A 57514-nucleotide genomic window follows, 5' to 3' on the forward strand; every position below is an offset into this window, starting at 1 on the left:
GCCACCCAGGTTCGCGCCGATGTGATCGAGCACATATTCAAGCCGGTTGTAGAAAAATATGGCTTCCAGCTGCCAAAAGACTCCGACATCGTGGTAAACGGCACCGGCCTGTGGCACATCCCCGGCCCACAATCCGACGCCGGCCTCACCGGCCGCAAGATCGTGGTGGATGGCTACGGCGGCTACGCGCGAGTCGGCGGCGGCGCCTTTAGCGGCAAAGACCCCAGCAAAGTCGACCGCTCGGGCGCTTACGCGGCCCGCTACATCGCCAAAAACATCGTCGCCGCCGGCCTAGCCGACCGCTGCGAGGTAGGCCTGGCGTATGTCATCGGCCAGCCCCGCCCGCTCATGCAAACCATCGACACCTTCGGCACCGCCACCGTCAGCAAGGACAAACTCTACGCCTTCAAAGACAAACTGCTCGACACCAGCGTGAAGGGCATCATCGAAACGCTCAATCTGGCGCGGCCGATCTACGCCGCCACCTCTGCCTACGGACACTTTGGCCGCCCAGAATTCCCCTGGGAACAAATCGCCAGCTAATTCCTACTTGGTGTAGCTCACCGCGAAATAGCCGGTCTTGCCGCCATACGTCCCATGCCACCAAAAACTCCCGGTCGCGTCCACACTCACCGTGGCGCCGTTGGGCATCCAGCCGATCACATTGGACTGATTCGAGCTATCCGGCGAACTGCGCAACCACAAGCCGTTTTTTGACGTCACCTTCACCGCCTGAGGATGTTCAACGGTCGGCGCCACCACCGGAGCCGTCACGTTGACGGGTGGGGGAGTGGGCGAAGGAGTAGCGGGCGCCGTCGGAGTTGGGGTCGGCGTAGCAGTCGGCGCGACGCTCGGCGTGGGCGTGGGCGTGGGCACATGAGGCGTGGGCGTGGCCTGCGCCACCGGCTCCGCCATCGGCCGTACCAGCACCGCATACGCCGTCACGCCACCAGCCGCCACCACAATCGCCAGCACCGCTAGCAGCAGCCACAACCGACGGCTACGCGGCTTGGCCGGCACCGCCGCCCCGGCCCCCGGCATCCCGCCAACCGGGATCGACGCCGCAGCCGCCACCGGAGGCGCCAACGGCTGCGGGTCCAGCCAATTAAACACCGGCGCTTTACTACCCGCGCTCATCAAATCCGCCTGGCCGCCCGCACCCCGAGCCACCTCCGGCGCCGGCGTCGAACTCGTCACCACCGGCGCCGGTACAGCCGCGCCCCGGTTGATAATGTCCGGATCCGCCGCAATTTTATCCATCAAATTAGCTGCCGGCTGCGGGCTGGCATGAAGATCCTTGGCTTCCATGGAAGGTATTATACCGCTTACGTTACCGAGCAGCCAACACGAGCCACTGCAAGTGCGCTACACTACCTCTATGAAGCTTCACCGCCTTATTATTGCTCTCCTAGCCAGCTGCCTTTTCTGGCCGCTCGCCGCCACGGCCGGAACCCAAGATTTCACCATTCCCACCTTCACCGCCGATTACTACCTGAGCCGTGACTCTGCCCATATCTCCCACCTGCGTGTTCACGAACACCTCGTGGCCAAATTTCCCGATTTTGATCAAAATCACGGCCTGCTCCGGGCCATTCCCGAAACCTACCAAAACCACCCCACAGGCCTCAAACTAACGAGCGTCACCGACGACACCGGCGCCAACCTTCCCTACACCACCAGCCACTCCAACCACAATCTCGTACTCAAAATCGGCGACGCTCACCGCTATGTCCACGGCCTCCAAAGCTACAATCTCGACTACGCCCTCGATAATGTCACCACCGGCGTCACCGGCTACGACGGTTTCTTCTGGGACGCCAACGGCGACGCCTGGCAGCAAGAATTTGGCCAAGTCACCGCCAACGTCCATCTCACCAGCGATATCGCCGCCGCCATCCAACCCGCCGCCGCCCGCTGTTTCACCGGCCCACCCGGCTCCACCGCCACCGCCTGCACCACCGTAGCCGCCGCCGGCCCAGATGGCGAGACCATCACCACCTACACCGCCACCCGAGCGCTCGGTGCCGGCGAAACCCTCACCCTTGAGCAGCGCTTCGCCCCCGGCACCTTCGCGGCCTACCACGAGCCGCTCACCCAGACCCTCATCAATCTGGCCTTCATCGGACTACTCGTCATCCTCCCCGTACCGCTCACCATCGCGATCATGCTACGCCGCTGGCTGCGCTACGGCCGCGACCCCGAAGGCCGCGGCGTCATCGTGCCCCAATACCTGCCGCCCAAAGATCTCAGCGTACTCGACGCCAGTGCCATCCTCACCGAATCCTTCCAGCCCAAAGCCATTTCTGCCACCATTCTCGATCTCGCCGTTCGCGGCTACCTCAAGATTTACGAAACTACCCAGGCTCGCCTCATCGGCGCCAAAACCAGCTACGATATTGAGCTCGTGAAAGCTCCTGGCAATCTGCGCGCCGACGAACAAGCGGTGCTGCAGCTCATACTCAGCAATCAGCTCACCCCCGGCACGCGCGTCAATCTCAGCAGCCTCAGAAACAAACTCTCCGCCGGAGCCACGGCCATCGGCCGCACGGTCAATCAACGCCTAGCCCACACCGGCTACTTTCGTGTTGACCCCGCCAAAGCCAAAACACCCTACCTCATCATCGCCGGTGTCATCGGCGCCGTGAGCTTCTTTTTCCTACCCGCTAGCATTATGCTGCTCATCTCGGCGGGCATCATTGCCATTTTTAGCCAAATCATGCCCGCCCGCACCGCTACCGGCGTCGAACGCCGCGAATATTTGCTCGGGCTCAAAATGTTCATTTCGGTCGCCGAAGCCGAGCGTATCAAGGCCCTCCAAGCGCCGCACGGCAAACTCACCGAAAAGATCGACGTCACCGACACCACCACATTAGTAAAACTCTATGAAAAACTTCTGCCCTACGCCATGCTCTTCGGCCTCGAAAAAGACTGGGCACGCCAGTTCGCCGCCCTCTACAGTCAACCCCCCGACTGGTACGGCGGCGCCTCCAGCTTCAACGCCGTTTACTTCGCCAGCTCGCTCGCGGGCTTTAGCTCGGCCGCCAGCGCCAGCTTCACCGCCCCCTCGAGCTCTGGCTCGGGCGGGTTTGCCGGCGGCGGGGGAGGCGGAGGTGGGGGCGGCGGCTGGTAGCCTACGCCCGCCGCGTCAAAATCTCCCGAATCCCCAGTTTGCGAGCGTACTCAAGCGAACCAAAGCGGAAGATTCGAATCGCCAGCGCCATCAGCAGCGCCCCGGTCACGTACAAAATCACGAGGCCAACCGCCGTCTCGCCGGCCGATAAATTGCCCACCGCATTACGCAGCATGAGCGTAATCGGCGCCGTGAGCGGGAAAAAGCTCATCACCTTCACCACCAATTGGTCGGGCGAAGTCACGATCGCCCCCAACGCGTAAAACGGCACAAATACCAGAATCATCGCCACCGCAAAAAACCCGCCGGCCTCTTTGGCCGTAGGCACGGCCGCCCCAATCGCTACCAGCAGCCCCGTAAACAGCAAGAATCCACCGAGAAAAATCGCCGCGCCCACCCCAATCGGCCAGGGCGCAAAACTCACCTGCGACAAATCCAGCACCGGAATATTCAGCACCTCGCGAAACCCGAAATACCCCACGAGCACCGGTACCAAAATCGCCACAATTTGAATAATCCCCAGCCCCACCAGCGACAATATTTTGCCCACAATAATCGTCCGGGCCGTCACCGAGGTCAAAATCATCTCAATGACCCGATTTTCTTTCTCCTCCGTGGTACTCGTGAGCATTTGGTTACCCAATAGCACAATCACAGCGTAAAACAGCACCAGGAACAACCCCGGCGCCACCGCCCGACCAAACCCCTTGGTTTCTTGGCCGTCTTTGTAGGTCACCACACTCACGTCGGGCGGCGTTTGCAGCAAACTCACCGCCTCGCCACCGCCCAGCTTGGCCGTCACCCCAGCCTTCAACAAGGCCGATGCCGCAGCCGAATACTTAGCATTATTGATAATACCATCGTCCTTGGCGTACACCTCAACCGCATGCTGCGCCGGCCCCACCGGATAATATACAAATGCATCAACCTGCCCCCGCTTCACCATCTCGATGCCACTGGCCTTACCGACCACGATTTTAGCTCCCGCCGCCCGTAACACCTCCGGACCCACCAGGCCCGACGCATCTTCGACCGCTATCGAAAACTGGCTCTGCTGCACCTTTTGGTCGGCCTCGTTCGACACCTGGCTCGAAAAATACGACAGCGCAATCACCGCCGCCAGCAGCACCGGAATCGACAACGTTCGCACCCAAAAACTCCGCTTGCTCAACGTACGCGCAAATTCAAACCGAGCCACTGTATGCAATCTACCCAACCGGCACCTCCGTTGGCTCACTATAAATGTTCACAAAAATATCATCGAGCGACGATCGCCGCAGCTCAAACTTCGTAATCACCAGATCATGATGTCCCACCAGCTCCTCCAACACCTGCTGGGGCGTACACCCGTCCGCGGCCACCAGCTCAGCCGAACGCTTGCCCGCTAGCTTTGCCTCGTATCGCCGCCCCTTCAGCGGCAATTGACCGTTAAATTCCAAATCAATCACCTCCTCACCGTACTCGCGGCGAATCTCGTCCACCGTCCCGTAGAGCCGACGCCGGCCGTCCTTGAGCAAAATCACCCGGTCGCACAACCGCTCCACTTCTTCCATCTGGTGCGTCACCAGAATCACCGTAGCACCGCGCCGACTGTGCTCCTCCACAATCTCCATCAGCAAACGCCGGTTCACCGGATCAAATCCCTTCGTGGGCTCATCCAGAATCATGAGTTCCGGGTCGTTCATAATCGTCACCCCCAGTTGGATTTTTTGCTGCTGCCCACCCGACAGCTTCTCGATCGCCACGTGAGCTTTGTCGGCCAAGCCCACCCGCTCCAGGTACGTTAGCGACCACGCCCGCGCCGCCGGCCGGCTCATCCAGCGCAATTCACCAAAGTACAGCATGGTATCGAGCACCGATTCTTTCTTGTACAACCCACGCTCTTCGGGCAAATAGCCCAAAAACGCGCTCATGCTCGGATCATAATGCCGGCCTTTCACAAGCAACTCGCCGGCCGTCGGCTCGAAAATCCCCAGCAGCGTCCGAATGGTTGTGGTCTTGCCCGAGCCATTCGAGCCCAAAAAAGCAAACGTTTCGCCGGCATTCACCTCAAACGACAGGTCATCAATCACAACGTTATCGCCAAACTGCATGCGAAAATTAGCAATTGAAACAATGGGGGAGGCGCTCATAAATGTTAGTATACCGCGGGAACAATCAGATATATACTAGGCGCATGAGCAGCCTGCGCTTCCGCAAAATTTCTGTTCCCGGAGCCTCGGCGGCCTACGCCCCCACCACAATCGACCTCAAATTCTCCACCACCACGGCCGTCGAAAACCATCGCCTCCATCTCCTCGCCCACATCCCCTGGCACGACAAGTATCTCGCTCACGTACCCCAGGCCTACCGCAATTTTTTCAAATTTGTCCTGCCCTATCTCAGTACCCGCACAAGCGACGTCCATACCGCCATTTCGCTGGGCTTCGTAAACGAACTCATCACCAACATCGACCCCGGCACCAACCCCTACCTGGCCCATCTCGCCGTCACATTACACGATTGCGGCTGGTGTCGCGTGGATGACGCCCAGATCGCCGACAGCCTCGATTACTCCGGGGTAATCTTCACCCCCGCCGCCGCCATGGCCAAACACCTCCACACCGTTCACGGCAGCCAACTCGCAGCCGAACTCCTGCGCCACTACGACTTTGCCCAACCATTAAGCTCAAGCGAAATAGACCTCATCAGCAACATCGCGCTCTGGCATGAACGTCCGCTCGAATATCAAATCAACGGCCGCACCCCCAGTGCGCTCCTCGTAGCCTGTGAAGCCGACCGATTATGGCCATTTACCCACGAAAACTTTTGGCTCGATGTCGTCCGCAAAGGGGTAGAGCCAGGTGCCTACATCCAAAACGTCGGCACCTCGGTCGAAGGCCTGTTCCTCACCCCGGTCGGCCAAACCATCGCCTGGCGGCTCATCAACGAGCGCATCACCGAAGTCGCCGAATACGAAACATTTATGGCGCGACAAACGCCAACGGCGCCGATCTTGCGCACCGCTACCGCCTAGCCGCCATGAGTCAAACCCCACCGCAATTTGTCCGCCAATCCACCGCGCCACTCTACCCGCAGGTGCTTTACAGCCGCCCCGTCACGCGTCGGGCCGGCGGCCGGCTGCTCGTGGTAGGCGGCCACGTCGGCGAATTCAGCCTCCCCACCGCCATGCACCAGTTTGCCACCGCCGCCGGCATCGGCGAGTGCACCGTCATCATGCCCGAGACGCTGGCGAAATTCTTGGGCGGCGCGCCTGGCACAGCCTTCGCCGCCGCCACACCATCCGGATCGCTCGGCGGTGAAGCCCTGGGCCGCATCCTCGAGCTCAGCGAAGAGGCCGATGCCGTGGCTATCGGCCCCAGCCTCTCAAATAATTCCGCCACCGCCATCCTCGCCGAACGCCTCGCCGCCGAGATCCAGCGCCCGCTCATCGCCTGCGACGACGGCCTAGTGGCGCTCCGGCAAACGCTCCCGGCCGTCACCGACAATCCCGAAGCACTGATCATTCTCACCATGGCCGAGCTCTTCAAGCTAGCCGGCGCGCTCGGCGTCGCCATCAACATCCGCCCCGGCGCCGGCCTCATAAACAAACTCGAAATCATCCAAAACGTCGCCGCTGCCAGCCGCGCAGCCTATGCCGTCTACGGCACCGAAATCATCATTGCCGCCGGCGCCGAGCTCATCGTCACGCCCATCAACTACCGACTCTCGCTCACCCCGGCGCTCTTCTATGGCGCCCTCAGCACTTTTTGGATCCAAAACCACGCCCAACCCGCCGCCGGACTCGCCACCGCCGCCTACCTCATCGCCCGCGCCGGCGACGACCTCGGACCTACCGACACCCCCACGGCTTCCGGACTAGCCATCGCGCTCACAAACGCCATCAAACAAGCCGAGAATTTCTAAGCCGTACCCGGTCGCTTATCCCAAGGTATAGCCTTCAGCATCTCGCCATACAAATCCTCATCGAGCGGAATCCGCAAACTCTGAAGCTCCTCGGCCGTCGGATTACGATCCTGAAATTCCACCATATCCGCCCCCTCGATCACCACGATCGGCGTTCGCTGCGCTCCTTCGCCCATCATCAGCACCGCCGCCGCCGCCAAACCGTCCACCATACTCGCATACGTATACTTCAGATCATACGTCCCAAACACATCCGGCGTTCCCACATAATTATGCAACGGCGCAAACCCGCTGTGCGCCAGCCCCAAGCCCACCGTACCGCGGCGCATCGGCGTAATCCGGCTATCCGTCATCAACACCCCCACTTCGCGCCCGAATCGCCGGCGCAGATGCTCCCGGATCCGATTGGCACTGGCCTGCGGGTCGTCCGGCCACAAGATATAATTCCCATCACCATTCGATTCATCAATCCCCGCCGAGGCTATCAAAATATCGCGATTCACCGTCACCATCACGCCGTAGGGATTATATTCCGGCGGCAGGTAATACTCCGATTCGCGCCGTACCAAGGCTTCTTTCGCCTCCGCGCCAAACTTCACCACCCGGCCCTCGCACAGCGACACCACCTTCGCCGTCACCGCCAAAATCGACCGCTCCGGCATGTCTGTCACATACCGGTCCACCAGCTCCAGGAGGTCAAGCTCCCCAGCCCGCACCGCGTCGGTTTGAATCGTCGTTAACTTCACGCCCGGCCTTTCACAAATCGATAATGCAAGTATACCTCGTCACCCTCAGCGCGATGATCCAGCAATTCGAGCTCGGGCACCTCATCGGGCGCAAATAACACCCCGTTAATCATAGTGGGCGTACCAAACGACGTCCCAAACAGCTTCGGCGCCACCGTCACGTACAGATCGTCCACGAGCCCCGCCGCCACCCACGCGCCAAACAGCCGCGGTCCCGCCTCAAGCGCCCCAGCCCGCCAGCCCTCGGCCGCCATGCGATCGTGCAAAGCCGGCAAATCCACCTGCCCCGACCCCTGCCGCCACACCTCTACGCCCGCCGGCACCGAAGGCAGCTGCGCCTCCTCGGTCGTCGCCACGATCACCCGCAACACCGCGCCCTTGGGATCCACCTGCGCCAAGAGCGCCTCATCTGGATGCGCGCTCACCACCACATACACATACGGCCCCGCATGCTCATACCGCGCCAAAGCCGCCCCAAACTCCGGCGACCGCAAGCGGCCAAGGTGATCGTGGCTCATGGCCGTCAGCCGGCCGTGCACGAGCACATCGCACTGCGCCCGCAGGTCGAGCAGCTGAGCCAAATCCGCCGCCGAGCCGATCGGCCAATAGTCCGCACCCGGCCCCTGCACCTTGCCGTCAACGGTCATCACAAAATTGGCCGCGAGCTTCACGCAGTCTTGCTCTTGTCGCCGCGCAACCATGCCACACCGGCATACACCAGCGGCGTCTCAATCACCGACATCAAACATTTCAGCAGCCAGTAGGGGATACCAACTCCCAGCAAGAAGCTCAAATTATCGCCCAGTCCCAAAGCCGGCACATAGAACGCCAAGGTCATAAAAATCGCGGTGTCAAAGAATTGCGACACTACATTGGAGATGTTATTGCGGAACCACAAAGCTTTTTTGTGCATGCGCTCGCGCAATTTCGAGAACACCATCACATCAAGCAAACTCGCCAAGCCAAAGGCCACCAAACTCGCCGCCGCCATCCGAATCGACGTGCCAAATACCTTATCGTAGCTGGGCTCCATAGCCGCGAAACGCGTAGACGGGGGCAAATTTGTCACCGCCAGCGCATACACCATCAGGAGCGCAATCACGATCACTCCACACATTACCAAGCTGCGCGCCCGATCCCGGCCATACACCTCCACCATCACATCCACGGCCGAAAACATCAGCGGCACTACCAAAATAGCTACGCTGGCATTGAGGTGAAATCCGAAAATCGTCCCCAGCGGAACTATCTTAGCCCCCATCAGCTCGGAAACCACAATACACAGAATATACAGCGACACTACCAGATCAAGGCGATTAATCTTCACGCGGTACTCCCGTTTACGGCTTAATTATCCGCCCAAAGCATACCCGCCCGCAGCCGTTTTAGCCAGCTTAAGACCCAAATCGCCAACCCAACCCTCGTTCTTACCTTGACAAAATACCCAATTAGCGGTAAAAATACTCCACGCGTTCCCACTACTGATCGGAGACGAACGTGAGTACCGTTTTGTCATCGCGCCTGCCGGGCGCGCAACGCCGGGCCGCCGCCAACTGCTTGGCGATGGACATCGCCCACGCAGCCGCCTTGCTGGAGCAGCTGGAAGCCGACGACGTCGGCGCCCACTACCAGCTCAGCGAAGTCGTGCCGGGATACTTGCGCGTGACCTGGGCTACGCTCCTGCAGGACCACGGCTACAACAAGGAATACCGCGCCGCCGTCGCGGCCTACCAGCACCGACGCAACTACGAGAAGACGGTCCCTGAGCTCACGGCCGTCATGTCCACCTGGGCCGATCCGAACGGCAGCCTGGCCGCGCGGTTCGAGGCCGGCATCGCGGCGCGCCGCATCTGGGAGGACGTCTACACCAAGACCCGGCTGCCCAACGAGTACCTCGGTCGCCTCACCACCAAGTGCGGCTCCCGGCCCCCGTCGAAGCAGCTCCAGACAGTCCTCGACGCCTACGTGCAGCAGCTGACGACCGCCGCCCAGACCACCGGCACCGCCGCCGACAACCTGGCGGCGGCGGCCTTCGCGAAGCTTCGCCAGCTCCGGGACCGCGTCGACACGCGCTACCCCGGATTGCAGCCGCCGAACCACTGCTTCCACCTCGGCCTCACCTGGCCGACAATCCCCGACTGGAAGGAGCTCGTCAGCCGCTTCGTCAACGCACCGACGACCTGGGACCTCAACCTGCCACCCGAGGTGGTTCCCGCCGAGTTCGTCTACGACGCCGCCCAAGTGCTCCACTCCGGCTCCGGAGCCACCCGAACCGATGCCCAGGGCCTCCAGGCCTACCTCAACGCCAGCCCCGGGCTGCGGGCGCTCACTCCCGACCTGCTGCAAACCGCCGTCGCGTGGTTCGCCGCCAACGGCGAGCGGCTCCCGATCGACCGCTGGCTGACGGCCAGCACTGAGTCCACCCCCTAACCGCCGGCCACCGCGCCGGCCCAACCCGCACCATCTGCACGGCCAACAGCCGAGCAGAGGCCCCCGACGGATCATTCGTCGGGGGCCTCGCTATTTAATCGCCTGTCGTGCAGCTGCCCACGCCCACCGCCTCCGTCCTACCGCTTGCCATAGCCAAAAACGGCTCCACCACTTTGGTGGTCAACGCGTAGCCCACATCGTTCGAATACAGCGATCGCGCCAGCACCATACCTGCTACCGAACCGTCCGGCAGCACCACCGGCCCGCCCGAATTACCCGGCCGTATCGCCGCCTCGAGCGAGTACATCGGCCGCTCCACCCGACCCCGACCATAAATGTCGTACCCCGTAATCACCCCCCTATCCAAAATACCCGCCGACTCCCCCGTAAACGGCCCGCCGTCTGGATACCCAAGCACCACCGCCTTGGCCCCTGCCGCCGACTCATCCGGCGCCAGCCGCAACGGTTTACCCGCCACATGTTCCACCCGCAACAGCGCAATATCATTACCCGGATCAAACGCCACCACCGTCGCCGCATGAATCCCCGTGCGATCCACCGCAAACGGCCGCTTGATGCCCGCCACCACGTGCGCCGCCGTCAATACTTCATCCGGACCCGCCACAAAACCGCCGCCGCTCACCAAACCGCCGCAGCCCAGTCCCTCCACGCGCACCGTCGAGTCACCATCGAGCGCCACCACTTTGTCTACCAATGCCTGCTCAGCCGTATCCACCGATTTCGCCGGCGCCGGCTCCAAGCCCACAAACACCTGCGGGATGCCGTTCGGATCAATGAACGATTGCAGCCGCGTCACCCCCAACGGAGGCGGCGGCGCCACCCGCGTCAAAAACCGCAGCATCAGCGAATGCTGCAACCCCGTCGCAAACCATCCAAACGATGTCGTGAGCACCATGCCCGAAACCAACCACACCAAAATCAAGCTCGTGGCCCCGCTCAGCACCGCCCCCATGATCGCACCTCCCCGGTGCAAGCCAGCCAGCCGTGGCGTTGCCCGCCGAAGGTCCAGCCCCAGGCGATCGCCCGCAAAACCCATAAACAACCCCACACCCAGCACCACCCCAAACGCAATCGCCATGCGGCCCAGTCGATTAGCCGTCATAGTAACCGCAATCGGCACCAGCTGCATACCCAGAAACACCCCCAGGAAAAAGCCAATATCGGCCAACACCTGCCGCGTGAAACCCAGCCGGCGACCGTGAATCACATTCACGAGCACCAGCGCCACCACTAAAAGATCGATGCCAAAGGCAACGATAATGCCGGATATACTCAAAAACGGCGCGAAAGCAACAAAATAAGTGCCAATCGACATTACTTATCATCATAGTAGTTATGCTTATACTTTGCCATTCGTCAATATTCCAAAGTCTCCGCTCAATCAAGCCCAACTCTTCAGACAATCAACCCAATATCCGCCGCCATGACCAGCCTAATATAATCAGGTCCGCTCCACGCGACCACGGGGGACGATCATGCAGCTCATGCTCACCGCACCGGCCAACCCCGCCTGGAGGCACCGCAAAAGCTTCCGAGCCTGGTACGCCCAGCTAGGGGCCCGGGAATCCAGCCCCCGCACAGAAACCGACCCCATCACCGCCCAAAAGATCGTTACGCTGGTAGATCTCACTTCTCCGCAGGCCCAGATACTGGACGAGCTCCTCGGCAATCATCCCGCCTGTCCAACGCCTCCCCACGCAGACGGGACCGAGCTCACCTCCAGCCGTCATCGCATTATCGTAGAGTGGTATTCCACCATCTGTCCCAGAAACCAGGCGGGACTCTTCGACCAGACCCTCCATCCGGACGCCCTCACCCCCCAAGGACTCGCATCTGCTCTCTGCCCCTGTATTGGATGGCGCATAGCCATCTCCAAAACCAGCGAACCGGCGTAACCCCCACCTACCCTGCTACCGGGGACCCCATCCCCGGTAGCATTCCCAATTCACACCCACTTTCATTGACCAAAAGGGGGAAAGTTGTATAATAAGTAAGCTCCTGCATCCCGACCCCGTCCCGATCCTCCTGGAGGAACCGATGATACCCCGCTCCGAAATGTTCCACAGCGGAGGCTACGCCTCCCTGCCGGCGGCTAATCCCGACGGACGACCATCGATCGTACCGGGGGCGATTTGGCCCGTCGTATGTCTGACCGAGGGCTGCGTCGCGCCTCTCACCATCGAGGGATTACGTCGGCCGCGAATGTACGGCGTCGTGTGGGCCGGACCGCCCCTCGCAGTGCAGCAGTTCTCAAGTGCGTGTGGCGCGAGCTACCTCTACAGTAGCGTCCAACGCCAAGGCCAAGTGGGCATCGGCGTGATGATATTCGCCGGAAGCATCGCCGTGGTCGAAAGCACCAAGGGAGTCGTCGGGACAGTGCATTTCACCCTCGGCGACACCGGCGAAGTCCGGCTAGCCCCAGGCCTCGTCCCGGCCATCGTGCAGTTCCCCTTGCACCCCAAGGAGCCGCCCTACGTGCTGGCGGCACAGATGTCCGAGTACGCGTATACCGTGCTCGTCCCCCACTACCTCCAGCTATCCCGCCCGGTCCCTGCCAGCGCATGAGCCCACCGTTCCTGCTGCGAAGGGCTAGTCCAGTCGAGAGGAGCCACAATCGTCGGCCGAGCCAGCATGCTATGTGCGCGCCCGATCAAGTCCGTTTACAGCCCAACGGTACCCCGCATAACCGTCGGATGGCAGGGCGTCATCAACGACCGAACTGTCGTAGCCGTCGACCCCCAAACGGGGCAGGTCATCACCGCCAAAGAACCCGGCGGGCAATGGCTGCTCGAGTGCCGGTCCTGGGTAGACGATGGGGGAAAGATCCTGCTCCACGTTCCGGGATACGACAAGGCATACCCCTGGTCAAACCGCCTCATATCCCTCTACCTGCGCGAGGTCCTACGCGGTCGGAACATCGACCTCGTCCGTGTCACAGACAGCCCCAAGCCTATGGCCACCAATGCCAGGTTCTCGCTGCGTCCCGGCGTGGGTTACGACTCCAGCCCGTTCAGCTGGGTGACCACCGCCGCCCTCGACACCGCCGGCAGCCTCTACCCAAACCCCGGCGCCTACGACCCCCGGCGCCTACGCATGACCGGCGTCATCGAGTCACCCAAGGGCATCACCACCAGCTTCCCGGAAGACGCATGGGTCGGCCACAGACTGCGGTTCCCCAGCGGCGTCGAAATGATGGTTCGCAAGCGCACCGAGCGCTGCGGACTCCCCACCCGATCTCAAGCCCAGCACGGACTCACCGCCGACGTCGGCATGCTCGCCGCTCTCACCAAGCATCACGCCAAGGCCCTGGGCGTCTACTGCTCGCTGGTCGAGCCGGGCATGGGTGTCATCGAGGAAGGAGATGAGATCGAACTCATCTAGTCAGCGCTCTCGTCTCACGAGACGCTTCACGCCCTGCGGCGTGGCGGAAACAAACCGCCCGTGGCGGGGCGTTTTCGCGTTTCGCGTTCACCTGTTAATATTTAAAGGTAGATCAAGTTAACGCCACTCCTCCCCAGCAGAGTAGAAGGACAACCATGCCATGGCGGTTAAAGCGGTTAAAGTTGATGCCGATGAACTATGGCATGTAGCTTGGACATACATAAAGACCGTTGTAGACACCGTGCGACACCCCTTTTTGATCCTCGACGAAAATCTCGTGGTAATCTCGGCCAATAAAACCTTTTACACCATGTTTGAGGTCACGCAGAACCAAACCGAGGGCAAAAAGGTCTACGACCTGGGCAACGGCGAATGGAGTGCCCCCAAACTGAGAATTCTTTTGGAGGACATCCTGCCCAAAAACACCTTCTTCGAGGACTTTAAGGTTGACCACGAATTCCCCAAAATAGGCCGCAAGGTCATGATGCTCAACGCCCGCAGAGTCTATACGACAGACGAAGAACGACCGATCATACTCCTCGCCATGGAAGACCTCACCCGGCAAAGACAGCTAGAAGAGCAGTTGAAGGCCTATACCAAAAGCCTTACCCGTGAAGTCGCCAAACGAACAGCCCAGCTAGAATTTCGCGTACGCGAACTAGAAAAATTAAACCGAACCATAACACGACGCGAGAAAGACATGCAGCTATTTAAAAAAGAGCTGGAAGAGCTTAAAGCCTCTCGGTTAAGCAATTCCGACCCAGCCTAAGGATATTTGCCAGCGCAATCCCTTTGAAGGAATTGGCAAACCAGAACCATAGTCACAGACGCTAGAACTGCGATTCGATCGGCAACCCTACCTATAAACTTCCCGACGATTACCAATCTTAATAATCTCAACCACTAACTGTTGATCCATGACCGAGTATACAACCCGATAGTCGCCAATCCTGATCCGCCATGCATCAACACCCGTCATCTTCTTTACGCCATGCGGTCTGGGATCGTGAGTTAGGGAATCAATCAGTTCCGAAACCTGCTTGCGAACAGAAATAGGTAACTTACGTAGCTCCCTAGCGGCACTAGCCCGAAAGGTTACTGAATAGAGCATCTACTAAAGTAGTCCGTCTCGCATTAAATCTGCTTTAACTTTATCCCATGCAAGCAATGGCTCGGCCTTGCGTGCATTAATAGTTGCCACATCCTCTGCATCTTCCAGCAGCTCAGCGAGTTGATCATTGATCAGCTCTGAAATTGATTTATTTTGTTCAACCGCCTCATGTTGCAGATATTTCTTGACATAGGGGTTTAAATAAACGGTTGTTCGCTCCGTGAGGGTAGCCATATCGCTCTCCTTATTTAGCCTTATTCTAATGCAACAACGTCATAACGTCAAGACGTTGCAAATAACTCGTTTTCTATGCCACTAGAACTCGCGGTTATCCTCTGAGATTTCAACCAAAATACCGTCTGGATCAGCCACAAAGAAATAACGAGGGCCAGTTCGGCCTTGAGTAACCTTGACATCAGAGGCGACCACAGCCTTAGCAGCCAAGTCCTCCCGCGCTGCCTCGATTGAATCTACCTTCAATCCAAAATGTTTTGTGCCAATGACGGGAAGATCCGTTGAGGTCGCATGTATGAAATCCGGAGCAGACAGGGGAGCAGCATAACAAAACAATTCTAAGATAAACTCACCATTACGAAGGTGCGTTATGCTCAAAGTCTTGTCCTCGGCCTCCCAAAGATGAACTTGCTCGAACTCAAGTAATTTATAAAAATCTACAGATTTTTCTCTGTTTGTAACACTGATGGCAACGTGCGTGGATTGAATACATGTAAATATCATACCAAACGCAATAACGACCCAACCGGGTCGTTATACGCAATGATTCTTGGTACCGCTGGTCGGACTCGAACCGACATGACCTTGCGATCGAGGGATTTTGAGTCCCTTGTGTCTACCATTCCACCACAGCGGCTTATTGTAAAAAGAGATGTTTATGTTAAAATATTAGATCGAACAATGATCGCGCTTGGTAATAGCACGGCACTCACGATACCATAGAAGCTATAAAGCAGACAATTATGGCCGACCCCTCCGACACCCTCAATATTGGCTCGCTGCGCCTGCGCAAGGAATACCCTATCGCGCAAACGCAGATTCAACGCGACCCCGAAAGCGCTAAGCACCCCGCTGCAGCCGCAGCCGCCCGCGCGCGCATCGCCGCGCTGCCCGAATTCGCCGCGCTGTCCGAACTGCACCCAGCAGTAGCCGGACCCATGCTCGCAACACCCGCGCCCACAGCCGACCTAGTCACGAGCAAATCCAAACTAGCCGACGAAGCCCGCACCAAGCCCCTCGTGCGCGGCCGGCGCTTGCCCTCGGCCGTCATTCCATTTCTCACGGCCGCCGGCGTGTTCTTGTTGGTGCTGTTACTCTTCAAAGCCCCGGTCATCATCAACCAAATCAACTATTCGCTCTCAAACAAACCAGCCGCACCCGTCACGACCACCAATCCCGCCGCCGACATCATCCCCGCCGAAAATACCCTCACCATAGCCAAAATCGGCGTTCACTCGCCCGTGATCTACGAGCCCAGCATCCAAGAAGCCGCCATCCAGCGAGCACTGCAAGACGGCGTGGTGCACTACGGCAACACCGCGCTACCCGGCGCCAACGGCAATGTTGCCATCTTTGGCCACTCATCAAACGACTGGTGGGAGCCGGGCGACCACAAATTCGAATTCGTGCTGCTCGATAAACTCACCGTGGGCGATCAAGTAAGCCTCGATTATCAATCCAAGCGTTACATTTACGAGGTCACCGGCGCCCGGGTAGTAGAACCCACCGAGGTGAGCGTGCTCAACCCCACCGCCACCCCCACGCTCACGCTCATCACCTGCTCACCGCCCGGCACCTCACTGCGCCGGCTCGTAGTCACGGCCAAGCAAATCAACCCCGACCCCACCAAAACCGCGGTGGCCGCCACCACCCCCGCCGCTCAGGCGACGCCGGCCACGCTCACCAGCTCATCGCCCGGCTTCCTCGACCAGCTCGTACAAGCCTGGAAGGGAATTTTCTCAGGACTGCCGTCGCTCTTTGGCGGCGGATCGTCACCCTCGCCGTCGCCCGCTCCCGCCGGTCAGATTCCCAACGTCAAGTAAGCCAGCGCTAGCGAATCTGCAACTGCAGCACCCTTACGCCGGTATCGGTCGGTCGAAACACAATCACGCCCCGAGTATCAGCATCACCATACGCCGGCAGCACCCCATACCCTCGACCCAAATCTACCTGATTCGTACCATCAAAATCGCTCCAATACAGCTCGCCGTCTCGATTTGACAGCAAATGCTCATCGTCAAACCACGTCACAGCGCTCAAGGTTCCGCGAGCCGCCGGGGCAGGGTATAGCACAAACGAATGCTCCAGCGTCGACCGCTCCAAGTCGTACACGCTCGAACCCGCCGCCGAATTCAGCGCCAAAAAACGGCCGTTTTTGGGCGAAAAACTCACACTCACAATCCCCTGAGCCACCACCTTGGCCACCGGAGTATCGCTAAATATCCCCGAGTACAAGGTCGCCACGCCGGTTTTGGCCGGCACCACGGCCAACTCGTCTTCATTGTTGTAACGAGAAAGCGCCACGCTATAGCTATCGCTTTCCACCAACGCCGATATCACTTGTTGGCGCTTGCCCCGGCTATCGAGGCTCCACAGCGACCGGCCGAGATCAGTTTGCTGCACATACAGCACCCGGTCGGGCTGCACCCAAAACTGACTAACCTTATCTGCCAGCACGCCCGATACCGCCGCAGCGTCCATATCGAGCCGCCGCAAACCATCCGGCGACACCCAATACATCTGCCGCCAGTTTGAGCCCGAAAAATGCAGCCCGTTAAAGTTAAATCCGTAGGTCTGAGTCAAATTAACCGGCTCACCACCGCCAGCCGCCGCCAAGCGGTGCGTCAACACGCCCCCCACCTCGCTCACGATCAACAAATGCGACGCATCATCCGACCACGCCACATCATGCAACACCTCCGCACCCACCGGCGCCACGCCTTCGCTGGCCGCCACCGCCGGCTTAGCCGAATATAACTTCACGAGCTTCTTGTTACCCAGATCAAGCGTATAGACCGCGGCGTCCGTCCCCCCCACCACGTAGGCCAGATGGCGATGATCCTTCGAAATCGTCTGAGCCGTAATTTGCGTCTTCGCATCGAGCTCGGTCACAACTGGCTTTTTAGGCACCATAATGACGTAGTCAGCCAGCGCCACCCGCCCCGCCGTGACCATTAATTTCTTTTCCCAAGGCCAAAAACCATCTTTCTCGAGCCGGAAAATATGATCCCCGATACTATACGCCGCCTGGTAGGGCGTACGCTTACCAAGTACACGACCATCAGCCGTCACCACAATACCGCCGGGCAGCGAATCGATAATAACGTGGCCTTTTTGAATTATGCGATGAGTCTTGAAGTCGTAAGTATAGTCATTACCATAAGCCACAAGACCTACGGTGAACCCGACAATCGCGAGCGCAACCAAAAGATAACCAAAGATAGATAAGATTCGACGTAGCATGGACTTGGCCCATAGTATACTACACACATGTTCTCTAAGCGCATTGCAATCGATTTGGGCACCGCCAACATTCTGGTATACGTACCCAAGCGCGGCATTGTCATTAATGAACCGAGCGTGGTGGCCATCGACGACCACAATAAAATCGTGGCCATCGGCGCCGAAGCCAAAGAAATGCTCGGCCGCACGCCCGACAGCATCACAGCCTCGCGGCCCCTGCGCGACGGCGTGATCGCCGATTATCGCATCACCCAAGCCATGATCCGCCACTACATCGGCAAGGTCACCGGCGGGTTCCGTCTCTCGCGCCCGGATGTGATGGTGTGCGTACCCGCCGGCGCCACCTCCACCGAACGCCGCGCCGTCATCGACGCCACCCTGGCCGCCGGCGCCCGCGCCGCCTACATCATCCGCGAGCCTGTAGCCGCGGCCATCGGCGCCGGCATCCCCATCGCGAGCGCGGCCGGCAACATGGTGGTCGACATCGGCGGCGGCACCACCGAAATCGCCATCCTGAGCCTCGGCGGCGTCGTAGCCCAGCACAGCATTCGCGTGGGCGGCAACCGCCTGGACAACGCCATCGCCGAATACATTCGCCGCACCTACGGCCTCGCCATCGGCGACCGCACCGCCGAAATCATCAAAATGCAGCTCGGCACGGCGCTCAAACTCACCCGCGACAAAACCATGGAAATCCGGGGCCGCGACATCATCCAGGGCCTGCCCAAAACCATCACCATCCGCGCCAACGAAATTTCCGGCGCGCTCCAAGACGAGCTTGAGAAAATTATTCAGGCCATTCGGGTGGTACTCGAGCAAACCCCACCCGAACTTAGCTCCGACATCATTGACCGCGGCATGGTGCTCACCGGCGGGGGAGCGCTCCTGCAAAATCTCGACAAAATGCTCACCCAAGTTACCGGCGTGCCTTGCGTAGTGGGGGAGGAGCCTTTGCTCTGCGTGGCCCGCGGCACCGGTATCGCACTCGACAATCTCGAGGAGTACAAACGCAGCTTGGTCGCGGTTAAATAATTCAACACAGGTGACCGACCACGCCTCTCCGGCTGATATAACGGAATCCGAGGATTATCACCGACTCGATGCATTGCTAGCCTCAAATTTAGCCACACCAGCTATAATTCCTCGGATTCCGTTATACCTTCTCAGCGGACACATCCCACCCAACCTCGCCTGAAATTCTGTATAATCAAGCCATGAAACTCAATCAACAGATTGAAAAATTCATCCAAACCGGTCTGCTCGTCATCGTCGCCGTGATGCCGTTTCACGCCTTTTTGAGCGTGTGGCTCGGCCACCTGTTTGGCCACCAGGCCGTCATTCAAGGCTGGAAAGAGGCGCTGCTGCTCATCCTGGCAGTCGCCGCCCTAGCGCTCCTCATCCGCGAACCCGCCCGCCTCCAGCGTCTGCGCCAGCCCTGGATCCTCGCCGCCCTCGCCTTCGGAGCCGTGGCCCTTATCGTCACCGCCCTCACTCGCCCCGTCGCCGAGCTAGCCGCCTTTGGCGCCAAAACCGATCTCGAATTCCTTCTCGCCGGCATCATTGCCGCCACTATCGCCACCCGCACCCTGCTCGTGCGCCTGATCACGATCATTCTCATCGGCTGCGCCGTTGTCGCCGGCTATGACCTGCTGCAAATTTTCGTCCTGCCGGCCGATTTTCTCACCCATTTCGGCTACGGGCCAGGCACCATCGTGCCCTACCAGCACATCGCCATCGGCACCTCGGCGCTCCGCTTCCCTAGCACCCTCGGCGGCCCCAACCAACTCGGCACATACCTCATTATCCCGCTATGTCTGAGCCTCGCCCTGTTCACGCGTCAGCGCCGTTGGTGGCAGCTAGCGCTGTTTGCCGCTAGCCTCATCAGCCTCATCTGGACCTTCTCGCGCGGCGCCTGGATCGGTGCCGGCGTCGCCATAATCATCACCCTCATCGCCAGTCTCCCCGCTCGCCTGCGCCGCACCGCCACCTTCGCCGTCGCCATCGTGATTGCCGGCAGCCTCCTAGCGCTACCAATCATTCTCACCCGCGACGGCCAGCTCCAGTACTTGCTCCTCCACGCTAGCGTCGCCACCCATAGCCAAGCCAATCTCTCCGATTCGCAACACGCCGCCTCCCTGCAGGACGGCTACCAGGCCCTCATCGCGCGTCCGTTCGGCCACGGCCTCGGTACCGCCGGACCCGCCACCTTCCACATTGGCCCACCCCACATCATCGAGGATTACTACCTCCAAGTCGGGTACGAAACCGGCCTGGTCGGGCTCGGCGTCTTCACAGCCGCACTCGGCCTCCTCTTGATGGCATTGTGGCGCACCAGCGCAGCTCACGCGCTCGCCATTCCGCTGGCAGCCGCCATAGGCGGCATTTGCCTCGTAGCCATCGTGCTGCCGGCCTGGGCCGACTCCACCACCGCCCTCATCGCTTGGATCGCCGCCGGCACTGCCGCCAGCGTCACCCCCAAGGCGCGTCATGTCTAAACAACGCACCTACGACCGCGTCACGCTCCTCGGAGTAGAAGTCGATGTAATAACCCTTGCCGAAGCCACAAACTACCTCATCGCCACCGCCGCCGATCCGCGTACGCCAGCCGGCTACGTCATCAAACCCTACGTGGAGTTCCTCGACCGCGCGTCCACCAACCCCAAACTCGCCGCGCTCCTCAACGATGCCGAACTCTCGGTAGCCGACGGCGTGGCCGTGGTGTGGGCAGCCCACTACCTGTACGCCGGCCCGCGCACATTAGCACGATTTTTGCTTACCCTAAGCCAAATCATCGCCGCACCCGCCGAACTCTGCTGGCCCCTGCCCGAACGCGCTGCCGGCACCAATTTTACCTGGCAACTTCTGCGCACAGCTGCCGAAAAACAGCTTCGCGTAGCCCTTATCGGCAAAGAAACCGCCGCCGATATCGGCGTAGTGGCCAGTACCATTACCGCGGCCCTACCCAGCATCACGATCGTGAGCACTATTCCCGGCCGCGACCCCAATGCCCCCCGCGGCCACGTCACCCCGTCATGGACCGACGCCACCGCCCGACAGCTGCTCGAAACCAAACCTGACCTCATCCTGGTAGGCATGGGGTTCCCGCTCCAAGAGCACGTCTGCGCCGATCTCGTCACCCGCCTCCCTCACGGCCTGCTCATCGGCGAAGGCGGCACCTTCGATTACGAGAGTTTTGGCGGTCCCAAGCGCAAAGCACCACCCGCCATTCAGCGCATCGGGCTAGAGTGGCTCTGGCGGCTAGCCCTCGAACCCACCCGCCTGCGCCGCCAATTCGCCATTCCCCGGTTTATCGCCAAGGTCCGCCGGACGCACTAAAAACCTATTCCAAGCACAGGCATTGTGTTGTAACATAAGCACAATAAACAAGAGCGAAGCGCGCGTGAACTGCCCGGTATGCCAAACCGAAACCGCCACCGTTAAAATCGGGGGCCGGGATTACTGTGCGGTGTGTGGTACGGCAGCAATCCCCGGTGCACCATCCGCACCGCCGGCCAAGCGCGTGTCGCTCGACCTCTCACCCCGCAACCGCACCAATGCCGCCAGCCACCCAACCGCCGGCCGTCACGCCCACCCCGCCAACGAACTGCACGCCCGCACCAAATCCGCACACCTGCTCGATCTGCGCGGCGCCGCACCGCATCCGGTTGAGCCGGCCGCAGTTGTGCATCCCGCCCATCACATCCCCGCCGAATCGCCCGGAGCCACCACCCGGGGCCGCCATCTAGCCCACTTCACCGACCGGTTTGAGAAAGCCCGCCAGGTCAATCGCAGTCCCCACATCCAAAAATTTGCCGGCGGCCGCATCGTCGAAGAACCCAATGCCCAACCCGAGCCGCCAAGCCAGGAGCTCCCGCCTCTAGCCGCCACCCACCACGAAGCCATGACGAGGCTCACCCCGACCCCGCCGGCCGAACCCCCCAAGACCCACACCGGCACCGGCGCGCCCTGGCGTCCGCACCTCGGCCTGAGCGCCGGCGGCAGCCGCACCCTCGCCACCGTCACCGCCGTGGCGCTGATGGGCGGCTACATTTGGCTACAAAACTACCCCAAACTGGCCCTCCAAAACGCCAGCAACAAAGCCGGCGTGACAGCCTCACTACCCACATACCTCCCATCGAGCTACAGCCTAGCCGGCACCAATACCAGCCCCGGTCTCATCACCCTTAATTTTTCCAGCCCCAGCAGCACCGAGCCGCTCAAAATAGACCAACACCGCACCACCTGGGATTCCAGCTCGCTCCTCGACAACTTTGTCGCCAAAACTACCGACGATTATGCCACCGTGCAGGGCCAAGGCCTCACCATTTACCTGTTCAACAACAACCACGCCACCTGGGTCAACCGCGGCATCTGGTACAGCATCGAGGGCGCCAGCCGCCTCAGCCGCGAACAAATCCTCAAGATTGCATACTCACTTTAAGGCAGGGTGTACAAACCAATGTCTGAAAAAGAATCCATCGCACGAGCTGAAGTCCAGGCTTACGCCGAAGATCCCTTCCGCACAGCCGCTCTCGAAATGGCGGTTAACGCTAAACAAGCACGCGCGACTGCAGCCCAGTACGAAAAACAAGCCCCACAACCATTTGTAGCCGGATCAGGCGACCTCGTCGGGCTAGCCGAAGCGCAAGCCGCCCGAGCCGAAGCCGCCCGCGACCGCCTAGGCGAATTTGCCGTAGAGGCTGGAAACAACGCCGATATCGCCTTCTCCTATAAAGTTGAGCCGACGGGCGCAAAAACTCCCGCAGCGGCCATGCAAACGTACGAGCTTGAGCAAGCTGTTTCGCGTGAGGAGCGAGCCCTACGGCTCGCCCAAAAGGACTCAAAAATTCCTGGGCTAGGGTGGGCTCGCCGGCAATTAGCTAAAAAATCCCCCGCCAGAATTCAACAACTCAAGGAAGCTATCCACCGCAATCTTGGCGGCAACTAATAGCGCCGTCACCCGCATAAACAACCGCCCGGTTTTACTGTCCCGAGGAATGTAGTCCCCGTTCTTACATTCCCCCGGACAGCAAATTCGCACTCACTCGCATCACACCCCAGCAAAATGTGCTAGGCTAACAACAACCAACAGGGGAGAGCTATGCAAGACGACCGCGCCTGGGACCGCATCGTAGATGCCGTCGAAACCAAATTTGGCCTCATCGAGCACGGCCGCTCCAAGCGTCCGGTCGAAGACGCCCCCGATCTCACCGAGTACGTTTCGTTCGTAATATTCAACCGCGACGGCGAAAAGTTTAAGCTCGAACGCATCCAAGGCCCCGCCATCATCGACCGCAAAACCATGGGCGCCCGCCGCGCCGGCGCCACCACCCGCGTCGAAAACGTTTACGACTCGGGCGAAGTCAGCTTCCGCACCAATCTCTACCGCGAAGACGGCGCCGACTGGGAGGCTATCGATCCGAGCATGCTCGGGTTATAATACGGTCCATGTCAAGCAGCTCCACCGCCGTTCGCGTACGCTTCGCGCCCAGCCCCACCGGCTATCTCCACGTCGGCGGGATTCGCTCGGCCCTGTTTAACTATCTCTGGGCTCGCCACAACGGCGGCCAGTTTGTGCTGCGCATCGAAGACACCGACCGCGCCCGGCTCGTCGAAGGCTCCATGGATCAAATCAACGACAGCCTCCAGGCTCTCGGTATCGCACCCGACGAAGGGCCGCGCCAGGGCGGTCCGTTCGGCCCGTATCTGCAATCCGAGCGGCTCGACCTGTACCGCGCGCACGCCGAGCAGCTCGTCGCCTCAGGTGCCCTGTACCCATGCTGGTGCCCACCCGAACGCCTCACCGCCCTACGCGAGGAGACTCAAAAAGCCGGCGTCGCCTTCAAATACGATCGCCATTGCCTCATCGCCGAAAACCAACGCAGCATGGACGAACCGCATGTGCTCCGTTTCAAAATCCCCGAAACCCCCGACACCATCGGCTGGGACGACGCCGTCCGCGGCCGCAACCAATTCAAAATCACCGAGCTCGACGACTTCGTGGCCCTCAAATCCGACGGCTACCCCACCTACCACCTCGCCAACGTCATCGACGACCACCTCATGCACATCACTCACGTGCTCCGCGCCGACGAATGGCTTCCCAGCACCCCCAAACACCTGTTGCTCTTCGAGGCCTTCGGCTGGCAGCCGCCCGTTTACGCCCACTTGCCCCCCGTGCAAGGCCCGGACGGCAAAAAGAAGCTCAGTAAACGCGACGGCGCCCAGTCGGTAGGGGAGTACATCGCCGAGGGCTACCTGCCCGAGGCCCTCATGAGCTTTCTAGCCTCACTCGGCTGGAATGACGGCACCACGCAGGAAGTATTCACCCCCACCGAGCTCATCGCCAAATTCACCCTCGAGCGCGTCCAGAAAAGCCCCGCCATGTTTGACCGCGAGCGCCTCACCTGGATCAACGGGCTTATGATCCGGCAGATGCCCCTAGAACAGCTCCTGGAGCGCTCAGAGGCCTTTTGGCCGCCCGAAGCAGCAAATACCTCGCCCGCCTACCGCCAGCAGGTTCTGGGGCTCGTTCAGGAGCGGCTCAAATACCTGGCCGAATTACCCAGCCTCACCGACTTTTTCTTTGCCGATCCCAGCGCCGATGCCCTCGCCGCCGACGCTAAGCTAGCACATCAAGCCCACCAGGCCCTAGCCGATTCCAATTTCACCGAGGCCGACCTTGAACACCGCCTGCGCGCCCTCGCCGAACAGCTCGCCCTCAAACCCGGCACCCTCTTTACCGCTATCCGCCTCGCCACCACGGGCAAAAAAGCCGCCCCGGGGCTGTTTGAGACGCTGCACGTCCTCGGCAAGGACATTTCGCTCCAACGCCTAGAAGCTGCCTCCAACAGATAGAAGCTGCACATTTAGGCCTCTCCGGAGCCAACAGGTTTGACAAGCTCGGTCTCCCTGGCCTATAGTTCAAACACTTAAGCGAGTGAGGTCAAAAACCCATGAGTGTTTCTTTCTACGACGTTAAAACCCGCCAGTCCGTGGATGTAGCCGACGGCGACGTCTCCAAGACCAAGTACGAGCGCACCACCAAAGACGGCAAGACTCAGGTCCGCTACGCCCTCCGCGGCAACTACCAGGGCCGCAACCTGACCAAGTTCGTCAGCCAGGCTACCTGGGACGCCTTCGACGGCCCCGTCGTCTAGACCACCAGCCAATCTTGTCCGAAACGAAACGGAGACCCCTCGGGTCTCCGTTTAGCATAAGCGGCATGATGATATACTGGAGGTATGAATGAACTCGACCCCCAGACCCCCAACCCCACCCCAGAATCCATCATCGTTGCAAATCCCCACGCCAAGCCCAAACCCCCCAGCCGTTGGCTCAAACGCCACCGCAAAGCGGCCATAATCATCGCCGTGGCCGTAGTAGTAGTCGCGGGCGCCGGCGCGCTGGGCTGGAACCTCACGCACCCCAAAAAGCCCGTTGCCCACGCTACGCCTACGCCCAAACCCAGCCCCACTCCCGTCCCAACGCCTGTCACCAAACTGTCTCCACTCACCGGCGTGGCGGTGGATCCCGCCCTCGCCAACCGTCCGATCACCGGCGTGGTCATCGAAAACCAAACCGACGCCCGACCTCAATCCGGTCTGAGCCAAGCCGGCGTCGTGTACGAAGCCAACGCCGAGGGTGGCATCACGCGCTTCATCGCTTTCTTTCTCGACCAGCGCCCACCCAGCCTCGGTCCCGTCCGCAGCCTGCGCACCTATTTCGTCGACTGGGCACTCGAGTTCAACTCACCCGTCGCCCACGCCGGCGGCAACGCCGACGCCCTCGATCTCGTCAGCCCGCTGGGCATGAAAGACCTCAACGCCCTCAGCTTCGCCGCCAGCGGCTTCTACCGCACCACCGACCGCTTCGCACCCCACAACCTCTACACCAGCAGCGACAAGCTCGATCAGCTCCTGGCCACCCACAAATTCAACGGCCCCGCCACGTTCACCCCCAGCCCGCGCAAACCCGACACCCCCGTTGCCACCCCTCCTCACCCCAACATTCACATCGACTACTCCTACGCCGGCTATCAAGTCGATTACAAATACGACCCCACCACCAACGACTACGCCCGTTCGCTCGCCGGGGCCCCGCATGTTGATCGCAATACGGGCAAGCAAATCCACGTCAAAAACATCGTCATCGAAATGATGCCCACGAGCAACGGCACCACCCGCATCGGCGAACAAACCGTCATCATGGGCACCGTGGGCAAAGGCCAGGGCTGGGTGTTGCGCGACGGCGACGCCATCCCCGTCACCTGGTCCAAAGATTCGCACAGCGCCCGCACCAAGCTCCTCGACGCTAGCGGCAACGACGTCCCGCTCGACGCCGGCAACACCTGGTACTCGATCGTGCCAGTCGGTAAAACCGTTTCGTTCTAAGATTCAGGTCCGACGCACCCCCACTAAGAACTAACGCGGCCGATCCTCCATAAAACCCCGATTCGGGAAATACTTTCCGGTTATATCCACAAAACCCGCCATATATTTGGCGTTAACCGATCTACTAACCCTGCGCGCACTTCCAGGAACGTCCGCTTCCAAATAAAAATCAGCCGGGGGCTCGTACTCCATAGTCCTCACCGCACCCGCGGGCCCTTTGCGCTCAATCTCGTGGGCATCCGGGCCCAGGGGCATTGCCACCACAAACTTCCCACTAGCCTGAGGACCATAATACCCATCCACTACCGTGTGGCGTATGTCCGGCGGCCCCATCGTATGATCCATGGTCAAAAACCGATGGGCGATGGGACTATGTCGCAAATCTATACCCCTTTGTTCTTTTAGATACTCAACCGCCTCTTGCGCCGTCAGCGGCCCCGACTGATTCACTCCGATCGCATAATCAGCCCCGCCCAACAAAACCTCTTGGTCGGCGGGCAATCTACCCTCCAAGAGCGCCGGCGCGGTCTCCCGCAGCTTCGCCTCAATGCCAGCCTGCAATCTCTGCCGCTCAACCGTATCTTTTATCATCTCGCGGCGCTTTGCGCGCAATTGATCCTGCTGCTCTTTCCGAAGATTGCCCCACATTGCATTGAATTCTGCTTCATCCGCCAGCTCAATCTGTCCCCCCGAAGCAAAAAAGCGCTCAAGCATAGCCCAATGCTTTGCCTGCGCCCGATCAGCCGCTAGCAGCTCGGCCTCTTGTTGTGCCACCGAACCCTGAGCCGACAAAGGCTCTTGACTGGGCTCATCATCTAGGAATGCGGCCTGATCAGCCATATCGGCCAACGCCTGGCGCCACTTAACTCCCTCCTTCGTATATCGAACGTCGCCGATGGGCATAGGTTGACCGGTCTCATATTCGTTCATAACCTTGATCTCCACGACGCTTATGCTAAAGTAAGCATAGTTCATAACAAAATCGAATGAAAGCCAAAACAAAACGGCGCGTCCTGCACGTGCTCACCAAGAAAAAACTCGTTAAACGCAAGACTTCAAAGCACGTCTTGAGGTCGTTTTTGGTATTGCTGGCTACCGTTTCCATGGGCTCGCTGGCCTACGGCATCACACTCAACAAGCCCATAGTCGGCGTGTCCGTGCACACCTCTGCTGCCGGCGGCGTCCAAATTCAAGCCCCTGTCATCGCCGGCCCGCCCACGCCGCAGCCCGTAGGCGGCCCCGCCGCCATGACCGGCCGCGGTTCGTGGTACGCACTCGGCCTCCCCGCCCCGGACAGCCTCACCTGCGCCTCTCGCACCTTCCCGCGCGGCACGTATTTGCTCGTCAAAGACCTCTACAACAACAATACCGTCGTCTGTCGCGTCAACGATTACGGCCCCGAAGCCTGGACCGGCCGCATCATCGACCTCTCGCGCGGCTCTTTCAGCGCCGTCGACAACCTCGGTCGCGGCACCATCCCCGTAGAGCTACGAGTAGCCAGCGGACCTACCGGCGGCCTGTCACCCACCGAAAACGACCTCGTAGCAGTGGTCGGCTACTCACTCTGCCACAAATCCCACGCCGGCCAATTCTGCGAACAGCACCGCCAAGACTAAAACCCAGCCGCAAAAACTACTTTACGCCCACCAGCTCAACCTCAAACGTCAGCGTAGAATTCGGCGGAATCCCTTCCTTGGCTTGCGCCCCATAGCCCAAGTCCGGCGGAATCACGAGCTTGCGCTTACCACCCACCTTCATCCCGGGAATACCCTCTTGCCACCCCTTAATCACCCCACCGCTCAGCGAAAATTCCAGGCCGTTCGGATCGTGGCGCTCACTGGCATCGAACACCGTCCCGTCGGCCAGCATGCCGGTATACTTAGCCGTCACCGTGCTATCGGCCTTAGCCTCTGCCCCTGTGCCAATCACTTCATCGGTCACCACGAGTCCCGCCCCAGGCGATGCCGCCACGCTCGAGGCAGGCGACGAAGCCGGCGCGACCGCCCCGCCCTGCAACACAAATACCGCCCCCACGATCAACGCAATAACCGCCAGCGAAGCAATCACAATCAGTACACGTGTACCCACAAAATCCACCTTTGCTTACATTTCGAATCCAATTGTAACACGCGCTAGCAAAGACCCTGGGGAAGCATTAGAATTATTGCGTGGGATCTGAACGCTTCAAACGCCGCACACTGGCGCTTTTCTTTATCGTTTCGCTGGTACCGGCACTCATCGTGGGAGCCGTCTGGTACGTCTACACGCAGAGCGCCACGCTCAATTTCCTCTTTCTCGACTTCAACACCTTCGTGCTACCGGTTATCATGGTCGGCGTGATCCCGGCAGTGATCCTCAGCTTCATTTTCGCCGAACTCCTCGCCCGGCCCATTCGCCGCATTCACCATGCCACCACCAAGCTCGCCGCCGGCGAATTTGCCCGCCAATTCGATGACGCCGGCAACGGCGAATTCGCCGAAATCGGCCATGCCCTCGACAAAGTCGCCACCAAACTCCAAGATACCTTATCCGAAGCCGCCAGCGAGACCGCCGTCATCGAATCCGAACGCGGCAAATTGCGCAGCGTGCTCAACTCCATGACCGACGGCGTCTTCGCGCTTGATCGCAGCGGCCGCATCATCTTGTTTAACAAAGCCGCCTGCGAACTCACCGGGCGCACCATCCGTGAAGTCGCCGGACAGCTCGCCGAAAAGGTGATGCCGTTCCGCCAAAACGGCGAGCTCGTCATGACCCGCTGGCTCGCGTCGGGCAGTGGCGCCGAGCACAAAGTAGGGGAGTGGAAAAGCCTTGAGCTCTACCGCGCCGACGGCCACAGCCTCTACGTCGACGTGCAGGCGGTGGTGATCAAAGACGACCCCAACGGCATCGCCGCCCTCGTCACCTTCCATGACCTCACCAAATCTCACCAGCTCGAAGAGATGAAGATCGATTTTGTGGCTCTAGCGGCACACGAACTACGCACGCCACTCACCGAAATCAAAGGCTATCTCGACATCCTTCGCACCGAAGCCAAGGGCCTCACCAAAACCCAGCAAGCCTTTCTAGCTCAAGCCATTATCAGCGCCGGCCAGCTCGGCAGCCTCATGCACAACCTGCTGAATGTTTCACGCATCGAACACGGCGAGCTCAGCTATCAGCCCGAACTTATCGACTTCCGTACGTTCATACTAAACACCGAGCCCGCACTGCAAGAGCGCGCCCTCCAGCAACACCGCCGTCTCACCCTCACCGTACCCAAGCAACCCCTGCTCGTAATGGGGGACGCCTCCGCCCTGCGCGAGGTCATCGACAACCTCGTGTCCAACGCCATCGAGCACACCACATCGGCCTCCGGCACCATCGACATCGAGGTCACGCCGCGCCGCACCAGCATCGAAACCACCGTCACCGACAACGGCACCGGTATTCCCGCGCGCGCCCTGCCCCGGCTATTCACCAAATTTTATCGCGTTGACGAACTCAAGGCACCCACCCACGGCACTGGGTTGGGCCTCTACATCTGTCGATCTATCGTGGAGGCCCATGGCGGCAGCATCGTCGTGGAATCGAAAGAAGGAGAGGGGAGTACATTTACCTTTATCCTGCCCCGCCAAGCAGTTGCCACGCGCACCCAATCTAGCCATAATGATAATGAAACCACAATCACCCGAGGAGCCCATGGCTGGATCAAAAACCATCCTGTTCGTTGAAGATGACAAACCGATCGCCGAGATGTACTCCCGAGTCTTGGAGCGTGAAGGCTTCCAGATAGAATTTGCCTACAACGGCACCGAAGGCCTCCAAAAAGCCCGGACCAAACATTACGATCTCATTTTGCTCGACATCATGATGCCCGAAAAAACCGGCATCGAAGTACTCAATGCCCTGCGCGGCGAAGACGGCAAAGGCAGCGCCCAAACCAAAATCGTCATCCTCACCAATCTCGCCCAAGACAAAACCAGCCAAGAAGCCCTCAAGGCCCAGGCCGACGGCTACATCATCAAAGCCGACATCGTACCAAGCCAGCTTGCCGGTCTCATCTCCAAGCTACTCTAAGCCTAGCAGCAGCCTAAGCGTGCCGCCGTCCCCGGGCCTGCAAACTCGACATCACCGCCAGGCCGATGAAAATCGCCCCGGTCAAACCCGTAATTACCTCCGGCACGTCGTATCGCAAGCTAGCCGCCATCAGTACCGCTAGCGCCCCCAAAGCATAGTGCGCTCCGTGCTCCAGATAAATAAACTCACCTAGCGTATCGTGGCGCACCAGCCACACCGTCAGCTCCCGCACAAAGAACGCCCCCACCCCGAGGCCAATCGCGATCGTCAGCACATTACTCGTAATCGCAAACGCCCCGATCACGCCGTCAAACGAGAACGATGCGTCGAGCACCTCCAGATACAAAAACAAAAACAACGCCGCCCGGCCGGCCAGCCCCACCGTCGCTTTGGCCGCATGCGCCGAAGAACCATCTGGCCGCACCCCCCCAAACTGCTCAAACAACTCGCTAAACCCTCGCACAGCCAGGTACGTCGCCAACCCCGTCACCCCGGCCATCATCACCCGCTGCGACTCTGCCGCACCCCACGTATGACTCACCACAATCAGCGCCAGCAGCGCCAATAAACTCGATAGCGTCTTCAGCCGGCCACCACTGGCGAGCGGCGCCTCAATCACGGCCAGCCAATGCACCCGCTTGGCTTCATCGAGCAAAAAATCCAGAAAAATCATGAGCAAAAAAATTCCACCAAAGGCCGCGATAGCCGGATGCGCATCCGCCAACCGCACCGCGTACTCCGAAGGGTGATTCAAGATCAAATCGATCACGGCCCCAAACCCCAAACCAGCCGTCACCGCCACGATCACCACCGGAAACACCAGCCGCATACCCACCACCGCGATCACCATACCCACAGTCATAAACATCCGCTGCCAAAACGCGTTAAGCCGCCGCAATACCGTGGCGTTAATCACGGCATTGTCAAACGACAGCGAAATCTCCAGTACCGCCAGCACCGCCACGAGCACCGCCTCGCCCGGTCCGCCTACCATTGCCGCTAGCACCACGCCGGCCAGCAATACAAGCAGCGGATACTTCACAGCCGACAGCAATGATCCGAAAACATTCATACCCCCCATCATACCTGATACCGCACACACAGCCCACCATTTCGCCAAAAACAGATTTTTATTAACAAATAATGAAAAAAGTCTCGTAAAAAGTAAAGTGCCGTGATAGCATCAAATTGAATCTCGGAATAACACCGGCCCCAAGGCGTTACTTCTCGAGGTCTTTTATTGTGACCGTAACCAAATTCAAAGATGGAAACCCCCGATAGCAGTCGCCAATCCGGTCTCTTCCACCCGCTTCGTCACGCCACATTGCGCTTCGCAATCCTGGCCCTGGCCGCCGCGGGCATTGCCGCCTACGCCGCCTTCAGCCACAGCCGCACCCTCACCCTTGCCACCGCCCAACAGCCCGAAGCTTACACCGAGCTGTATTTCACCCACCCCGACAAGCTCGCCAAAACCGCCCCGGCCAGCCAATCTCGCATCATCGAATTTACCGTACACAATCTCGAAGGCCGCACCACCGCCTATCCCTACGCGATCTACCGCGATGACCAACAAATCGCCACCGGCACCATCACGCTAAACAACTTTGCAACCTCGCCGGTCAATCAATCCCTCGTCATCGCAGGCACAAAGACGCGCACTATGATCACCGTCAAGCTTCTCAACACTGGCCAGTCGATTCACTTCTGGACCGAGCAACCATCGTGAAACAGCCGCTCAAGAAAGTTACCGTTCTCATACCCTGCTACAACGAAGCCGAAAGCATCACCGGCGTCGTCACCGGCTTCCCCGTCCAGCAGATGAAGGCCCACGGCTACGCCCTCAAAGTCGTCGTCATCAACAACAACAGCTCCGACCAAACCGCCGCCGTCGCCCGAGCCGCCGGCGCCCAAGTGATCCATGAAACCCGCCAAGGCAAGGGACATGCCATCCGCACCGGCTTCCACCGCGTCACCAAAGACACCGACTACGTCGTGATGCTCGACGGCGACTTCACCTACAACCCCGCCGAAATCATCCGGCTACTCGAACCCATCAACTCCGGCTTCTGCAACGTTGTCATCGGCTCGCGACTCGGCGGCCGCATCACGAGCGGCTCCATGACAACCTTCAACCGCCTTGGCAACTGGATCTTTTCGCACCTCGTGCGCTACCTCTATCGCGTCAACGTCACTGATGTGCTCACCGGCTATTTCGCCTGGGACCGCCATGCCATCGAGCGGCTCCGTCCTCACCTCACATCCCAAGGTTTTGCCATCGAGATGGAAATGATCACCAAAATGGCCAAACTCGGCGAGGAAATCTACTCGGTACCCATCAGCTACCACTCGCGGTCGGGCAGCTCTAGCCTGCGGCCCATCCGCGACGGCGCGCGCATTCTGGCCATGTATCTGCGCAACTTCTTCTGGCGGCCGGCCTCCACTGTCGAACGCGTCGCCTTCGTCTCCGACACTATCTATCCCTACAATATGGGTGGCAAAGAAACCCGCCTGGCCGAAATCACCAAACGCCTCGTCAAACCCGGCCGCGAAGTCCACATCTACACCATGAAGTGGTGGGACGGTCCCAAAACCATCATCGAAGACGGCATCCACCTCCACGCCATCAGCCGGCTCCATCCCCTGTACCGCCACAGCCGGCGCTCGTTTCGTGAGGCGCTCATGTTTGGGTTCGCCACCTTCAAGTTGCTGTTCCAAAAATTTGACACTCTCGACGTCGACTCCATGCCGTTCTTTCCGCTATATAGCGCCAGAATCGTCTGCTGGCTGCGCGGCAAAAAACTCTACGCCACCTGGCATGAAGTCACCGACCGGACCGCCTGGACGACCTATATCGGCACAATCCCTGGCACCATTGCCTGGGCCGTCGAGCGCCTCGCCACCGCGCTACCCGACCTCATCATCTCCAACTCCCAGCACACCACCCGACGCCTGCGCCAAAACGGCACCCGACCCCAAATCATCACCATCCCGCTCGGCGTCGACCTCGAAGCCATTTACTCCATCCAGCCGTCAGTGAGCACGAGCGACGTTATTTTCGTGGGGCGCCTCCTCCCGCACAAAAACGTCGACCTACTCGTCCACGCCATGGCCAAGGTCCAAAAAACCAACCCCGAAATCCTCTGCCGCATCATCGGCAACGGGCCCGAAAGCCCCCGGCTCGAAGCCCTCATCCACAAACTCGGCCTCGCCGAAAACGTCCGCATCAGCCCTTTTGTGCCCCTGCACTCAGAGCTTTACGGCCTCATGAAGGCCTCCAAAGTCTTCGTGCTACCCTCGATCCGCGAAGGCTTCAGCCTCGTAGTAGTCGAGGCCAACGCCAACGGCATCCCCGTCGTCACCACCAACCACCCCGACAACGCCGGCCGCGAGCTCATCATCGAAGGCGTCAACGGCTACCTCACTGACCTCTCACCCGACAGCATCGCCCAAAAAATCCTGCTTGCGCTCGACCAGCAAACCACCCTGCACCCCACGCAAAACATCGAACAATACGACTGGAACACCGTAGCCAAAAGCATCGAGAAGGTGTTTGCGCACTAATGAAAATTCTTGTCGTCACACCCTACTTTGCGCCCGCCCTCGGCGGACTCGAAAATTACGCCCTCAACCTCGCCAAGGAGCTTCATGAGGCCGGACACGACATCGTCGTCGTCACCGCAAACCACCGGGGCAACCACCGCGTCCACGAAACCATCAACGGATTGCGCATTATCCGCCTACCCATCACCGCCAAACTCAGCAACACGCCAATCGGCCTGGGATGGTATTTTCAGCTGCGTACCATCATTCACACCGAGCAACCAGACCTCGTCAATGCCCACACGCCCGTACCGTTCATCGCCGACATGGCGGTGCGTGCCGCCGGACAAATCCCCACCATTCTCACGTACCACAATGATCTCGCCAAATCGAGCCTCCTCGGCCTGGTATTCACCAAGCTCTACTACGCACTGCTAGGCCGGCGTACGCTCCGCCTGGCCACCCGCATCATCACCACCTCCCAATACTATGCCGACCTCTCGCCCTACCTCGCCGCCCATCGCGGCAAAATCGCTGTCGTGCCCCCGGGCGTCGATATCGCCGCCTATCACTCCGGCATCGACAAAACCTGGCTGCACCAGCGTCACGCCGGCCAAAAGATTGTGCTCTTCGTGGCCTCGCTCAAAAAATCCCACGCGCACAAAGGCCTGAATATACTGCTCCAATCATTCGCCCGGGCCTTGTCTCACGAAGCCAACCTCCATCTAGTCGTGGTAGGGGAGGGCGACGGCACAGCCGGGTATCAACAGCAAGCCAATAGCCTCGGCCTCAGCTCTCGCGTCACCTTCGCTGGCCGCGTCAGCGACGAAGCCCTGCCGCGCTATTTCGCCGGCGCCGATGTGGCCGTATTGCCATCCGTCAATGCCTCCGAGGGCTTCGGCATGGTACTCCTCGAGGCCCAAGCCTGCGGCACGCCCGTGATTGGCTCCCGCATCGGCGGAATCCCGGCTGTCGTCGAGCACGGCCGCACCGGCGAGCTCGTGGCCGCATCGTCCGTTCCCGAGCTCACCAGCTCGCTCCTGCGCATCCTGGGCGACGACGCCTACGCCGCACGCCTCGGCCGACGCGGCGCCGAAACCGTTGCCGCCAACTTTAGCTGGCAGCACCAAGCCCAACGATTCGAAGCCATCGCCATCGCCGTACTCGACCAGCATCCCCAAACCATCGTTCAGGTCGTCTCCTACTACCCGCCCCATACCGGCGGGATGGAAAACGCTGCCCGCGAAATCTCGCACCAGCTCGCAGCCCTGGGACACCACGTCGAAATATTCACCTCAAACATCGCTGCCCCCGCCGGACGCACCCAAGAATCAGGCTGCACCGTCCATCGGCTACCCAGCCTCGAAATCGCTCACACCCCCATCATCTGGAGCCTCTTTTGGCAGCTCATGACCGTAAAACACCCCAGCATCATCCACGTCCACGTCGCTCAAGCCTACACGCCCGAAATCGCCTACCTCGTCAGCCGCCTCCGCCGCATCCCGCTCGTGCTCCACTTTCACCAAGACGTCGGCGCCTCCGGTCTCGCCGGCAAAATCTTGCCCATCTACAAAAAGTTCAGCCTCGGACCCTTACTCCGAAGAGCCGAGCTCGTCATCGCCATTTCTCCCACCTATCGCCAGTTTCTCGTTGATGCTTATCGCCTCCATCGCCTCGCCATCGTATCCAACGGCGTCGGCCCCGAATTCTTCACCCCCAAAACCGGCTTCAAACCCGATTCCAAACGCCCCCTCCGGCTCCTCTACGTGGGCCGGCTCTCGTGGGAAAAAAACGTGGGCCTGCTCATCGAAGCCACCAAAAACCTGGGGCGCCCCGTCGAGCTCCAGATCGTCGGCAATGGTCCGCTCGAGCAAAACCTAGCCCAAATCATTGCCGCCAGCCCCCACCCTCACGCCCACATCACCATGGCCGGCTACAAAACCAAAGCCGAACTACCCGCCTATTACCGTCAAGCCCAGATGGTTCTCATAGCCTCAGACTATGAAATTCAGCCGCTCGTGGCACTCGAGGCCATGGCAAGCGGCACTCCCGTCATCGGCTCGCGCATTCCCGGGCTCATCGATACGCTCGGCGACGACGGACTCATCGTAGACAAAACCGCCACCGCCTTCCGCGACGGTATTCTGCAGCTCGCGGATAACCCAACGCTCTGGCAAACCCTCAGCCGACGCGGCCAAGCCAAAGCCAAGCGCCTCAGCTGGGACCAAGCCGCCACCCAGCTCGATACCCTCTATGCCGCCCTCTCCGCTCACCATCCCGCCCCCGCCGCCAAAACCGAGACCGCCCAATGAAGCTGCGCTCCATTCGCACCATCTGGCTCCTTCCGCTACTCATCACCCTCGCCGTCGTCCTCAATATTCTCGTGTTCACCATCCCATACTTCGACCCCATCAAGGCCGTGCTTGGGTTTGCCTGGTTATTTTTGGCTCCCGGTTGGTTCATTGCCCAAATCATCCGCCTCAAAACCCCCAGCCACGGTGAATACGTTGGCTTCATTGTCGGCTTTAGCACCCTCGCCACCATGCTCACGACGCTCCTCATCAACACCACCCTCATGCTACTTGGCAACCCGCACCCCCTCGATGCCCCCAACCTGATGATCGGAACCGATATCGCCTGGAGCGCCCTGCTCGCGGGCGCCCTCTGGCGCCATCGCGCAGGCCTGCCATCACAACGAATCTCCCTACCCCAAGCCATACCAAACCCACCCTGGCTCCTCACACTGGGCGCACTAATCCCCGTAGCCCTCGCCATCCTGGGCGCCAACAGCCTCAACAACCACGGCACCAATCTCTTCACCGTCGGCCTGCTCCTCTACCTGGCCGCCTACCTCGGATACCTCGTCACCCGTCGCAGCCAATTCAGCGAAAACGCCCTCGTGCTCGCGCTCTATGGCACCGCGCTCGCTCTCCTTTTCATGACCAGCCTGCGCGGCTGGACCACCACCGGGCACGACGTCCAGGCCGAATATCATGTGTTTCTCCTCACACTCAACCATCTCAGCTGGAACATGGCCAACTTGCGCGACGCCTACAACGCCTGTTTGAGCATCACCGTACTACCTACTATTGTTCACCAAATAACCGGTATCAACGAGGGATATGTCTACAAAATCGTCTTCCAGATGATCTTTGCCCTCGTACCCGGCATGGTGTACCTCATAGCCCGAAACTACGCCTCGCGTCTTGTAAGCCTGTTGGCGGCAATTTACTTCATGGCCTTTCCCACCTTCTTTGGCGATATGCCGATGCTCAACCGCCAAGAAATCGCCTTCGTATTCCTGGGGCTTATCTTTCTCACCATCTTCAATGCCGATTGGCGCCTCGGCCAAAAACGCTGGCTCATTGCGACACTCAGCCTCGGCGTAGTGCTGTCACATTACTCCACCACCTATACCATGATCGCCATGTTTGCAATCTTCCTCGCACTCAGCACCAGCCTCAAATTCATCACCAACCACCTTGATTCCTCTCGTCAGCGCCTACACCTATTTCTCGCCCGCTGGCGCAAACCCAAGCCCTCTCCAATCAGCCTGTGGGTAATCGCCATGCTTCTCGCAAGCAGTTATATCTGGAGCATCCAGCTCACGGGCACCGGCGGCAACCTCGCCCGCGTCGCCCTCGGTACCGTCCAAAGCATTCGCACCGGCATAGCGGGGGAGAACCGCTCCAGCGATACCAGCTACAGCCTACTCGCCAAAACCCACGCCACCACCCAACAGCGCCTCGACGGCTACCTCCAGCAATCCGTACCCCAGGACCGAGCCAAAGCCGATCCCGCCACCCTCTATCCGACCCAAACTTACGCACCATACCCCGTAAAAGCCGCCACCGACGAAAATCTCGCCCTCACACCGATCGGCCAGCGCCTATCAGCTGCCGGCATCAATGTTCCCGCTCTCAACGCCCTCATCCGCCAAAGCTCGGCCGCCCTCCTGCAACTCGTCCTGATCGTCGGCATCTTGCTCCTATTTATAGGCTACCGATTCGCCGGCCATATCACCCGGCGGCACTACACCGAATACCAGCTCTTTGCGCTTTCCACCATCTGCATTCTTGCCATGATCGTTCTCCTCCCGGTCATCTCAGCCGAATACGGCCTCCTGCGCGCCTTCCAGCAAATGTTGCTGGTGTCTGGCAGCGCCATTGCGCTAGCCACCATCGCCCTCGTTCCCGCACGCTACCGCCGAGCTCGACAGATCATCCCGTCCGCGCTAGCCATCGCGTTTCTGCTCTCGTCCACCGGGGTTTTCACCACCCTGCTCGGAGGCTACCCCGGCCAACTACACCTTGCCAACAGCGGCAAATATTACGACCTCTACTACCCCCATGCCAGCGAAGAACGCGCCGCCGATTGGCTTGAAAGCACCAACACCATCTTCTATCACCGGGGCAATGGCGGCTCCGGCATCTACGCCGACCAGCCCACCTATGCCAAAATCCAAAGCTTCACCTCGCTGAGCCTCAAAGGCGGATTGTATCCCGGCCTCATCAAACGTAACGCCTACGTATTCCTGGGATACACCAATGTTACGAAGCAGCAGGCCCTGCTATCGGTCGACGGCGACGTCATCACTTACCAATACCCGCTCCAGTTCCTGGACGATCAAAAAGACTTGCTATACTCCAGCCAAACCACCCGGATATATCGATGAAAATACTTATGGTCATCAGTCAAGGCTACGTCGGAGGCGGAGCTGAAAATAGCTTAATGCTCACACGCTCTGAGCTTCTGGCGCGAGGGCATCAAGTCAAAATTCTGTCCGCCGATGACCCCAAGCATGATTTATTTTCCGACTACACGTTTCGCACCATCCCTCTCCACTCGCCGCTCAAAGCCCTCCATCACCTCTTCTACGTGCGGTCATACCGAGCACTCAAGGCCGCTATCCGTGACTTCCAGCCCGATGTCATTCACTTCCACACCCTCGGTTCATGCAGCCCCTCGATACTCTTTGCCGCCGGCCGCGTCCCCGCCGTCATGACCATCCACGGACCCGAGGAGTTCACCCTGAGCTTGCTCCCATGGTTCCTCGGCGCCAGCGATTTCAAAAATCAGGATTTTGACACCGCTCATCTCACCTTCACCGGATTCCTCAAATACCAGTACTTTAGGTTTGTACAACGACCCATCTACCGGCTCGGGCTCAAGCGCTTGCGCCACGTTATGGCTCCGAGCCGCTATATGCGTCGCACCACCCACACCGACTTCCCTGGCGTACCGATGACCGTCGTACCAAATGGTATCAAGCTACCATCCGCCCACGCCCTGCCCCCCAGCCCAACCCTCCTGTTCGTAGGCCGCATCGAACCGCTCAAAGGAATCAACTACCTACTCCAAGCGTTTGCGCAGGCAACACCCGTCCTTCCCCTGCTCAAACTCCGTATCGTCGGCACCGGCCCCCAACTGCCAGCCCTCCGGCAAGCGGCCATCGATTTGGGCATCGCCCACCAAACCGAATTTTGCGGCTGGATCCAGCCCAGTCACATTCGCAATGAGTACCTCAGGTCCTCGGCGCTCGTCATACCCTCAATTTGCCCCGAGGCCTTCGGGCTGGTGGCAGTCGAGGCTATGGCTACCGGCCGACCCGTCATCGCCACCGACCTAGGCTCACTCCCAGAACTTGTCACGCACGCTCACACCGGACTCGTCGTGCCCCCAGCCGACGCGAACCGCCTGGCAGCGGCCATCGTACAGCTCTTTCAAACCCCAGGCCTCCTACCCAAACTAGCCGCCGAAGCCGCCCAGTCTGCTCAGCGGTTTTCAATTACTCGCCACATCGACCAGCTCGAAACCATCTATCGCGATGCCACCGAACCATCCGCAACGCCGCTTTGACCATAGGCGTTATATACCATACCATTGGCTTAGTGTCAGATAGGAATGTGCCATAAAGCCGCTCAAAAAACTCGACCATCTCCTTCAAAAACCCCTCAAGCGTCCATGGTTCACCTCAGGAACGCTGGTAGCTTTAGCCATCTTCACCTTTAGCTCGACGTTGATTTACCTCACCGATTTCTATCAACCCCACCACACTCCCAGCCAGCCGCACAACGCCGCTGACATCGCCGGAGCCGCCTCTACCGTTCGACCAAGCCCCTCCACCGCCCCAGCGGCCAAACAGTCCATCGCTGAGCCCAAGGCCATGTCCGGCCCCGCGCCTACCCCAGGGCCACTCAAGGGCTACGGCATCGCCGTGGGCAACACCCTACCCGGACTACCCGCCGATGAGCTTGCCCGGCGACTCGATGACTTCAAGGCCCTTGGCATCGCTTGGATTCGCCTCGATTTCGACTGGAACGACCTCCAGCCCAGCAACGCGGCGAGTTTTTCGTGGTCGCAGCACGACAAAGTCGTCGCAGCCGCCAATGCCCGCGGCCTGCGTCTCTTGCCAATTCTCACCTACACCGCACCCTGGGCCCGCCTTCCCGCCTGTGGCTCAAATCCTCGCTGCGCCCCCGCCGATCCCGCCCAATACGCCAATTTTGCCCGCGAAACCGCCCGGCACTACGCCCCCCTCGGCATTCATCACTGGGAAATTTGGAACGAAGAAAATAGCCAGGGCGCCTGGGAACCAGCCGCCAATGCCGCCGATTACGTTCAATTCCTCAAGGCCGCCTACACCAGCATCAAACAAATCGACGCCTCTGCCACCGTCATATCTGGCGGGCTCGCCTCCAGCAGCAACGCCGACGGCATTCCGCAGCTCGATTACCTCCGGGCTATGTATGCCGCTGGGGCCAAACCATATTTCGACGCCATCGGCTACCACCCCTATTCCTACCCCGTACCCGCCTCGTACAACATCACCTGGAACGCCTGGTCTCAAATGGGCTTCACGGCCATTAGCCTGCGCTCAATCATGGCCGCAAGTGGCGACGACGCCAAGCAAATCTGGGTCACGGAATACGGCGCACCCACCGGCGGTCCCAGCACCGAAGCTAGCTCCCAGGATTACCATCTCAACGACTCACCCGACCATGTCACCGAAGAATTCCAAGCCCAAATCGCCGCGGACGTTATTCGCAGCGCCCACAACGCTCCCTGGATCGGCCCACTGTTTTGGTACGGCTACCGAGATGAGGGCACATCGACAGACTCAAACGAAAACTTCTTCGGCCTCATTCGGGCCGACGGCTCACCGAAACCCGCCTACGAAGCCCTCAAGCAGGCCATAGCCGGCAATCAGTAAACCTGGATTTCGGCCAGTCCAATATTAGCCGTCCCATTCGCCACACCCGTCACATTAAACTGCACGCTTGTTACCACCCGCGGCGAAAAAGTTACCGTGGTCGCTGTCCCATCATTATTCAGTGTACCCACCGCCACTTTCGACCCGTCACTAAAAACCAAAGTTCCCGCGGTTACTTGATCGGCAGCATTTGGGCGGTCAAACAGCACCATCCGGCCAACCGTACGCGCCGACGACCACGTCAGCTTGATCCAGCTACCGCCCGAGCCACCAACAGTGGCCCATTCCTTGGTGTAATCGCCAGGATAACCATCAATCACGCCGTCAATCGCCCGAATAGCCAACTGGCCACTCGATCGATCCTCCGAAGACGCCGTCACCTGAGCCAACCCCGCCAGGTTGCCACCGATAGGGGAGGGGACCGAGTTTGAAGCCGTACCCCCGCCAGATTCCGTTCCCACTGCATATTGGCGAGCCAGCCAACCCTCAAACTCACCGTTGCGACACGCCAGCAAACTGTTGCAGACGTCGTGATCATAGTTCGCATACGCATAAAAGGCTTCAGATTTTTTCGTCAGATCACCACGCGCCACATTCGCCGGATTAGCCGAATCCAAGTAACCTTCGTAGCCCGTCAAGGTATGTGGCTGCGAGTACTGCTGATGAGCCGCCCGCGCAAAATACGCCGACGCGTGGTGGTCGGCATGATCGCCGTCCCCAAAGGCGCCGCTATAATCTTGAATATGAATCCGATCCGGCGCAAAGCTCGCCATCATCGCCGCCAGCGCCCCTACCAAGGTATCTTTGCTATAACTTGCGCTCCCATCAACCGCGCTGATCGACGAAATCGATCCCAGCCATAACTTTTGCAAACTCTCAAAATTATGCGTATTAAAGCCCGCTCCATCCATCCCACCGTCAGGCAGCCGCAAAAACACCAGAGACACCGTAGGCTTGCCGACCAGCGTATAGGCCCGTACATGCATCCCGAGCACGCCCGCATCCGAAATATTCCATGTTCCGAGGCCCGTTCTGCCAGCCATTTTGGCGTAAGCCGCCTTCATCCCATTTTCCCGACCCTGCCAATACGACGCCGGCGCACCCGAATCACCCGCCGTCATAAATATCGTCCGCACACACCGACCCGAGGTGATGTCGTGCAATAAATCCGGACTCATAAACAACAAATCGTCGTCTTCATGCGCCACAATATTCAAAGTCGAGCCCTGGGTACAACCAGCCGCACCCACCAAATCATCCGTCGATACGTTCAAAATCACACTCGAGGCCACTGCCACCACGAGCACGCTCATACCCACTACCGAAATTTTGCGCCACCCACTACCGAACATCATGTCTTGGCTCCTTGTAGCAATAATTAATCATCTCACGTTCCCCCAAAAATACCATTACCGCTTGCGATTACCCCGCCTCAGCCGTGGCCCCCAAGCCGCCATGGCCATGCCGCACCCACCCGCCACGATATGCCCCACCAGCCAAGCCCAGGCCGCCCACACCAGCCCACGCCCCGTCCAGGCCAACGCCAACCCAATAATGACCGTCGCAAACACCACGTTCATCGCAATAATGCTATAAATCTGCTTGCGCACCCGCAACAACACCACCGCCACGGTATAAACAGCCAACGCTGGCGCTGCCAGCGCCAAAACCGCCAGCGTGGTGCTCGCTTCCAAACTGTAAGTTTTACCAAACACCAAGAGCAACCACGGCGAACACAGCGCCAGTAAGGCCGATGCCGGCACCATAATCAGCGCCAATATCGTCACGGCCCGGCGCACCAACACCGCCAGCTCTTCCTCCGAATGCGAACCCTCCGCAAACAACGACTGCGCCACCGAATAGGCCGTAGTGTATAGCAAGTTCGCCACCATAAACGCCAGGTAAAAGTACCCCGCCTCGGCCGCCCCCAGCCGGTTTACCACTACCAGCGGCAGGGCCATCGTCGGCGCAATATTCAGGCAATTTGCCACATAATTCGCCGATGCAAAGCTAAAAACCCGCCCCACCACCGCCCGATGAATCCGCCACTCCGGCCGATACGAAAACCGCCTCACCATATAGTACACACTCAGCCCCAGCGCCAAAACCGCCGCCACCCCCGAAGCGAAGAAAATTCCGTAGGCGCCCAGCCCAATCACCGCCACCGGCAGCATCAACTTGGCCAAGCTCATAATGCTGTTGATCAGCAAATTATACTGACTTGCCCGATACGCTATAAACACGCTGTCGGTCAGCAAATTTATGGCTGCCATCGCCGCCAGCACCACAAAACCCAGCGCAAACCAGGCATTCGTACGCACAAAATCAAGCCGAGGCGCGAGCCACGGCAACAGCCCCACGTACGCCGCCGAAATTACCACCGCCGTCCCCGCCACCAGCAACAAACCCGTATTAAGCTCCTCGTTGCGCTCAATGCTCTTGGGCAAAAACCGTATAAAGGCGCTGTTCACGCCCAACAAACTAAAATACGAAATGAGCGTCATGCCCGATATCAAGGCCGTCCCGTAGCCGATCTGGTCGGGAGTAAACAGCCGCGCACACAACCACCAAAAACCAAAGCCCAACACCGACATCACAGCCGTGCTCAACATCAAAAAAAATGAGTTGCGAAACAGGCTGTCTGAACGAAGATGATGAACAATCCGAGATGGAGAAACAAGCGATATCATAAGCAAGAAAAATGGCGGCTTGCGCCACCAGCCTCAAAAATATAGCACAAGCACCCCAGAGTGTCTACCGAAAGCCCTAATCCAACTCCCGCCCTACGCCGCCGCCAACTCCCGCACCTGCCCGGCCGAGAGGGGAGTCACTGCCCGCCGATTGCGCGGGTTCTCCAGAAATTGCCGGATAATCTTGTACCGATCCAGATCAAACCGCCGCACCTCCGGCTCCGACTCCACCGTGCCGTCCTCCAGCTCCCGCAGTCGCACCACCAAGCACCAGCCGTCCACCACAAAGCCCACCGAGCCCTCCAGAGCGTCATGACGCTCCCGAATGAGTACCGGGCCGGCATACGGCCACGTCGCAATCTTCTGACGCTCAAACGCATACGCAAACCGCTCGTTGTACTCAGCCGCCGGCATCACGCCCTCGCAGGCCCCATCACACTTGCCTAGTTGGCGCAAAAAACACGCCCGGGACGTCCGCTCCAGCCCCAGCATTTTCGGGCACAACCGGTACCGCTCCACGAGGGCCTGGAGTGAACGCCGAGCCCGACCCTGCGTCGCGTACACCGCCAACAGCCGCTCCGCCGCCTCGGGCGTAATGTCGCGCGCATCCGCCAGCTCCACGCTCGCGTACCCTTCGGGCGTCACCACCCCGAGCACCAGGGTCATCAGCTCGCGCTGTCGCAGCATCCGATTGTACTGCGGCCGCAAATCCTTGATCATATCCGATTCCAGAAGCAGCGCACTCAGTTCGCCGTGCGTCGGCACCGCGCGCAGCCGCCGCACCGTTTGCGCCAGCTTCATCTCCATCCCGCGGCCATAATCCGAGGCGAAATGATTCATCACCCGCCGCCGCACCGTCACGCTTTTGCCTACGTACAGCGGCGCCCCCTCCCCATCCTCGAAAACGTACACCCCCGGCCCCTCGGGCAACGCCGCCACCTGAGCCGCATCAAGCTGGCTCGGCACCGACGGCGTACCCAGCTGCGCCTTCACCGCCGCCTCCACCGTATCCAGATCAAATTCCGCCAAACACAATCGCCAAAATTGCCACAAACAATGCGCATCGTCGTACGCCCGGTGCCGCACCGGCGCGCGCAAACCATGCCGCTCAATCAACGCCGCCAGCTTGTGGCTCTTAAACTGCGGGAACAATCGCCGGCTCAGCCGCACCGTACACAGCAACGGCGGCCGAAACACCGCTCCCAGCCGCTCAAATTCCATTTTCAAAAATGCATAATCAAACCGCACATTGTGCGCCACAAACACCGCACCATCCAGGATCTCCGCCAACTCATCCGCAATCTGCCCAAACCGCGGCGACTCCGCCACATCCGCGTCGGTGATCCCCGTGAGCCCCGTGATAAAACTCGGCACCGCCGCGTCCGGATGCAGCAGCGTTTGGTACGTCGCCACCACCCGACCGCCCTCCACCCGCATCACCGCCACCTCCAGCACTCGGCTGTTGAAATGGCTGCCGCCAGTGGTCTCAATATCGACAAACGCTAATGGCTGATGGAGTATGCTGCTCACGTTCTCATGATACAACAGCGAACGAATGCCGAACAGCGCATCCGATAACTGCAATAAGTCAACCAAATATTGCTTATCAAGCAATATGATACCGGTCGAGCTGTAATAATTATGCTAGATTCACTACAATAAAATTATGCCAACAGAATCTCACATCGAAGAAACGCCCAAGGACGACGGGACCGTAAGCGAGAAGCTCGTAGTCGAATTTAGCAATGGATCGCTCCAGCAACTCCGCGAGCTGGGCGCCTTCCTGAAGATTCAAAGTGAAGACCCTTATGAAGTAATCAAGTATGCCATCGGTATTCTAGAGAACGTAAGAGAGTCAAACGAAAAGAAACATATTTCCGAAGGCTAAACATGAGCAATACTAACCGGCAAGTTTCAGAAAAGGTTCCTGCCATTTCCCTTGACGGAACCATTGGCGACCAGATTTATGAAGCCCTACAGCATGATCGATACAAAGCAAAAATCAACGCAATGATTCTGACTTACACCGGCACGGTAGAATTTGAAGAACTAATAATGAAGTATGCGGGGAAAGAATATGACAATCGAATTCTCAAGAGCGGACGGTTTTGGTTCTCGACCATTGCGGTTACGGTCGTAACATCGCTCATATCCGCAGTAATCGCAGTCCTCATCGCAAAGCATTAGTTTTCCGTCACGCCGCGGGCAAATCCGCAAACACACCGCACATCAACTCATACACCTCATCGCGCAACGACTCCGGGGTGTGTTTGTCGGTCGCCAGCACCACCACGCCCTCGCCCGGATCACCCGGATGCCGCAATGCCCCGTGCTCACGCGTACGATCGCGCTCATCGCGTTCCACGATCTCTTCGAGCGTATGCTCGCGCGACCGCTGCGCCGCCACCTCGGGTGCCACCACCAGCAGCAGCTTCAGCGGCGCATCCGGCACCACGGTGTGGCCGATGTCGCGACCGTCAATCAACACAAAACCATCAAATTCGTTAATTTGCCGCCGCACCAATTCCGTCTCCCACTCGCGCACCGGCAGGTGCAATCCCGCGATCGAGGCCCCCGTGCCCACCCCCGGGCCCTTGAGCTGCTCGTCCACCTCGGCCGGCACGCCGTCGATCCACACCACACCACCATGCAGCTCAATTTGCCGCTGTCGCGCCAGCTTCAAAAACTCGTCGGCCGACATCTCGCGCACCAGCGCCAGCGCCGCATGGTTGATCTGCTCCGGCGTCATGTCGGCCCGACCCACCACCATATCGGCCGCCGCCTCCAGAGCCGCATACGCCACGGCCCGGTAAATCGACCCCGTCGACACATGCACCACCGGCACGCCCTTCGAACGCAGCAAAATCGCCAGCTCCTCGATGAGCCGGCCCTTGCCGGTGGCCGTTCCGCCATCTACGGCTACTACTTTGCGGTTGCTTAATTCAATATCCATGTCGCGCCTATTCTGACACACCCTCACCTTTATCGTCAAAACCTGGCATAATGAAACCCGTTATGAAAATCGGCATCTTCGACTCGGGCCTCGGCGGCCTCATCATCACCCACAGCCTCACCCAAGCGCTCCCCGAGTACGATTACCTCTACCTCGGCGACACCGCTCGCGTACCCTATGGCAACCGTTCCGCCCAAACCATCTACGAATTTACCCGCCAGTCCGTCGAATACCTGTTTGCCCAAGACTGCGGGCTGATTATTATTGCCTGCAACACTGCCTCGGCCGAGGCCCTACGCCGCATCCAGCGCGACTACCTGCCGACCCACTACCCTCAGCGGCGCGTGCTTGGGGTGCTCATCCCAGCTGCCGAAGCCGCCGTTGCCGCCAGCGCCGGTGGGCACATTGGCGTTATCGCCACCACCGGCACCATCACCTCCCGCGCCTTCGACCGCGAACTCCGCAAACTGCGCCCCACACTCAAAATCACTCGGCAAGCCGCACCGCTCCTCGTGCCGCTCATCGAAGACGGCGGTGCCCAGTGGGCCGAACAAGTGCTGGCGCAATATCTGGAACCATTGCGGGGCGTCGACACCCTCATTTTAGGCTGCACCCATTATCCCTATCTCAAGACTCAATTCCGCGAGCAAATGGGGGAGCACGTCACGGTCATCTCCCAAGACGAATTCATCCCCCAAAAACTCACCGAGTATCTGGGGCGCCACCGCGAGCTAGCCCACCAGCTTTCGCGCGGCGGCACCCATACATTTCAAGTTACCGACCTCACCCCGCAAGCCCACCAGCTCGGCAAGGAGCTCTACGGCGAAGCCATTTATCTCGACCTCGTAACGCTCCCCGCCGCCGACAAGCCCTAGTAGCAGGTACTAGGCCACGGGCTGCAACCGCGCCGGTCATACAGCATCTGCGCCCGCATATCCTGCTCGGCCGGGCTGGCGTCCGACGGCAGCCCTGAGCCTCCCACGCCCTGCCATGTGCCCAAGCTAAACTGATACGCACCATAATACCCGTTGCCAGTGTTAGTAGCGTAATTACCACCCGACTCACGCGCCCGTACCCGCGCCAGTATCCCGTCGGCACCAGCCGCATAATTGGCCGGCGCCACGCTGCGACGGGCCACGGGCGCTGCCACCGCCGCCGACGCCGGCGGTGGCAGCGCCACGCCTTCCGGCAGGGGCCGGTCGGGCACCGGGCCAGTCGGCACAATCAACTTCTGACCTTCATAAATCAAATCAGGGTCCTGCACATCGGGGTTGGCATTCCACAACGGTCGCCAGGTCTCCAGCTGCTCACTCGTCGCGATGATCGACAAGCTGTCACCCGCCGCCACCGTATGGGTTTTGGGTGCCGGCGGCGCTTCCACTGGCTTAGCCACCGCCGCCAAAACCACTTTGGGGCTCGGCGTCGGAGTGGCCGGCTTGCTCGGCAGCCATCCAAACGACAACGCCGCGCCAAAATTCAAAATCGTTATCGTCGCCAAAAAAGTCTGAACCATGTCTTCTTTCCCTCATTAAACACGTGGGGAAAGGCTCCTGCATATCTGCACACAGCAACCCACCGCACACAACTTCTTCACACAAAGCGGAACCCTACAGCAATTAAAAAACTCTGCAATAATGCAAAGTCATAAAAATTCACGCAACGCTACGCCGTAAGCTTTGTGATTAAGCACAAGAACAAGGTTAATACGCTTATGCTTAAAATGCTTCTGTAAAGACCTCAAAAATGGCATAAAAGCCTAGCTTTATCACAAAAAACCTGCCCTTCTTACTTTCAGTGGGTCAAAATCAAACACTACCATTACGTGGGTAGAAAGCCATCGCCGCCACGCTTTCGCCGCCAAGCCCTTGTCAGAACAAAAACAGTTTGCTAATCTGGTGGAGGCGTGAATAATCCGAAGACTACAAACCAGGTTACCAACACAAGCGGTCGTCCCGATGGGGGCGATTTTTTTGTAACCAAGCCAGGTCGGCTGGTTTTGGAGGGCGGTCAAAGCTTCGCCGGCCAGGTCCCCGACTGGCACCACGACGGCCTCTCCGGCGAAACCGTCTTCAACACTGGCATGACCGGCTATGTCGAAACCCTCACCGACCCGTCATATTCCGGCCAAATTCTAGCATTTACTTATCCGTTACTGGGCAATTACGGCGTACCCGACGCCGGCACCTGGGAAAGCCAAAAAATCCATCTGCGCGGGGTGGTCGTGAGCGAGCTCACACAGGCCTGGAGCCATGTAGGCAGCCTTAAGTCGCTCGGCGCCTGGCTGCGCGAACAAAACATCCCGTTCATCACCGGCGTCGACACCCGCGCGCTCACCAAATACCTCCGCACCCGCGGCACCATGACCGGCCTCATCACCACCGCCGACCGGCCGCGACTAGCCGGACGAGCGCCCGCCAAAGTTTCAATTGAAGCCCCCCGCATCTACAACCCCGGTAAGTCTAAAACCGTCATCGCTGTGGACTGCGGCATGAAAGAAAACATCATCCGCCACTTGGTAGGGCTGGGCCTCACGGTAAAGCGCGTGCCGCACAACTACGACTACACCGCCGACGCCTACGACGGCGTTTTCATCTCCAACGGCCCCGGCGATCCCACCGATTACCAGGAAGCCACCGCCATACTCCGGCGGGCACTAGCCGGCACCAAGCCTGTCTTCGGCATCTGCCTCGGCGCGCAGCTCATGGCGCTGGCGGCCGGTGGCTCCACCTACAAACTCCGCTTCGGCCACCGCGGCCACAACCAACCGGCCGTCACCCCCGAGGGGCGCGGCTACATCACGAGCCAAAACCACGGCTACGCGGTCGCCGAGGATTCGCTGCCGGCAGATTGGCGCGTCACCTTCCGCAATCTCAACGATAATTCGGTCGAGGGCATCGCCCACCGCCACAAACCCTTCTTCGCCGTCCAATTCCACCCCGAAGCCGCCCCCGGACCCACCGACACAGCCTGGCTGTTTGACGAATTTAGGAAGATGCTATGACACTCAAATTGCCCAAAAAAGTCCTCATTCTCGGCTCTGGCGGGCTCAAAATCGGCCAAGCCGGGGAGTTCGACTATTCCGGCTCCCAGGCCATTATGGCCTTCAAAGAAGAAGGCATCAAAACCGTTCTCATCAACCCCAACATCGCCACGGTCCAAACCGATGGCGACATGGCCGACACCGTTTATTTCCAACCTCTCACCGCCGAGATCGTCACGCGCATCATCGAAGCCGAGCGCCCCGAAGCCATCGCGCTGAGCTTCGGCGGTCAAACCGCGCTCAACCTCGGCCTGGCGCTCCACCACAGCGGCGTGCTCGCCCGTCACAACGTGCGCATCCTCGGCACCCCCATCACCGCCGTGGAAATCACCGAAGACCGCGAGAAATTCAAGCAAGCGCTGGCCGAAATCGACGTCCACACCGCTCGCAGCACCAGTGTCTACACCGTGGATGAGGCGCTGGCCGCTGCGGCCGAAATCGGCTACCCCGTGATGATGCGCGCCGGTTTTAGCCTCGGCGGCCTCGGCTCCGGCCGCGTCGCCAGCGCCGCTGAGCTCGCCTCCCGCGCCACTGAAGTCTTCCAAGCCACCAGCCAAATCCTCATCGAGGAATTCCTCGGCGGCTGGAAAGAGATTGAATACGAAGTCGTGCGCGACGCCACCGGCAACGTCATCACCGTTTGCAACATGGAAAACTTCGACCCCATGGGCATTCACACCGGCGAATCCATCGTGGTGGCGCCCAGCCAAACCCTCACCAACGCTGAATACCACGGCCTACGCGAAGTCGCCATCAAAACCATCCAACACCTCGGCATAGTGGGGGAGTGCAACATCCAATACGCCCTCGATCCCGCCACCAGCGACTACCGCGTCATCGAAGTGAACGCCCGGCTGAGCCGCTCCAGCGCCCTGGCCTCCAAGGCCACCGGCTACCCGCTCGCGTTCGTAGCCGCCAAACTCATGCTCGGCCACACCTTGCCCGAATTAAAAAATGCCGCCACCGGCTCCACCAGCGCCTTCTTCGAACCCGCCCTCGATTACCTGGCTGTCAAAATGCCCCGCTGGGACCTCACCAAACTCGGCTCCTCCGACCGCAGCATCGGCTCCGAAATGAAAAGCGTGGGCGAAGTCATGGCGCTGGGCCGATCGTTTACCGAAGCCCTCCAAAAAGCCGTGCGCATGACCAACACCGGCGCCTCCGGCCTGAGCGACCATCCGTACGATTTTGCCCATCCCGAAGCCGAAATCGGCCAAGCCACCGACCACCGGCTCTACGCCCTCTACGACTACCTCAAACAATCCGGCACCGTCGCCGACGCCCACAAACGCACCGGCATCGATCCCTGGTTCCTCAGTCAACTCGTGCGCATCGCCGATATCGAGCACCAGCTCACGAGCTCCAGACTCACCCCCGAGCTCATGCGCCGCGCCAAGCAAAACGGCTTCGCCGACATTACCATCGCCGGTCTCACCAGCACCACCGAAGACACCATTCGCGCCCGCCGGCTCGCCTCCGGCATCAAGCCCGTCATCAAGCAAATCGACACCCTTGCCGGCGAGTTCGATGCCACCACCAATTACCTCTACACCACCTACCACGGCGATCAAAACGACGTCGATCCCATCGGCGCCCGCCCCGCCATCGTGCTCGGCTCGGGCCCGTACTGCATCGGCTCCTCCGTCGAATTCGACTGGTGCGCCGTGGGCGTCGCCGCCACGCTCCGCCGCAGTGGCCGCCGCACCATCATCGTCAACTCCAACCCCGAAACCGTCTCCACCGACTTCAACCGCTCGGACCGCCTCTACTTCGAGGAACTCACGCTCGAACGCCTGCGCGACATCGCCGACTTCGAAGCCCCCGCCAACTTCGTGATCTCCGTCGGCGGCCAAATCGCCAATAACCTCGCCGTACCGCTGGCGGACGCCGGCTACACCATCCTCGGCACCCCCGCCGCCTCCATCGACCAGGCCGAAAACCGCCGCCATTTCTCGAGCATGCTCGGACGCCTCGGCATCGACCAACCCGAATGGGACGAAGTCACCACCCTGGCCAAGGCCCAAGCCTTTGCCCGCAAGGTCGGTTACCCCGTGCTCATCCGGCCCTCGTACGTGCTCTCGGGCGGCGCCATGAGCGTGGTTACCACCCCCGAAGAGCTCGCCGGCTACCTCGCCCGCGCCACCAAGCTCTCGCCCGACCACCCCGTGGTCATCTCGCGCTTCATCGAAGGCGCCAAAGAACTCGAAATCGACGGCGTAGCCGACCACGGCACCATCGTCATCTCCGCCATCTCCGAGCACATCGAAAACGCCGGCGTTCACTCCGGCGACGCCACCGTAGTACTGCCGCCCCAGCGGCTCTACCTCGAAACCATCCGCCGCGCCAAAAAAATCACCGCGCGCATCATCAGCGAGCTCGACGTCACCGGCCCCTTCAACATCCAATTTATCGCCAAGGACAATGACCTCAAAGTCATCGAAACCAATGTTCGCGCCAGCCGCAGCTTCCCGTTCGTCAGCAAGGTCACCGGCCACAATTTCATCACGATTGCCACCCAAGTCATGTTGGGCACATACAAACCCGAGCACTACGAAACCCTCGAGCTCGATTACGTCGGCGTCAAAAGCCCTCAATTTTCCTACAACCGTCTCAAAGGCGCCGATCCCGTGGCCGGCGTCGAAATGGCCTCCACCGGCGAAGTCGCCAGCATCGGCCGCAACCTGCTGGAAGCCTTCTACGCTTCGTGGCTCTCCACCGACCAACCGCTCATCGGCAAACACATCTACATCAGCGTACCCGACGATCAAAAACCCAAAATCGTCGAAGCTGCTGCCGGCGTCGTCGCAGCCGGGTGGACGATTTTTTCCACCCTCGGTACCCACGACTATCTCGCCGCCCACGGCATCGCCTCCACGCCGCTCTACAAACTCCGCGAGCGCAAAGCCCCCACCGCCCAAACCGCCATCGCCGCCCACGACCTCAACCTCATGGTCAACGTACCCTCGAGCACCAATGACGACACCGACGCCGCCGAAATCCGCCGGCTAGCCATCGACAATCACATCCCGCTCGTCACCAACGCCGAAATTGGCGTGGTGCTCCTACGCGCACTCGGCGAAATCAAGCTCAGCGAAATACCGATCACATCGTGGCAGGAGTATGTGCAACCCGAGGCGTAACCGGGACGAACACGCTCGAACTAATCTTTCCGATTCACCCCATCATGCGACTATTCCACTTTCTGGAACAGTCGCACAATATTAAAATATTTTGGCTTTATAAAAGCATAATCCAACTATGCCTGAGCTACTATTCCGAAAATGGAATAGTGCACACACCCGCACCCAAAATGCCCACCACGTCCTACTCCTCCAATGCTCGAATCTGCCCATGATCCAGCCCAAAATAGTGCGCCACCTCGTGCCACACCGTCTGTCGCACATCCCGCCGCAATCCCTCCACATCATGCGCCATCGCCAGATGCGGCCCGCGAAACACCGTAATCACATCCGGCAGCACGCCACTATAGCCGTCGCCGCGACGGGGGAGGGGAATGCCTTCATACAAGCCCAAAAGCGTCATCCCGCGCCGATGCAGCCGCAGATTCACCCCCAGCTGCTCGCGCGTCGGCTCGTCGGCCACCATAAACGCCACATTGTTCAAATGCTTCGCAAACCGCTCCGGAATCGCCGTCACCGCCTCTTGTACCAAGGCGTAAAACGCCTCGTCGCTCACGCCTATCATCGGCGCCCGAGCACGCGGCTCAACACATAAATCACAAAGCTAATGCTCGTCACAAACACGCTCGGCTTCACCGTGCCCACCGCCAAACTCGCCAACACTCCGCCGGCCGCCGCCGTCACCGCAAACGCCACCGACAATGCCGTCACCACCGCCGGCCGCGCACTCAGCCGACTCGCCGCGGCCGCCGGTGCAATCGCCAGGCTCAGCACCAGCAGCGTACCCACCACCTGCGCCGCCGCCGTTACCGTGATCGCCAGCACAAACAAAAAACCCAATCCGAGCGCCGCCACCGGCACCCCCCGCGCCGCCGCCACCTCCGGATCCACCGACGCAAACAACAACGGCCGGTACAACCAGCTCATCGCGAGCATTACCCCCACACTAATCGCCACCAGTGTCGCCAGTTGCACCCCGCTCACCCCAAAAATATCGCCAAACAAAATATTGGTAGCTTGGGTGGCAAAACCATGATAAAAGCTCAAAAATAGCACCCCCAAGCCCAAACCAAACGCCAGCACCACCCCAATCGCCGAATCGCGCTCGCGCTCACGCACCCCCAGCGTACCGATCACCCCCGCCACCACCAGCGATCCCGCCAGCGCCCCGGCCAAGGGGCTCACGCCCAGCAGCAACCCCGCCGCCGCACCCGTAAACGCCAGCTCGCTCGTGCCATGCACCGCAAACGCCATCCCGCGCGTGATCACAAACGGGCCAATCAAGCCGCAAATCACCGCCACGAGCGACGCCGCCAGCAAGGCATGCTGGGCAAATGGCTGCATCAAGTAATCAATCATGATGCCCTCCCGTCTCGCTGCCCGCCACCACCACCAAGCGACCCCGCACGTTCACCACATCCACTGGCGCGCCATAAAGCTCCGTCAGCCGCTCGGTCGTCAGCACCTCCTTAGGCGTCCCGATGGCCCAGCGGCCGTTCACCAAATACAACACCCGGTCCACCGACGCCAAAATCGGGTTGATCTCGTGCGTCACAAACAGCACCGCCGTATTCGCCTCGCGCCGCCGTCGATCAATCAGCGCCGTCACTGCCTGCTGATGCGACAGGTCCAGCGACAACAGCGGCTCGTCGCACAGCAGCACCTGCGGATCGCCAACGAGCGCCTGCGCAATCCGCAATCGCTGCTGCTCGCCACCAGAAAGCCGCCCCATCGGCCCATCCGCAAAATGCTCAGCGCCCACCTCGGCTAGAGCCCGGTTCACCAGCTCATCCTCGCGCGCACTCCGCCTCCAGCCAAACCGGCCGCCATCGAGCCCAAACCGCACAATGTCACGCCCCCGTACCGGCAAATCCGCGTCAAAACTGCGTTGCTGCGGCACATACCCGCACAACCCCCGGCTCCGTACCGGCATCTCGCCGGCCACCTCTACGCGTCCCTTCGTGAGCGGCACCAGACCCAGCAACACCTTGAGCAAGCTAGTCTTGCCCGTGCCGTTAGGACCCAGCACCGCCACAAATTCACCCGGCTCCACTTGCAAGTCGAGCCCCCCCCACAACCGCCGTCCGCCCAGAGTAAGCGTTGCGCCAGATAGCCGAATTGCCGAGGAATTAGAAGGATTAGTTGCCACTGAGTCCAGTATACAATGCCTTTGCCTGATCAAGTTGCCAGGTCTGAAAATCCTTGCCCGCCGGCAATGTTTCGGTCACGCCAATCACCGACACCCCATTCTTTTGAGCCAAAGCCTTCACCCGTTCGGTTACCGGGCTCGTAGCTTGCGAGTTGTAAAGCAGCACCTTAATGGCATGGCCGGTAATGAGCGACTCCATCCCCGCCGTGTCAGCCGGGCTCGGATCATTGCCTTCTTCAATCGCCTGCGAAAACCCAGCCGGCGTTTTAACGCTCAGACCGGCACTGAGCAGCAAATACGCCGGAACCGGCTCAGTATAGGCCACCCCAACCCCCGCATAATCCGCCTTAATCCGACCAACCTCATCGTGCAGCGACCGCAGACTAATCATAAACGCCGCCAGATTCGTCTCATAGACACTCCGATGTGCATCGTCTCGCCCCGCCAATGCCTGCTCAATCGCCTGCGCTACCACCTCAACTTTCGCGGTGTCGTACCACAAATGCGGATTAGCTCCCTCCGCCGTATTGGTCACCGCGGCCGCCTTCACCACCACTCGGTGGTCGTTGCGCGAGCCCGCCACCAGTTTATCCATGAAGTCGTCGTACCCCACGCCATTGACGATCACCACATCGGCCGAGCCCACCACCGCCGCATTCTGCGCACTCGATTCGTACAAATGTGGATCAGCCTGCGGGTCAGAAATAATCGAAGTTACAACCACCTGCGAACCACCAATTTGCCGCGCAATATCACCCCAAAAATTTTCCGCCGCCACCACCTTGAGTTTCCCCGAACCCGTCACCCCACTACGATCACGCACCGCCAGCGCCGCCAAAAGCACGCCGCCCACTACTACCGCTACCAAAATTACATAGACAGATTTTTTATTCATGCGCTCAGCATAGCGAAAACCGGTATCTGTTGCAAAATAATTGCATATGCAATAACATCTAGGCTATGAACCAACAACCAGCCCCCGACGCCGCCTTCCTGGCCCACCTCAAAAGCGCCGGCGAGCGCGTCACCACCCCCCGGCTCACCATCTTTCGCCTGCTCGCGCGGCACAGCCCGCTGCCCATGCGCAAGCTCGCCGACCGCGCCGCCGGCGACGGCGTCGACAGCGTAACCGTCTATCGCACCATTGCGCTCTTTACGCGGCTGGGCTTCGTACGCGAAATCGGCATGGGCAGGCACCGCCTGCTAGAACTCAGCGACGACTTCGGCGAACACCACCATCACTTTTGGTGCAGCCAGTGCGGCGCCGTCACCGATTTCGACAATCCCGAACTCGAACAAGCCATTCATGCCGCTTCCCAAGCCCTCGGGCTTACCGTGCAAGCTCACCAGCTCGAAATTACCGGCCTCTGCGCCGCCTGCAGCCGACTAGCTCAATCCTCGCGAAACGCCCACAACTTATAGAGCGTAAAATTCCAGATCGCGCTGCCCACCACGCCCATACCAAACGCTACCGTCTTGATCACAAATTCCCGCGTGAGCACACCGGGCACTAAGCCCACCAGCCCGAGCGCCCGAGCAGCGTCAAACCAAAAACTGCTAAATGTCAGCCCCGCCGCCGTTGCCGAAAACACAAACACCAGGCCCGGCTGAATCGCCCAAATCGACACCAGCGTCGCGGTCAAAAAGCGCACCCCCGACTTACCGATCCCCGCTTTACTGCGAAACACCCACCGCCGGTTCCAATAAAAACTATTAATCATCGCCACGCTGCCGGAGAAAAACTTCACCATAAACACCCGGTCGAGCGGCACATTGAGTAATTTCGTCACCGCCAGGTAGAGGGTGTAGTCGATGAGCGTATTCGAAATACCCACCAACCCAAATTTGGCGCTTTGTTTGACGAGGTTGGGCCCAGACTTGACAACCGGCTTCTTGGTACCTGACATAACCCAAGCATAACCACTTTAAACCGAAAAATCCACCAAAAATGGAGTTAGCGACCTCGCCCGCGTATAATAACCTCCGCGGGAGAACCCCCGCTCTCAAACCCACCAAGGACGGACCGAATGGATCCAGCTCCAACCGCCCTCAAGCCCATCGAAGACTTGCCCCGCATCCTCGGCTTCGAGGAAGACGAAACCCTGCGGCACGTCCGCGAACAAACCGTAGCCGCCATC

Annotated in this window: 57 protein-coding genes, 1 tRNA gene and 4 pseudogenes (2 of these 62 only partly in view); 35 read left to right on the forward strand and 27 right to left on the reverse strand. The window is 59.7% G+C overall.

Annotated features, from left to right (window positions below; genetic code table 11):
* Window positions 1-543 carry the 3' end of a methionine adenosyltransferase gene (gene metK / locus VMT30_07930; protein HVQ44858.1) on the forward strand. Its footprint begins 579 nt before the window's first position, so only the last 543 of its 1122 coding nucleotides appear in the window; its start codon lies off the left edge, out of view; the stop codon is at window positions 541-543.
* 3 nt (window positions 544-546) lie between these two features.
* Here the strand turns inward: metK and VMT30_07935 are convergent, their stop codons facing one another.
* Window positions 547-1308: an SH3 domain-containing protein gene (locus tag VMT30_07935; protein HVQ44859.1), complete on the reverse strand. Its 762-nt coding sequence runs from the start codon at window positions 1306-1308 to the stop codon at window positions 547-549.
* A gap of 70 nt (window positions 1309-1378) precedes the next feature.
* Between VMT30_07935 and VMT30_07940 the strand changes: the two genes are divergently transcribed.
* Window positions 1379-3130, forward strand: coding sequence for a DUF2207 domain-containing protein (locus VMT30_07940; GenBank protein ID HVQ44860.1), 1752 nt, complete (start codon window positions 1379-1381; stop codon window positions 3128-3130).
* 1 nt (window position 3131) lies between these two features.
* Here VMT30_07940 and VMT30_07945 read toward each other — a convergent pair whose 3' ends face one another.
* Window positions 3132-4328 carry an ABC transporter permease gene (locus VMT30_07945; protein HVQ44861.1) on the reverse strand — a complete coding sequence of 399 codons (1197 nt, stop codon included), beginning with the start codon at window positions 4326-4328 and terminating at the stop codon, window positions 3132-3134.
* A gap of 10 nt (window positions 4329-4338) precedes the next feature.
* The gene (locus VMT30_07950; GenBank protein HVQ44862.1) at window positions 4339-5262 is read right to left on the reverse strand and encodes an ATP-binding cassette domain-containing protein; all 924 of its coding nucleotides are present in this window, start codon (window positions 5260-5262) and stop codon (window positions 4339-4341) included.
* A 44-nt stretch (window positions 5263-5306) separates the two neighbouring features.
* On the opposite strand from VMT30_07950, the gene VMT30_07955 reads away from it, so the two are divergent.
* Complete coding sequence (locus tag VMT30_07955) at window positions 5307-6146, forward strand: hypothetical protein (protein HVQ44863.1); 840 nt, start codon at window positions 5307-5309, stop codon at window positions 6144-6146.
* Between the two features lie 5 nt (window positions 6147-6151).
* Entirely contained in the window at window positions 6152-7036 is an 885-nt protein-coding gene (locus VMT30_07960; protein ID HVQ44864.1) for a hypothetical protein, read from the forward strand.
* Between the two features lie 117 nt (window positions 7037-7153).
* Here the strand turns inward: VMT30_07960 and VMT30_07965 are convergent.
* The 4 genes and pseudogenes from VMT30_07965 to VMT30_07980 form a co-directional block, all read right to left on the reverse strand.
* Window positions 7154-7246: pseudogene (locus tag VMT30_07965) on the reverse strand (30S ribosomal protein S18).
* Window positions 7228-7782, reverse strand: a pseudogene (locus tag VMT30_07970) (coenzyme F420-0:L-glutamate ligase). Before VMT30_07970 ends, VMT30_07965 begins: the two co-directional pseudogenes overlap by 19 nt.
* Window positions 7779-8453: a RibD family protein gene (locus VMT30_07975; protein ID HVQ44865.1), complete on the reverse strand. Its 675-nt coding sequence runs from the start codon at window positions 8451-8453 to the stop codon at window positions 7779-7781. The pseudogene VMT30_07970 and the gene VMT30_07975 overlap by 4 nt, the downstream one beginning before the upstream one ends.
* The gene (locus VMT30_07980; GenBank protein HVQ44866.1) at window positions 8450-9109 is read right to left on the reverse strand and encodes a queuosine precursor transporter; all 660 of its coding nucleotides are present in this window, start codon (window positions 9107-9109) and stop codon (window positions 8450-8452) included. The genes VMT30_07975 and VMT30_07980 overlap by 4 nt, the downstream gene beginning before the upstream one ends.
* A gap of 170 nt (window positions 9110-9279) precedes the next feature.
* On the opposite strand from VMT30_07980, the gene VMT30_07985 reads away from it, so the two are divergent.
* Window positions 9280-10212, forward strand: a complete 933-nt coding sequence (locus VMT30_07985) for a hypothetical protein (GenBank protein ID HVQ44867.1) — start codon at window positions 9280-9282, stop codon at window positions 10210-10212.
* Between the two features lie 94 nt (window positions 10213-10306).
* On the opposite strand, the gene VMT30_07990 is transcribed toward VMT30_07985, so the two are convergent.
* Window positions 10307-11548 carry a MarP family serine protease gene (locus tag VMT30_07990; protein ID HVQ44868.1) on the reverse strand — a complete coding sequence of 414 codons (1242 nt, stop codon included), beginning with the start codon at window positions 11546-11548 and terminating at the stop codon, window positions 10307-10309.
* 160 nt (window positions 11549-11708) lie between these two features.
* On the opposite strand from VMT30_07990, the gene VMT30_07995 reads away from it, so the two are divergent.
* The 4 genes from VMT30_07995 to VMT30_08010 all read left to right on the forward strand — a co-directional run bounded on the left by VMT30_07995 (window position 11709) and on the right by VMT30_08010 (window position 14383).
* Window positions 11709-12128: a hypothetical protein gene (locus tag VMT30_07995; GenBank protein ID HVQ44869.1), complete on the forward strand. Its 420-nt coding sequence runs from the start codon at window positions 11709-11711 to the stop codon at window positions 12126-12128.
* Window positions 12129-12270: 142 nt separating this feature from the next.
* Window positions 12271-12798: a hypothetical protein gene (locus tag VMT30_08000; protein ID HVQ44870.1), complete on the forward strand. Its 528-nt coding sequence runs from the start codon at window positions 12271-12273 to the stop codon at window positions 12796-12798.
* Between the two features lie 66 nt (window positions 12799-12864).
* Entirely contained in the window at window positions 12865-13614 is a 750-nt protein-coding gene (locus VMT30_08005; GenBank protein HVQ44871.1) for a hypothetical protein, read from the forward strand.
* Window positions 13615-13774: 160 nt separating this feature from the next.
* Complete coding sequence (locus tag VMT30_08010; protein ID HVQ44872.1) at window positions 13775-14383, forward strand: PAS domain-containing protein; 609 nt, start codon at window positions 13775-13777, stop codon at window positions 14381-14383.
* Between the two features lie 87 nt (window positions 14384-14470).
* Here VMT30_08010 and VMT30_08015 read toward each other — a convergent pair whose 3' ends face one another.
* The 4 genes from VMT30_08015 to VMT30_08030 form a co-directional block, all read right to left on the reverse strand.
* Window positions 14471-14725 carry a type II toxin-antitoxin system RelE/ParE family toxin gene (locus VMT30_08015; GenBank protein HVQ44873.1) on the reverse strand — a complete coding sequence of 85 codons (255 nt, stop codon included), beginning with the start codon at window positions 14723-14725 and terminating at the stop codon, window positions 14471-14473.
* Window positions 14726-14728: 3 nt separating this feature from the next.
* A complete protein-coding gene (locus tag VMT30_08020; protein ID HVQ44874.1) occupies window positions 14729-14959 on the reverse strand; it encodes a CopG family transcriptional regulator in 231 nt (76 codons plus the stop codon).
* A gap of 81 nt (window positions 14960-15040) precedes the next feature.
* Window positions 15041-15463 (reverse strand): VOC family protein, encoded by a 423-nt coding sequence (locus VMT30_08025; protein ID HVQ44875.1) that lies wholly within the window; start codon window positions 15461-15463, stop codon window positions 15041-15043.
* A gap of 47 nt (window positions 15464-15510) precedes the next feature.
* Window positions 15511-15596 (reverse strand) — tRNA-Leu (locus VMT30_08030).
* 106 nt (window positions 15597-15702) lie between these two features.
* Here VMT30_08030 and VMT30_08035 point away from each other — a divergent pair.
* Window positions 15703-16782: a sortase gene (locus VMT30_08035; GenBank protein ID HVQ44876.1), complete on the forward strand. Its 1080-nt coding sequence runs from the start codon at window positions 15703-15705 to the stop codon at window positions 16780-16782.
* A 7-nt stretch (window positions 16783-16789) separates the two neighbouring features.
* Here the strand turns inward: VMT30_08035 and VMT30_08040 are convergent, their stop codons facing one another.
* Window positions 16790-18127 (reverse strand): PEGA domain-containing protein, encoded by a 1338-nt coding sequence (locus VMT30_08040; GenBank protein HVQ44877.1) that lies wholly within the window; start codon window positions 18125-18127, stop codon window positions 16790-16792.
* Between the two features lie 102 nt (window positions 18128-18229).
* Here VMT30_08040 and VMT30_08045 point away from each other — a divergent pair, with 102 nt between their 5' ends.
* The 9 genes from VMT30_08045 (at window position 18230) to VMT30_08085 (ending at window position 26595) form a co-directional block, all read left to right on the forward strand.
* Window positions 18230-19234 (forward strand): rod shape-determining protein, encoded by a 1005-nt coding sequence (locus tag VMT30_08045; GenBank protein ID HVQ44878.1) that lies wholly within the window; start codon window positions 18230-18232, stop codon window positions 19232-19234.
* A 182-nt stretch (window positions 19235-19416) separates the two neighbouring features.
* Window positions 19417-20697 (forward strand): O-antigen ligase family protein, encoded by a 1281-nt coding sequence (locus tag VMT30_08050; protein HVQ44879.1) that lies wholly within the window; start codon window positions 19417-19419, stop codon window positions 20695-20697.
* Window positions 20690-21538, forward strand: coding sequence for a WecB/TagA/CpsF family glycosyltransferase (locus tag VMT30_08055; protein ID HVQ44880.1), 849 nt, complete (start codon window positions 20690-20692; stop codon window positions 21536-21538). Before VMT30_08050 ends, VMT30_08055 begins: the two co-directional genes overlap by 8 nt.
* Before the next feature lie 64 nt (window positions 21539-21602).
* Complete coding sequence (locus VMT30_08060) at window positions 21603-22643, forward strand: DUF4367 domain-containing protein (protein HVQ44881.1); 1041 nt, start codon at window positions 21603-21605, stop codon at window positions 22641-22643.
* Between the two features lie 18 nt (window positions 22644-22661).
* A complete protein-coding gene (locus tag VMT30_08065; GenBank protein ID HVQ44882.1) occupies window positions 22662-23150 on the forward strand; it encodes a hypothetical protein in 489 nt (162 codons plus the stop codon).
* Window positions 23151-23303: 153 nt separating this feature from the next.
* Window positions 23304-23642 carry a hypothetical protein gene (locus tag VMT30_08070; protein HVQ44883.1) on the forward strand — a complete coding sequence of 113 codons (339 nt, stop codon included), beginning with the start codon at window positions 23304-23306 and terminating at the stop codon, window positions 23640-23642.
* Between the two features lie 8 nt (window positions 23643-23650).
* The gene (gltX, locus tag VMT30_08075; GenBank protein HVQ44884.1) at window positions 23651-25060 is read left to right on the forward strand and encodes a glutamate--tRNA ligase; all 1410 of its coding nucleotides are present in this window, start codon (window positions 23651-23653) and stop codon (window positions 25058-25060) included.
* 98 nt (window positions 25061-25158) lie between these two features.
* Window positions 25159-25362: a hypothetical protein gene (locus VMT30_08080; GenBank protein HVQ44885.1), complete on the forward strand. Its 204-nt coding sequence runs from the start codon at window positions 25159-25161 to the stop codon at window positions 25360-25362.
* 84 nt (window positions 25363-25446) lie between these two features.
* A complete protein-coding gene (locus tag VMT30_08085) occupies window positions 25447-26595 on the forward strand; it encodes a DUF3048 domain-containing protein (GenBank protein ID HVQ44886.1) in 1149 nt (382 codons plus the stop codon).
* A gap of 30 nt (window positions 26596-26625) precedes the next feature.
* Here the strand turns inward: VMT30_08085 and VMT30_08090 are convergent, their stop codons facing one another.
* On the reverse strand, window positions 26626-27540 hold the full coding sequence (locus tag VMT30_08090; protein ID HVQ44887.1) for a hypothetical protein: 915 nt from the start codon (window positions 27538-27540) through the stop codon (window positions 26626-26628).
* 41 nt (window positions 27541-27581) lie between these two features.
* Here VMT30_08090 and VMT30_08095 point away from each other — a divergent pair, with 41 nt between their 5' ends.
* Complete coding sequence (locus VMT30_08095; protein HVQ44888.1) at window positions 27582-28211, forward strand: septal ring lytic transglycosylase RlpA family protein; 630 nt, start codon at window positions 27582-27584, stop codon at window positions 28209-28211.
* A gap of 16 nt (window positions 28212-28227) precedes the next feature.
* Here VMT30_08095 and VMT30_08100 read toward each other — a convergent pair whose 3' ends face one another.
* Window positions 28228-28683 (reverse strand): FKBP-type peptidyl-prolyl cis-trans isomerase, encoded by a 456-nt coding sequence (locus tag VMT30_08100; GenBank protein ID HVQ44889.1) that lies wholly within the window; start codon window positions 28681-28683, stop codon window positions 28228-28230.
* An 80-nt stretch (window positions 28684-28763) separates the two neighbouring features.
* Here VMT30_08100 and VMT30_08105 point away from each other — a divergent pair, with 80 nt between their 5' ends.
* Both VMT30_08105 and VMT30_08110 read left to right on the forward strand, forming a co-directional pair.
* The gene (locus VMT30_08105; protein ID HVQ44890.1) at window positions 28764-30305 is read left to right on the forward strand and encodes an ATP-binding protein; all 1542 of its coding nucleotides are present in this window, start codon (window positions 28764-28766) and stop codon (window positions 30303-30305) included.
* Complete coding sequence (locus VMT30_08110; protein HVQ44891.1) at window positions 30274-30651, forward strand: response regulator; 378 nt, start codon at window positions 30274-30276, stop codon at window positions 30649-30651. Before VMT30_08105 ends, VMT30_08110 begins: the two co-directional genes overlap by 32 nt.
* A gap of 13 nt (window positions 30652-30664) precedes the next feature.
* On the opposite strand, the gene VMT30_08115 is transcribed toward VMT30_08110, so the two are convergent.
* Window positions 30665-31723 (reverse strand): DUF475 domain-containing protein, encoded by a 1059-nt coding sequence (locus VMT30_08115; protein ID HVQ44892.1) that lies wholly within the window; start codon window positions 31721-31723, stop codon window positions 30665-30667.
* Window positions 31724-31915: 192 nt separating this feature from the next.
* Between VMT30_08115 and VMT30_08120 the strand changes: the two genes are divergently transcribed.
* The 6 genes from VMT30_08120 to VMT30_08145 all read left to right on the forward strand — a co-directional run bounded on the left by VMT30_08120 (window position 31916) and on the right by VMT30_08145 (window position 41404).
* Complete coding sequence (locus tag VMT30_08120) at window positions 31916-32377, forward strand: hypothetical protein (protein ID HVQ44893.1); 462 nt, start codon at window positions 31916-31918, stop codon at window positions 32375-32377.
* A complete protein-coding gene (locus VMT30_08125) occupies window positions 32374-34212 on the forward strand; it encodes a glycosyltransferase (GenBank protein ID HVQ44894.1) in 1839 nt (612 codons plus the stop codon). Before VMT30_08120 ends, VMT30_08125 begins: the two co-directional genes overlap by 4 nt.
* Complete coding sequence (locus VMT30_08130; GenBank protein ID HVQ44895.1) at window positions 34212-36503, forward strand: glycosyltransferase family 4 protein; 2292 nt, start codon at window positions 34212-34214, stop codon at window positions 36501-36503. The genes VMT30_08125 and VMT30_08130 overlap by 1 nt, the downstream gene beginning before the upstream one ends.
* Entirely contained in the window at window positions 36500-38866 is a 2367-nt protein-coding gene (locus VMT30_08135; GenBank protein ID HVQ44896.1) for a DUF2206 domain-containing protein, read from the forward strand. Before VMT30_08130 ends, VMT30_08135 begins: the two co-directional genes overlap by 4 nt.
* Window positions 38867-38874: 8 nt before the next feature.
* Window positions 38875-40050 carry a glycosyltransferase family 4 protein gene (locus VMT30_08140; GenBank protein ID HVQ44897.1) on the forward strand — a complete coding sequence of 392 codons (1176 nt, stop codon included), beginning with the start codon at window positions 38875-38877 and terminating at the stop codon, window positions 40048-40050.
* Between the two features lie 160 nt (window positions 40051-40210).
* A complete protein-coding gene (locus VMT30_08145; GenBank protein HVQ44898.1) occupies window positions 40211-41404 on the forward strand; it encodes a beta-xylosidase in 1194 nt (397 codons plus the stop codon).
* Here VMT30_08145 and VMT30_08150 read toward each other — a convergent pair.
* From VMT30_08150 to VMT30_08160, 3 genes are all read right to left on the reverse strand, one after another.
* Window positions 41398-42759: a PIG-L family deacetylase gene (locus VMT30_08150; GenBank protein HVQ44899.1), complete on the reverse strand. Its 1362-nt coding sequence runs from the start codon at window positions 42757-42759 to the stop codon at window positions 41398-41400. The two genes, VMT30_08145 and VMT30_08150, sit on opposite strands and share 7 nt — an antisense overlap.
* Window positions 42760-42813: 54 nt before the next feature.
* Window positions 42814-43998: an oligosaccharide flippase family protein gene (locus tag VMT30_08155; GenBank protein HVQ44900.1), complete on the reverse strand. Its 1185-nt coding sequence runs from the start codon at window positions 43996-43998 to the stop codon at window positions 42814-42816.
* A 189-nt stretch (window positions 43999-44187) separates the two neighbouring features.
* Window positions 44188-45624 carry an exonuclease domain-containing protein gene (locus tag VMT30_08160; protein ID HVQ44901.1) on the reverse strand — a complete coding sequence of 479 codons (1437 nt, stop codon included), beginning with the start codon at window positions 45622-45624 and terminating at the stop codon, window positions 44188-44190.
* 136 nt (window positions 45625-45760) lie between these two features.
* Here VMT30_08160 and VMT30_08165 point away from each other — a divergent pair, with 136 nt between their 5' ends.
* Together VMT30_08165 and VMT30_08170 are read left to right on the forward strand one after the other, a co-directional pair.
* A complete protein-coding gene (locus VMT30_08165) occupies window positions 45761-45982 on the forward strand; it encodes a hypothetical protein (GenBank protein HVQ44902.1) in 222 nt (73 codons plus the stop codon).
* 2 nt (window positions 45983-45984) lie between these two features.
* Window positions 45985-46281, forward strand: a complete 297-nt coding sequence (locus tag VMT30_08170; GenBank protein HVQ44903.1) for a hypothetical protein — start codon at window positions 45985-45987, stop codon at window positions 46279-46281.
* Window positions 46282-46288: 7 nt separating this feature from the next.
* Here the strand turns inward: VMT30_08170 and VMT30_08175 are convergent, their stop codons facing one another.
* The gene (locus VMT30_08175; GenBank protein HVQ44904.1) at window positions 46289-47047 is read right to left on the reverse strand and encodes a (d)CMP kinase; all 759 of its coding nucleotides are present in this window, start codon (window positions 47045-47047) and stop codon (window positions 46289-46291) included.
* Between the two features lie 62 nt (window positions 47048-47109).
* Here VMT30_08175 and murI point away from each other — a divergent pair, with 62 nt between their 5' ends.
* On the forward strand, window positions 47110-47922 hold the full coding sequence (gene murI / locus VMT30_08180; protein ID HVQ44905.1) for a glutamate racemase: 813 nt from the start codon (window positions 47110-47112) through the stop codon (window positions 47920-47922).
* On the opposite strand, the pseudogene VMT30_08185 reads toward murI, so the two are convergent.
* Window positions 47919-48137: pseudogene (locus VMT30_08185) on the reverse strand (transglycosylase family protein). The gene murI and the pseudogene VMT30_08185 overlap by 4 nt on opposite strands.
* 138 nt (window positions 48138-48275) lie before the next feature.
* Window positions 48276-48560: pseudogene (locus tag VMT30_08190) on the reverse strand (LysM domain-containing protein).
* A gap of 390 nt (window positions 48561-48950) precedes the next feature.
* Here VMT30_08190 and carA point away from each other — a divergent pair.
* The gene (carA, locus tag VMT30_08195) at window positions 48951-50048 is read left to right on the forward strand and encodes a glutamine-hydrolyzing carbamoyl-phosphate synthase small subunit (GenBank protein ID HVQ44906.1); all 1098 of its coding nucleotides are present in this window, start codon (window positions 48951-48953) and stop codon (window positions 50046-50048) included.
* Window positions 50045-53227, forward strand: coding sequence for a carbamoyl-phosphate synthase (glutamine-hydrolyzing) large subunit (gene carB / locus VMT30_08200; protein HVQ44907.1), 3183 nt, complete (start codon window positions 50045-50047; stop codon window positions 53225-53227). Before carA ends, carB begins: the two co-directional genes overlap by 4 nt.
* 184 nt (window positions 53228-53411) lie before the next feature.
* On the opposite strand, the gene VMT30_08205 is transcribed toward carB, so the two are convergent.
* The 4 genes from VMT30_08205 to VMT30_08220 are packed head-to-tail and all read right to left on the reverse strand — an operon-like array spanning window position 53412 to window position 56271.
* A complete protein-coding gene (locus VMT30_08205) occupies window positions 53412-53792 on the reverse strand; it encodes a metallopeptidase family protein (protein ID HVQ44908.1) in 381 nt (126 codons plus the stop codon).
* Window positions 53789-54586, reverse strand: a complete 798-nt coding sequence (locus VMT30_08210; GenBank protein ID HVQ44909.1) for a metal ABC transporter permease — start codon at window positions 54584-54586, stop codon at window positions 53789-53791. Before VMT30_08210 ends, VMT30_08205 begins: the two co-directional genes overlap by 4 nt.
* Entirely contained in the window at window positions 54579-55376 is a 798-nt protein-coding gene (locus tag VMT30_08215; protein ID HVQ44910.1) for a metal ABC transporter ATP-binding protein, read from the reverse strand. The genes VMT30_08210 and VMT30_08215 overlap by 8 nt, the downstream gene beginning before the upstream one ends.
* Window positions 55366-56271, reverse strand: a complete 906-nt coding sequence (locus VMT30_08220) for a zinc ABC transporter substrate-binding protein (GenBank protein ID HVQ44911.1) — start codon at window positions 56269-56271, stop codon at window positions 55366-55368. Before VMT30_08220 ends, VMT30_08215 begins: the two co-directional genes overlap by 11 nt.
* 65 nt (window positions 56272-56336) lie before the next feature.
* Between VMT30_08220 and VMT30_08225 the strand changes: the two genes are divergently transcribed.
* A complete protein-coding gene (locus tag VMT30_08225; GenBank protein ID HVQ44912.1) occupies window positions 56337-56798 on the forward strand; it encodes a Fur family transcriptional regulator in 462 nt (153 codons plus the stop codon).
* Here VMT30_08225 and VMT30_08230 read toward each other — a convergent pair.
* Window positions 56768-57283 (reverse strand): GtrA family protein, encoded by a 516-nt coding sequence (locus VMT30_08230; GenBank protein ID HVQ44913.1) that lies wholly within the window; start codon window positions 57281-57283, stop codon window positions 56768-56770. The genes VMT30_08225 and VMT30_08230 overlap by 31 nt on opposite strands.
* A 120-nt stretch (window positions 57284-57403) precedes the next feature.
* Here VMT30_08230 and VMT30_08235 point away from each other — a divergent pair, with 120 nt between their 5' ends.
* On the forward strand, window positions 57404-57514 hold the 5' end (the start) of the coding sequence (locus VMT30_08235; protein ID HVQ44914.1) for a hypothetical protein. The gene runs 609 nt beyond the window's last position; only the first 111 of its 720 coding nucleotides appear in the window; its start codon is at window positions 57404-57406; the stop codon falls past the right edge of the window.

It is taken from the genome of Candidatus Saccharimonadia bacterium (assembly GCA_035544015.1).
Taxonomy (GTDB): domain Bacteria; phylum Patescibacteriota; class Saccharimonadia; order UBA4664; family UBA4664; genus UBA5169.

What these genes read in the sequence shown, in the direction of transcription:
- VMT30_07935 (HVQ44859.1), bottom strand. Translation starts at nt 1,308, where the DNA reads ATGGAAGCCAAGGATCTTCATGCCAGCCCGCAGCCGGCAGCTAATTTG.
- VMT30_07940 (HVQ44860.1), top strand. Translation starts at nt 1,379, where the DNA reads ATGAAGCTTCACCGCCTTATTATTGCTCTCCTAGCCAGCTGCCTTTTC.
- VMT30_07950 (HVQ44862.1), bottom strand. Translation starts at nt 5,262, where the DNA reads ATGAGCGCCTCCCCCATTGTTTCAATTGCTAATTTTCGCATGCAGTTT.
- VMT30_07955 (HVQ44863.1), top strand. Translation starts at nt 5,307, where the DNA reads ATGAGCAGCCTGCGCTTCCGCAAAATTTCTGTTCCCGGAGCCTCGGCG.
- VMT30_07960 (HVQ44864.1), top strand. Translation starts at nt 6,152, where the DNA reads ATGAGTCAAACCCCACCGCAATTTGTCCGCCAATCCACCGCGCCACTC.
- VMT30_07990 (HVQ44868.1), bottom strand. Translation starts at nt 11,548, where the DNA reads ATGTCGATTGGCACTTATTTTGTTGCTTTCGCGCCGTTTTTGAGTATA.
- VMT30_07995 (HVQ44869.1), top strand. Translation starts at nt 11,709, where the DNA reads ATGCAGCTCATGCTCACCGCACCGGCCAACCCCGCCTGGAGGCACCGC.
- VMT30_08000 (HVQ44870.1), top strand. Translation starts at nt 12,271, where the DNA reads ATGATACCCCGCTCCGAAATGTTCCACAGCGGAGGCTACGCCTCCCTG.
- VMT30_08005 (HVQ44871.1), top strand. Translation starts at nt 12,865, where the DNA reads ATGCTATGTGCGCGCCCGATCAAGTCCGTTTACAGCCCAACGGTACCC.
- VMT30_08010 (HVQ44872.1), top strand. Translation starts at nt 13,775, where the DNA reads ATGGCGGTTAAAGCGGTTAAAGTTGATGCCGATGAACTATGGCATGTA.
- VMT30_08015 (HVQ44873.1), bottom strand. Translation starts at nt 14,725, where the DNA reads ATGCTCTATTCAGTAACCTTTCGGGCTAGTGCCGCTAGGGAGCTACGT.
- VMT30_08020 (HVQ44874.1), bottom strand. Translation starts at nt 14,959, where the DNA reads ATGGCTACCCTCACGGAGCGAACAACCGTTTATTTAAACCCCTATGTC.
- VMT30_08025 (HVQ44875.1), bottom strand. Translation starts at nt 15,463, where the DNA reads ATGATATTTACATGTATTCAATCCACGCACGTTGCCATCAGTGTTACA.
- VMT30_08035 (HVQ44876.1), top strand. Translation starts at nt 15,703, where the DNA reads ATGGCCGACCCCTCCGACACCCTCAATATTGGCTCGCTGCGCCTGCGC.
- VMT30_08045 (HVQ44878.1), top strand. Translation starts at nt 18,230, where the DNA reads ATGTTCTCTAAGCGCATTGCAATCGATTTGGGCACCGCCAACATTCTG.
- VMT30_08050 (HVQ44879.1), top strand. Translation starts at nt 19,417, where the DNA reads ATGAAACTCAATCAACAGATTGAAAAATTCATCCAAACCGGTCTGCTC.
- VMT30_08055 (HVQ44880.1), top strand. Translation starts at nt 20,690, where the DNA reads ATGTCTAAACAACGCACCTACGACCGCGTCACGCTCCTCGGAGTAGAA.
- VMT30_08065 (HVQ44882.1), top strand. Translation starts at nt 22,662, where the DNA reads ATGTCTGAAAAAGAATCCATCGCACGAGCTGAAGTCCAGGCTTACGCC.
- VMT30_08070 (HVQ44883.1), top strand. Translation starts at nt 23,304, where the DNA reads ATGCAAGACGACCGCGCCTGGGACCGCATCGTAGATGCCGTCGAAACC.
- gltX (HVQ44884.1), top strand. Translation starts at nt 23,651, where the DNA reads ATGTCAAGCAGCTCCACCGCCGTTCGCGTACGCTTCGCGCCCAGCCCC.
- VMT30_08080 (HVQ44885.1), top strand. Translation starts at nt 25,159, where the DNA reads ATGAGTGTTTCTTTCTACGACGTTAAAACCCGCCAGTCCGTGGATGTA.
- VMT30_08085 (HVQ44886.1), top strand. Translation starts at nt 25,447, where the DNA reads ATGAATGAACTCGACCCCCAGACCCCCAACCCCACCCCAGAATCCATC.
- VMT30_08095 (HVQ44888.1), top strand. Translation starts at nt 27,582, where the DNA reads ATGAAAGCCAAAACAAAACGGCGCGTCCTGCACGTGCTCACCAAGAAA.
- VMT30_08110 (HVQ44891.1), top strand. Translation starts at nt 30,274, where the DNA reads ATGGCTGGATCAAAAACCATCCTGTTCGTTGAAGATGACAAACCGATC.
- VMT30_08115 (HVQ44892.1), bottom strand. Translation starts at nt 31,723, where the DNA reads ATGAATGTTTTCGGATCATTGCTGTCGGCTGTGAAGTATCCGCTGCTT.
- VMT30_08120 (HVQ44893.1), top strand. Translation starts at nt 31,916, where the DNA reads ATGGAAACCCCCGATAGCAGTCGCCAATCCGGTCTCTTCCACCCGCTT.
- VMT30_08130 (HVQ44895.1), top strand. Translation starts at nt 34,212, where the DNA reads ATGAAAATTCTTGTCGTCACACCCTACTTTGCGCCCGCCCTCGGCGGA.
- VMT30_08135 (HVQ44896.1), top strand. Translation starts at nt 36,500, where the DNA reads ATGAAGCTGCGCTCCATTCGCACCATCTGGCTCCTTCCGCTACTCATC.
- VMT30_08140 (HVQ44897.1), top strand. Translation starts at nt 38,875, where the DNA reads ATGGTCATCAGTCAAGGCTACGTCGGAGGCGGAGCTGAAAATAGCTTA.
- VMT30_08150 (HVQ44899.1), bottom strand. Translation starts at nt 42,759, where the DNA reads ATGATGTTCGGTAGTGGGTGGCGCAAAATTTCGGTAGTGGGTATGAGC.
- VMT30_08155 (HVQ44900.1), bottom strand. Translation starts at nt 43,998, where the DNA reads ATGTCGGTGTTGGGCTTTGGTTTTTGGTGGTTGTGTGCGCGGCTGTTT.
- VMT30_08165 (HVQ44902.1), top strand. Translation starts at nt 45,761, where the DNA reads ATGCCAACAGAATCTCACATCGAAGAAACGCCCAAGGACGACGGGACC.
- VMT30_08170 (HVQ44903.1), top strand. Translation starts at nt 45,985, where the DNA reads ATGAGCAATACTAACCGGCAAGTTTCAGAAAAGGTTCCTGCCATTTCC.
- VMT30_08175 (HVQ44904.1), bottom strand. Translation starts at nt 47,047, where the DNA reads ATGGATATTGAATTAAGCAACCGCAAAGTAGTAGCCGTAGATGGCGGA.
- murI (HVQ44905.1), top strand. Translation starts at nt 47,110, where the DNA reads ATGAAAATCGGCATCTTCGACTCGGGCCTCGGCGGCCTCATCATCACC.
- carB (HVQ44907.1), top strand. Translation starts at nt 50,045, where the DNA reads ATGACACTCAAATTGCCCAAAAAAGTCCTCATTCTCGGCTCTGGCGGG.
- VMT30_08205 (HVQ44908.1), bottom strand. Translation starts at nt 53,792, where the DNA reads ATGATAGGCGTGAGCGACGAGGCGTTTTACGCCTTGGTACAAGAGGCG.
- VMT30_08210 (HVQ44909.1), bottom strand. Translation starts at nt 54,586, where the DNA reads ATGATTGATTACTTGATGCAGCCATTTGCCCAGCATGCCTTGCTGGCG.
- VMT30_08220 (HVQ44911.1), bottom strand. Translation starts at nt 56,271, where the DNA reads ATGAATAAAAAATCTGTCTATGTAATTTTGGTAGCGGTAGTAGTGGGC.
- VMT30_08225 (HVQ44912.1), top strand. Translation starts at nt 56,337, where the DNA reads ATGAACCAACAACCAGCCCCCGACGCCGCCTTCCTGGCCCACCTCAAA.
- VMT30_08230 (HVQ44913.1), bottom strand. Translation starts at nt 57,283, where the DNA reads ATGTCAGGTACCAAGAAGCCGGTTGTCAAGTCTGGGCCCAACCTCGTC.